At 71.1% G+C, this 57,333-nt stretch carries 52 protein-coding genes, 2 tRNA genes and 1 pseudogene (1 of these 55 only partly in view); 44 read left to right on the forward strand and 11 right to left on the reverse strand.

Features of this window, described 5'->3' with window-relative positions:
* Both ACIGXO_RS20485 and ACIGXO_RS20490 read right to left on the reverse strand, forming a co-directional pair.
* Positions 1–310, reverse strand: a pseudogene (locus ACIGXO_RS20485) (D-alanyl-D-alanine carboxypeptidase); the annotation flags it as partial.
* A gap of 142 nt (positions 311–452) precedes the next feature.
* Positions 453–866, reverse strand: a complete 414-nt coding sequence (locus ACIGXO_RS20490) for an SsgA family sporulation/cell division regulator (RefSeq protein WP_003959770.1) — start codon at positions 864–866, stop codon at positions 453–455.
* Between the two features lie 186 nt (positions 867–1,052).
* Between ACIGXO_RS20490 and ACIGXO_RS20495 the strand changes: the two genes are divergently transcribed.
* The 4 genes from ACIGXO_RS20495 to ACIGXO_RS20510 all read left to right on the forward strand — a co-directional run bounded on the left by ACIGXO_RS20495 (position 1,053) and on the right by ACIGXO_RS20510 (position 2,331).
* Complete coding sequence (locus tag ACIGXO_RS20495; RefSeq protein ID WP_399788537.1) at positions 1,053–1,496, forward strand: TIGR02611 family protein; 444 nt, start codon at positions 1,053–1,055, stop codon at positions 1,494–1,496.
* 87 nt (positions 1,497–1,583) lie between these two features.
* Positions 1,584–1,655 (forward strand) — tRNA-Val (locus tag ACIGXO_RS20500).
* Positions 1,656–1,728: 73 nt separating this feature from the next.
* Positions 1,729–2,199: an SRPBCC family protein gene (locus ACIGXO_RS20505; protein WP_399788540.1), complete on the forward strand. Its 471-nt coding sequence runs from the start codon at positions 1,729–1,731 to the stop codon at positions 2,197–2,199.
* 60 nt (positions 2,200–2,259) lie between these two features.
* Positions 2,260–2,331, forward strand: a tRNA-Val gene (locus tag ACIGXO_RS20510).
* Positions 2,332–2,411: 80 nt separating this feature from the next.
* Here the strand turns inward: ACIGXO_RS20510 and ACIGXO_RS20515 are convergent.
* The gene (locus tag ACIGXO_RS20515) at positions 2,412–3,137 is read right to left on the reverse strand and encodes a 3'-5' exonuclease (RefSeq protein WP_399788542.1); all 726 of its coding nucleotides are present in this window, start codon (positions 3,135–3,137) and stop codon (positions 2,412–2,414) included.
* A gap of 236 nt (positions 3,138–3,373) precedes the next feature.
* Between ACIGXO_RS20515 and ACIGXO_RS20520 the strand changes: the two genes are divergently transcribed.
* Entirely contained in the window at positions 3,374–3,940 is a 567-nt protein-coding gene (locus tag ACIGXO_RS20520; RefSeq protein ID WP_031062783.1) for a DUF4365 domain-containing protein, read from the forward strand.
* Complete coding sequence (locus tag ACIGXO_RS20525) at positions 3,940–5,115, forward strand: hypothetical protein (RefSeq protein ID WP_399788546.1); 1,176 nt, start codon at positions 3,940–3,942, stop codon at positions 5,113–5,115. The genes ACIGXO_RS20520 and ACIGXO_RS20525 overlap by 1 nt, the downstream gene beginning before the upstream one ends.
* A 26-nt stretch (positions 5,116–5,141) precedes the next feature.
* On the opposite strand, the gene ACIGXO_RS20530 is transcribed toward ACIGXO_RS20525, so the two are convergent.
* A complete protein-coding gene (locus ACIGXO_RS20530) occupies positions 5,142–5,696 on the reverse strand; it encodes a DinB family protein (protein ID WP_399788549.1) in 555 nt (184 codons plus the stop codon).
* 155 nt (positions 5,697–5,851) lie between these two features.
* Between ACIGXO_RS20530 and thrS the strand changes: the two genes are divergently transcribed.
* Together thrS and ACIGXO_RS20540 are read left to right on the forward strand one after the other, a co-directional pair.
* Positions 5,852–7,831, forward strand: coding sequence for a threonine--tRNA ligase (thrS, locus tag ACIGXO_RS20535; protein ID WP_399788552.1), 1,980 nt, complete (start codon positions 5,852–5,854; stop codon positions 7,829–7,831).
* A gap of 71 nt (positions 7,832–7,902) precedes the next feature.
* Positions 7,903–8,463, forward strand: a complete 561-nt coding sequence (locus ACIGXO_RS20540; protein WP_399788554.1) for an HIT family protein — start codon at positions 7,903–7,905, stop codon at positions 8,461–8,463.
* A 71-nt stretch (positions 8,464–8,534) separates the two neighbouring features.
* Here ACIGXO_RS20540 and ACIGXO_RS20545 read toward each other — a convergent pair whose 3' ends face one another.
* A complete protein-coding gene (locus ACIGXO_RS20545) occupies positions 8,535–10,196 on the reverse strand; it encodes a hypothetical protein (RefSeq protein ID WP_399788557.1) in 1,662 nt (553 codons plus the stop codon).
* A gap of 204 nt (positions 10,197–10,400) precedes the next feature.
* Positions 10,401–12,608 (reverse strand): elongation factor G-like protein EF-G2, encoded by a 2,208-nt coding sequence (locus ACIGXO_RS20550; protein ID WP_399788560.1) that lies wholly within the window; start codon positions 12,606–12,608, stop codon positions 10,401–10,403.
* Positions 12,609–12,972: 364 nt separating this feature from the next.
* On the opposite strand from ACIGXO_RS20550, the gene pgsA reads away from it, so the two are divergent.
* The 15 genes from pgsA to ACIGXO_RS20625 all read left to right on the forward strand — a co-directional run bounded on the left by pgsA (position 12,973) and on the right by ACIGXO_RS20625 (position 28,666).
* The gene (gene pgsA, locus ACIGXO_RS20555) at positions 12,973–13,623 is read left to right on the forward strand and encodes a phosphatidylinositol phosphate synthase (protein WP_399788563.1); all 651 of its coding nucleotides are present in this window, start codon (positions 12,973–12,975) and stop codon (positions 13,621–13,623) included.
* Positions 13,620–14,585 carry a phosphatidylinositol mannoside acyltransferase gene (locus ACIGXO_RS20560; protein ID WP_399788566.1) on the forward strand — a complete coding sequence of 322 codons (966 nt, stop codon included), beginning with the start codon at positions 13,620–13,622 and terminating at the stop codon, positions 14,583–14,585. Before pgsA ends, ACIGXO_RS20560 begins: the two co-directional genes overlap by 4 nt.
* The gene (locus tag ACIGXO_RS20565; protein ID WP_399788569.1) at positions 14,582–15,754 is read left to right on the forward strand and encodes a glycosyltransferase family 4 protein; all 1,173 of its coding nucleotides are present in this window, start codon (positions 14,582–14,584) and stop codon (positions 15,752–15,754) included. The genes ACIGXO_RS20560 and ACIGXO_RS20565 overlap by 4 nt, the downstream gene beginning before the upstream one ends.
* Before the next feature lie 140 nt (positions 15,755–15,894).
* Positions 15,895–16,437, forward strand: coding sequence for a hypothetical protein (locus tag ACIGXO_RS20570; protein WP_399788571.1), 543 nt, complete (start codon positions 15,895–15,897; stop codon positions 16,435–16,437).
* Positions 16,438–16,599: 162 nt separating this feature from the next.
* Complete coding sequence (gene pdxS / locus ACIGXO_RS20575) at positions 16,600–17,511, forward strand: pyridoxal 5'-phosphate synthase lyase subunit PdxS (RefSeq protein ID WP_030251686.1); 912 nt, start codon at positions 16,600–16,602, stop codon at positions 17,509–17,511.
* A 15-nt stretch (positions 17,512–17,526) separates the two neighbouring features.
* Positions 17,527–18,123, forward strand: a complete 597-nt coding sequence (pdxT, locus tag ACIGXO_RS20580) for a pyridoxal 5'-phosphate synthase glutaminase subunit PdxT (protein WP_399788574.1) — start codon at positions 17,527–17,529, stop codon at positions 18,121–18,123.
* A gap of 64 nt (positions 18,124–18,187) precedes the next feature.
* Complete coding sequence (locus ACIGXO_RS20585; protein ID WP_399788576.1) at positions 18,188–18,940, forward strand: YebC/PmpR family DNA-binding transcriptional regulator; 753 nt, start codon at positions 18,188–18,190, stop codon at positions 18,938–18,940.
* A 228-nt stretch (positions 18,941–19,168) separates the two neighbouring features.
* Positions 19,169–19,798 carry a crossover junction endodeoxyribonuclease RuvC gene (ruvC, locus tag ACIGXO_RS20590; RefSeq protein WP_399788579.1) on the forward strand — a complete coding sequence of 210 codons (630 nt, stop codon included), beginning with the start codon at positions 19,169–19,171 and terminating at the stop codon, positions 19,796–19,798.
* Entirely contained in the window at positions 19,795–20,415 is a 621-nt protein-coding gene (gene ruvA, locus ACIGXO_RS20595) for a Holliday junction branch migration protein RuvA (protein WP_223737283.1), read from the forward strand. Before ruvC ends, ruvA begins: the two co-directional genes overlap by 4 nt.
* A gap of 67 nt (positions 20,416–20,482) precedes the next feature.
* Positions 20,483–21,580 (forward strand): Holliday junction branch migration DNA helicase RuvB, encoded by a 1,098-nt coding sequence (ruvB, locus tag ACIGXO_RS20600; RefSeq protein ID WP_399788583.1) that lies wholly within the window; start codon positions 20,483–20,485, stop codon positions 21,578–21,580.
* Positions 21,581–21,742: 162 nt separating this feature from the next.
* Positions 21,743–22,303, forward strand: a complete 561-nt coding sequence (gene yajC / locus ACIGXO_RS20605; protein ID WP_399788586.1) for a preprotein translocase subunit YajC — start codon at positions 21,743–21,745, stop codon at positions 22,301–22,303.
* A gap of 148 nt (positions 22,304–22,451) precedes the next feature.
* Positions 22,452–24,200, forward strand: coding sequence for a protein translocase subunit SecD (gene secD, locus ACIGXO_RS20610; protein WP_399788589.1), 1,749 nt, complete (start codon positions 22,452–22,454; stop codon positions 24,198–24,200).
* Between the two features lies 1 nt (position 24,201).
* A complete protein-coding gene (gene secF, locus ACIGXO_RS20615; protein ID WP_399788592.1) occupies positions 24,202–25,335 on the forward strand; it encodes a protein translocase subunit SecF in 1,134 nt (377 codons plus the stop codon).
* Positions 25,332–25,880 carry an adenine phosphoribosyltransferase gene (locus tag ACIGXO_RS20620; protein WP_399788595.1) on the forward strand — a complete coding sequence of 183 codons (549 nt, stop codon included), beginning with the start codon at positions 25,332–25,334 and terminating at the stop codon, positions 25,878–25,880. The genes secF and ACIGXO_RS20620 overlap by 4 nt, the downstream gene beginning before the upstream one ends.
* A gap of 257 nt (positions 25,881–26,137) precedes the next feature.
* Complete coding sequence (locus ACIGXO_RS20625) at positions 26,138–28,666, forward strand: RelA/SpoT family protein (RefSeq protein WP_399788598.1); 2,529 nt, start codon at positions 26,138–26,140, stop codon at positions 28,664–28,666.
* 84 nt (positions 28,667–28,750) lie between these two features.
* Here the strand turns inward: ACIGXO_RS20625 and ACIGXO_RS20630 are convergent, their stop codons facing one another.
* Together ACIGXO_RS20630 and ACIGXO_RS20635 are read right to left on the reverse strand one after the other, a co-directional pair.
* Entirely contained in the window at positions 28,751–29,980 is a 1,230-nt protein-coding gene (locus tag ACIGXO_RS20630; protein ID WP_399788601.1) for a DUF349 domain-containing protein, read from the reverse strand.
* A gap of 380 nt (positions 29,981–30,360) precedes the next feature.
* Positions 30,361–31,194: a peptidylprolyl isomerase gene (locus tag ACIGXO_RS20635; protein ID WP_399788603.1), complete on the reverse strand. Its 834-nt coding sequence runs from the start codon at positions 31,192–31,194 to the stop codon at positions 30,361–30,363.
* A gap of 183 nt (positions 31,195–31,377) precedes the next feature.
* Here ACIGXO_RS20635 and ACIGXO_RS20640 point away from each other — a divergent pair, with 183 nt between their 5' ends.
* The 5 genes from ACIGXO_RS20640 (at position 31,378) to ACIGXO_RS20660 (ending at position 37,974) form a co-directional block, all read left to right on the forward strand.
* The gene (locus tag ACIGXO_RS20640; RefSeq protein WP_399788605.1) at positions 31,378–32,094 is read left to right on the forward strand and encodes an MBL fold metallo-hydrolase; all 717 of its coding nucleotides are present in this window, start codon (positions 31,378–31,380) and stop codon (positions 32,092–32,094) included.
* 11 nt (positions 32,095–32,105) lie between these two features.
* Positions 32,106–33,371: a histidine--tRNA ligase gene (gene hisS / locus ACIGXO_RS20645; RefSeq protein WP_399788608.1), complete on the forward strand. Its 1,266-nt coding sequence runs from the start codon at positions 32,106–32,108 to the stop codon at positions 33,369–33,371.
* Positions 33,372–33,552: 181 nt separating this feature from the next.
* The gene (locus ACIGXO_RS20650; protein ID WP_399788611.1) at positions 33,553–34,200 is read left to right on the forward strand and encodes a vitamin K epoxide reductase family protein; all 648 of its coding nucleotides are present in this window, start codon (positions 33,553–33,555) and stop codon (positions 34,198–34,200) included.
* Positions 34,201–34,270: 70 nt separating this feature from the next.
* Positions 34,271–35,638 (forward strand): replication-associated recombination protein A, encoded by a 1,368-nt coding sequence (locus tag ACIGXO_RS20655; RefSeq protein WP_399788614.1) that lies wholly within the window; start codon positions 34,271–34,273, stop codon positions 35,636–35,638.
* 113 nt (positions 35,639–35,751) lie between these two features.
* Entirely contained in the window at positions 35,752–37,974 is a 2,223-nt protein-coding gene (locus ACIGXO_RS20660) for an NADP-dependent isocitrate dehydrogenase (protein ID WP_399788617.1), read from the forward strand.
* Positions 37,975–38,053: 79 nt separating this feature from the next.
* On the opposite strand, the gene ACIGXO_RS20665 is transcribed toward ACIGXO_RS20660, so the two are convergent.
* On the reverse strand, positions 38,054–38,806 hold the full coding sequence (locus tag ACIGXO_RS20665) for a DUF2470 domain-containing protein (protein ID WP_399788619.1): 753 nt from the start codon (positions 38,804–38,806) through the stop codon (positions 38,054–38,056).
* A 188-nt stretch (positions 38,807–38,994) separates the two neighbouring features.
* On the opposite strand from ACIGXO_RS20665, the gene rpsD reads away from it, so the two are divergent.
* On the forward strand, positions 38,995–39,606 hold the full coding sequence (gene rpsD, locus ACIGXO_RS20670) for a 30S ribosomal protein S4 (RefSeq protein ID WP_399788622.1): 612 nt from the start codon (positions 38,995–38,997) through the stop codon (positions 39,604–39,606).
* A gap of 54 nt (positions 39,607–39,660) precedes the next feature.
* Here rpsD and ACIGXO_RS20675 read toward each other — a convergent pair whose 3' ends face one another.
* Complete coding sequence (locus ACIGXO_RS20675) at positions 39,661–41,844, reverse strand: ATP-binding protein (protein ID WP_399788626.1); 2,184 nt, start codon at positions 41,842–41,844, stop codon at positions 39,661–39,663.
* Positions 41,845–42,053: 209 nt separating this feature from the next.
* Here ACIGXO_RS20675 and ACIGXO_RS20680 point away from each other — a divergent pair, with 209 nt between their 5' ends.
* From ACIGXO_RS20680 to nusB, 13 genes are all read left to right on the forward strand, one after another.
* The gene (locus ACIGXO_RS20680) at positions 42,054–42,488 is read left to right on the forward strand and encodes a DUF948 domain-containing protein (protein ID WP_399788629.1); all 435 of its coding nucleotides are present in this window, start codon (positions 42,054–42,056) and stop codon (positions 42,486–42,488) included.
* Between the two features lie 7 nt (positions 42,489–42,495).
* Entirely contained in the window at positions 42,496–42,834 is a 339-nt protein-coding gene (locus tag ACIGXO_RS20685) for a DUF6167 family protein (RefSeq protein ID WP_399788631.1), read from the forward strand.
* Positions 42,834–45,503 (forward strand): alanine--tRNA ligase, encoded by a 2,670-nt coding sequence (alaS, locus tag ACIGXO_RS20690; RefSeq protein WP_399788634.1) that lies wholly within the window; start codon positions 42,834–42,836, stop codon positions 45,501–45,503. The genes ACIGXO_RS20685 and alaS overlap by 1 nt, the downstream gene beginning before the upstream one ends.
* 3 nt (positions 45,504–45,506) lie before the next feature.
* Positions 45,507–45,971: a Holliday junction resolvase RuvX gene (gene ruvX / locus ACIGXO_RS20695; RefSeq protein ID WP_399788637.1), complete on the forward strand. Its 465-nt coding sequence runs from the start codon at positions 45,507–45,509 to the stop codon at positions 45,969–45,971.
* Between the two features lie 126 nt (positions 45,972–46,097).
* Positions 46,098–47,714 carry an endolytic transglycosylase MltG gene (gene mltG, locus ACIGXO_RS20700; protein ID WP_399788640.1) on the forward strand — a complete coding sequence of 539 codons (1,617 nt, stop codon included), beginning with the start codon at positions 46,098–46,100 and terminating at the stop codon, positions 47,712–47,714.
* Between the two features lie 22 nt (positions 47,715–47,736).
* On the forward strand, positions 47,737–48,570 hold the full coding sequence (locus ACIGXO_RS20705; RefSeq protein ID WP_399788643.1) for a shikimate dehydrogenase: 834 nt from the start codon (positions 47,737–47,739) through the stop codon (positions 48,568–48,570).
* A gap of 110 nt (positions 48,571–48,680) precedes the next feature.
* Positions 48,681–49,865 carry a chorismate synthase gene (gene aroC, locus ACIGXO_RS20710; RefSeq protein ID WP_399788645.1) on the forward strand — a complete coding sequence of 395 codons (1,185 nt, stop codon included), beginning with the start codon at positions 48,681–48,683 and terminating at the stop codon, positions 49,863–49,865.
* Between the two features lie 44 nt (positions 49,866–49,909).
* Positions 49,910–50,392: a shikimate kinase gene (locus ACIGXO_RS20715; RefSeq protein ID WP_399789660.1), complete on the forward strand. Its 483-nt coding sequence runs from the start codon at positions 49,910–49,912 to the stop codon at positions 50,390–50,392.
* The gene (gene aroB, locus ACIGXO_RS20720) at positions 50,389–51,480 is read left to right on the forward strand and encodes a 3-dehydroquinate synthase (protein WP_399788648.1); all 1,092 of its coding nucleotides are present in this window, start codon (positions 50,389–50,391) and stop codon (positions 51,478–51,480) included. The genes ACIGXO_RS20715 and aroB overlap by 4 nt, the downstream gene beginning before the upstream one ends.
* Positions 51,481–51,590: 110 nt before the next feature.
* Positions 51,591–52,484, forward strand: coding sequence for an AAA family ATPase (locus ACIGXO_RS20725; RefSeq protein ID WP_399788651.1), 894 nt, complete (start codon positions 51,591–51,593; stop codon positions 52,482–52,484).
* A 122-nt stretch (positions 52,485–52,606) separates the two neighbouring features.
* A complete protein-coding gene (locus tag ACIGXO_RS20730) occupies positions 52,607–53,734 on the forward strand; it encodes an aminopeptidase P family protein (RefSeq protein ID WP_399788654.1) in 1,128 nt (375 codons plus the stop codon).
* Positions 53,735–53,802: 68 nt separating this feature from the next.
* Positions 53,803–54,369 carry an elongation factor P gene (gene efp, locus ACIGXO_RS20735; RefSeq protein WP_399788656.1) on the forward strand — a complete coding sequence of 189 codons (567 nt, stop codon included), beginning with the start codon at positions 53,803–53,805 and terminating at the stop codon, positions 54,367–54,369.
* Positions 54,370–54,371: 2 nt separating this feature from the next.
* Positions 54,372–54,800, forward strand: a complete 429-nt coding sequence (nusB, locus tag ACIGXO_RS20740) for a transcription antitermination factor NusB (protein WP_399788659.1) — start codon at positions 54,372–54,374, stop codon at positions 54,798–54,800.
* A 370-nt stretch (positions 54,801–55,170) separates the two neighbouring features.
* Here nusB and bldD read toward each other — a convergent pair whose 3' ends face one another.
* Complete coding sequence (gene bldD / locus ACIGXO_RS20745) at positions 55,171–55,671, reverse strand: transcriptional regulator BldD (protein ID WP_030251597.1); 501 nt, start codon at positions 55,669–55,671, stop codon at positions 55,171–55,173.
* A 221-nt stretch (positions 55,672–55,892) separates the two neighbouring features.
* On the opposite strand from bldD, the gene pyrR reads away from it, so the two are divergent.
* On the forward strand, positions 55,893–56,468 hold the full coding sequence (gene pyrR, locus ACIGXO_RS20750; protein WP_399788663.1) for a bifunctional pyr operon transcriptional regulator/uracil phosphoribosyltransferase PyrR: 576 nt from the start codon (positions 55,893–55,895) through the stop codon (positions 56,466–56,468).
* Positions 56,469–56,562: 94 nt separating this feature from the next.
* Positions 56,563–57,333 carry the 5' portion of an aspartate carbamoyltransferase catalytic subunit gene (locus ACIGXO_RS20755; RefSeq protein WP_399788666.1) on the forward strand. Its footprint extends 216 nt past the window's final position, so 771 of the gene's 987 nt are visible here — the first part of the coding sequence; the start codon lies at positions 56,563–56,565; its stop codon lies beyond the right edge, outside the window.

Below are 57,333 nucleotides of genomic sequence, written 5' to 3' on the forward strand. Positions count from 1 at the left end.
CGAACTTGTCGGCGAGGGCGTACGCGGCGTCGCAGCCGGACGGCAGCATCAGGCCGTACAGCAGCTGGCGGACGGTGACCTTGTCGCCCACGATCAGGTGGGCCTGGGAGGCGTTCTTCGACACCACGTAGTCGCTGTACGCCTTCTGGATGGTGACCTTGGCGTCCAGGTTGAGGTTCGGCTGCGACAGCACGACCTTCGCGGTCATGATCTTCGTCGTGGAGCCGGTGGAGCGGCGCGTGTCGGCGTACTTGGTGTACAGCGACGCGCCGTTGGCGTCGTTCATGACGTAGCCGCCCTTGGCGGCGATGGACGGCGTCGTGACGGCCTGCGCGGGCGCCGCGGCGACGGCGCCGGTGGTTGCCGTATGAACTTGTCCGTCCTGCGCCGTCTCCCCGAGTCGGACGGCGCGAGTGGTGGGCGGTTGACGCGGTACGCGGCCGCGGGTCTCCTCAGCTCTCCGCGAGGATGTGGGAGAGCTCCGTGTCGAGATCGAAGTGTCGGTGCTCGGTGCCGGGCGGGACCGCGGCATCCGTGCGCTTGAGGAAGGATTCCAGGGCCCGCGCCGGGGCCTCGAGCAGAGCCTCGCCTTCCGGGGAGCTCAGGGCGATGCAGACGACTCCCTGACCGTGACTCCGGGACGGCCAGACGCGGACGTCGCCGGTGCCGGTGGGCCGATGGAGGCCCTCGGCGAGGAGATCGCGGGCGAAAACCCACTCGACGGTCTCCTCGGCTCCGGTGTGGAAGGTGGCGTGCACGGCATAAGGATCGGCCGTGTCATACCGCAGGCCCGCAGGTACAGGCAGTGAGGACTCGCTCGACACAACGAGGCGCAGGTGCAGCTCGCAGCTGACCGTGGTGTTCATACGCCAGGGCCTTTCGCTCAGTGTGCGCTCGGGGGTTCGCACGTCGGCGAAATCGACATGCCACCTACGGTGGCGTTGTAAACCCCTCTGACTGTTTTGGGTGGCTTCGAGTACCTCTTACGGCGGAGTCCGGGATCCTCCCGAGCGTTCATGCGGGCCTGTGGAGCGTCGGGTAGGTTTGCCGGTATGAATGCGGAGAGTGACGAGCGTCGGGGCGCCGCGGGAGGCGCGTCGACACGGGGCGCGACGGCGGTCCCGCAGAAGCTGGGGTCCAAGGCGCCGCATTTCGTGAAGCGCTCCCGGACCCTGCACATGAGCTGGCAGGTCGGGATCTTCGTCGTCGGCCTCGCGGTGGTCGTCGGCGGCATCATCATGCTGCCGCTGCCCGGGCCCGGCTGGCTGGTGATCTTCGCCGGCATGGCGATCTGGGCGACCGAGTTCGTCTGGGCGCAGCTCGTGCTCCGCTGGACCAAGCGCAAGGTCACCGAGGCCGCCCAGAAGGCCCTGGACCCCAAGGTCCGGCGGCGCAACATCATCCTCACGTCGATCGGCGTCGTGATCATCGCCGTGGCGCTCGCGGTGTACGTGTGGAAGTTCGGCTTCGAGATGCCCTGGAACATCACCGAGTGACAGCGGCCCGGCCGCACCGTGGTCAGGAGCCCCGCTGACATGCGGTAATGTTGGCCGTGCGCCAGGCCCCCGAGGCACCGGCGCCCCGGGCGATTAGCTCAGTGGGAGAGCGCTTCGTTCACACCGAAGAGGTCACTGGTTCGAACCCAGTATCGCCCACCCGGTCCAAGGGCCCGGAGGTTTCTTCAGCCTCCGGGCCCTTCGGCATTCCCCGGCGCGGCACACTGGACCCATGCCCTTCCGGCCGCTCCGCCCCCACCACTACCGCTTCCGCAGCGTCTGGCTGCTGGACGCTGCGCCCGGCGTCGTCTACGCCGTCCTCGAACGGACCGAGTCCTACCCCCGCTGGTGGCCGCAGGTCGCCGAGGTGCACCGGACCGACGAGCACTCCGGCGCCGCCCGCATCCGCTCCGTACTGCCCTACAGCCTCCGCGTCACCGCCCGGGAGACCCGCCGCGACCCGCGCGCCGGCGTCCTGGAGACGGCGCTGCACGGCGACATCGACGGCTGGGCGCGCTGGACGGTACGCCCGCACGGCACCGGCACCCGCGCGCTGTACGAGCAGGAGGTCGAGGTGCGCCGGCGCTTCATGCGGCTGCTGGCCTACCCGGGGCGGCCGTTCTTCCGCCTCAACCACGCGCTGATGATGCGGGCCGGGCGGCGCGGACTGGCCGCCTGGCTGGACGGTCACCAAGGAATTTGAACGAGGGGCCCCGCGACCTGTATTGTTCAGGTCGTTCGCGAGGGACACCTCAAGAACCCCGGGCGATTAGCTCAGTGGGAGAGCGCTTCGTTCACACCGAAGAGGTCACTGGTTCGAACCCAGTATCGCCCACCCGGAGAGAAGGCCGGACCGTCACAACGGTCCGGCCTTTTGCGTACGTTCGTACGTTCATGCTGCTCTTCCGCGGACGATCACGCCGCCGCCGGCAGATCCGGCCGCAGCGGCCAGTGCGGGTCCACCGCCTCCTCCGTGCCGTTGCGCGCGAACCATGCCTGGAGGCCCCGCGCTTGGGCGGCGTGCCACACCGCCTGCAGCGCGTGCAGCTCCGCCACGCTCAGCCCTTCGAGCCGCGTCGCGAACGCCTGCCCCAGCGCCCGTACGACCTGCAGTGACGCCGTCGCGTCCGCCGCCGCCTCATGCGCCCCCGACAGCTCGACGCCGTAGTGCTCGCACAGGTCCGACAGCGTCCGGCGGCCCTTGCGGTACCGGTCCAGATGCTTGTCCAGCACCCGCGGATCCAGCACGCACAACGACTGCGCACCGAGATACGCCGCCAGCGACGACGCGCGGTGCCGCCGCAACTCGCGGTCCAGCAGCGTCAGATCGAACGGTGCGTTCATCACCACCAGCGGCCGCCCCGCCATCGCCTGCTCCGCCAGGGCCCGCGCTATCTCCTCCATCACCGGCGCGGGCCAGCGGCCGTTCATCGCCAGATGCCCGGCCGTCAGGCCGTGCACGGCCGTCGCCGCCTCCGGGATGTCCACACCCGGATTGACCAGCCAGCGCGTGACCCGCGGAGTCGAGCGGGGCGTCTCCTGGACGACCAGAGCGGCGGAGACGATGCGGTCCTGCTCCACATCGATCCCCGTCGTCTCGGTGTCGAAGGCAGCAAGCGGCCCGTCGAACCAGCTCGGCATTGTCCCAACTCCTCGTGCTCCTGCGGCGGGTGGCCTGCCCCGGGCCGCCCGAGCTGGTGATACCCGGCCTCCACGGTTGTCGAACCGCCATTGTTTGCTGACCACTTGACACGGAGACAACACAGAGGGGACCGCAGCCCCACGCGCGGTCCGCCGGACCGCCGTGCGGCCCGGACCCCGTCACACCCCCACGCACCCGACCGGCACCACCGCAACGCCCGGAAGGCACTGGAGCGATGACGCTCGCACAGCCCGAGCCGGGTGGGTACCTGCCCGAGCGACCGGTACCGCTGCGCGGCCAGCTCGCCACCACCGCCTCCATGGAGACGCTCCAGGTGGGCTATCTCCACGCCGTGGCCGCGGCGGCCGGCTGCTCGCTCGCGCAGCCCTTCCCGGACAACGGCATCGACTGGCACGTCAGCCACGGCTCGTCCGGCCACACCATCGACGACGAAGTGACCATCAAGGTGCAGCTCAAGTGCACCTACCAGGTCCAGCCCCGGCCGCCGGGGCCCAGCTTCGGCTTCACGCTGGACAACGACCACCTCGTGAAGCTCGCCCGTACCCCCGTCGCGGTGCACAAGATCCTGGTCGTGATGCTCGTGCCGCGCACCCCCGAGGACTGGCTGCGCGCGAGCCACGACCGGCTCGAACTGCGGCACTGCTGTTACTGGATCAACCTGGCCGGCCAGCAGGCCACCGGCAGGCGCAAGACCACTGTGCGGATTCCGACCACGCGGATCTTCGACGACCGTGCGCTCGCCGAGATCATGACGCGGGTCGGGGCGGGAGGGAGACCCTGATGTACCGGCCGACCGACGAGCAACCGCTCCCTGTTCCCGACCCCGCCCGGGTCGATCCGGCCGTCCTCACCGCCCTGCTGGGCCGGCACGGCTGGCACCGCCGCGGCGGCACCCAGGGCCAGTACGGCCGCTGGACTCCGCCCGGCGGCACCGCGGGCACCAGCGTCCTCGTGCCCGAGTCCGCGCGCTTCCCCGACAGCACCGACCTGCTCGCCGAGGCCCTGACCGCGCTCGCGCGCAGCGCCGCGCCCTCGGCCCGCGAGGTGCTGGTCGGCCTCGCGCTGCCCAGTGACGAGGTGCGCTGGGAGCGCGACGTCCCCGACGAGGGCTCCGGCGCGACGCTGTGGACCGCGCAGGAACGGCTGCGCGCCGCCGCCCGCTCCCTGCTGGTGGCCGGGGCGCTCGGCACGTATGCGCGGGCCGGCTATCACGGCGCGCGGCACCGGCGGCAGGCCGAGGCGCTGCTGGACCAGGTGCTGGTCGGCCCGGCGCCCGCGGGCCGCAGCCTCGCCGCGTACGTTCCGGTCAGTGCGGGGCGCGGCATGGTCGCCGGCCTCCAGCGGGCGCTGCACGCCGCCCGCGACGCCACGGACTACCAGCGCGCCACCGGCCGCATGGAGGCGTACGAGGCCGCCGTCGAGCTGGGCGTCTGCCACGAGCTGGCCGAGGCGCTGATCTCCCTGGTGCGCGGCGCCGAAGGGGTGCGCATCGTGATCGAGTGGTCACCGGCCGAGGGTGCGCCGCCGGGCTGCCCGGCCCGCCCGGAGCCCGTCGAGTTCACCCCCGGCGACCTGCCCGCGCTGCGGCAGGCCGCTCAGCGGTACGTACGGGACGAGCCCTCGCTCGCCGTGCGGGTGACCGGCACGGTCGTCCGGATGCGCCGCGAGCGGCCCGACGGCGCGGGCGCGGTACGGCTGCGGGTGCTGGCCGGCGCGGACGTGGCGCAGGTCAGGGTCGCCCTCGGCGAGGAGGACTACCGGATCGCGGGCCACGCCCACCTGCTGGGACTGCCGGTACGGATCACCGGGCGGCTGGAGAGCCGCGGCGGTTTCCGGCGGATCACGGGCGCGAGCGGCGTCACGCCCGTACAGGTCGACGAGGCGGAGCGGGACCGGCTGCTGAAGTCGCTCCAGGAGAACCTGGACCACTTCGAGGAGGCGTGCGGGGGCGAGTGAGCCGTGCCGTCATCCGATGGCGGGCGTCAGCGGTGCGGGTACAGATCACGCAGCAGCGCGATCTCCGCACCGTGGTGGATGACCTCCCGGTTGATGTGCAGCACCAGCGTCGCCATCGGGTACTCGCCGTACGGTCCCTCGGCGGGACCGCAGGGCCGCGCCAGGTCCTCCTCGCTCAGCCCCCGCACGCCCGCCTGCCACGCCGCGTACGCCGCGTCGAGCTGCGCCAGCGCCTCCTGGGCCGTGCCCGCGTAGGCGAAGGACTCGTAGTCCATCTTGGGCCCGCCGAAATGGTTCGCGACGCGCATCCCGAACACGCCGACGATGATGTGGGCCAGCCGCCAGGCGATGGTCGTCACCGGCGGCGGCACCGGCTCGGGGAACGCGAAGTCGACCGTGAAGTCGCCGGAGCCCGCCGCGATGGGCGCACTGCTCGTCCCGCGGGGGCGCACGTTCCAGGCGCCCGGCGCGGGCTCCCAGAAGTACTCCTCGTCGCTCAGCCCGGACAGCCGGTCCCGCAGCTGATGACGCCAGTGAAAGTCGAGCTGCTCGGACAGCTGGTCGTTCCAGTCGATGGTCATGACGCGACAGTACGGGCGCGGAGCCCGCAACGCCCGGAAATGCCCGTGCCGGGAGTCCGGCAAACAACCGTTTCGCGAGGCGGGCCGGTGGCTCGGTACGATTCACCGTGCGCAGCGATCGCTGCCGCCCAGCAGACATGAGTCAGGAGAGTCCGGTGTCAGACGTCCGTGTGACCATCCAACGCGATTCCGAGCGGGAAGAACGCGTGGTGACCACGGGCACTACGGCCGCCGACCTCTTCCAGGGCGAGCGCAGCATCGTCGCGGCGCGGGTGGCCGGAGAGCTCAAGGACCTCGCGTACGAGGTCGCCGACGGCGAGACCGTCGAGCCCGTGGAGATCACCTCCGAGGACGGCCTGAACATCCTGCGGCACTCCACCGCGCACGTGATGGCCCAGGCCGTGCAGGAGCTGTTCCCGGAGGCCAAGCTCGGCATCGGCCCGCCCATCAAGGACGGCTTCTACTACGACTTCGACGTCGAGACCCCGTTCACCCCCGAGGACCTCAAGCGCATCGAGAAGAAGATGCAGGAGATCCAGAAGCGGGGCCAGCGCTTCTCGCGCCGGGTCACCACCGACGAGGACGCCCGCGAGGAGCTGGCCGCCGAGCCGTACAAGCTCGAGCTGATCGGCCTCAAGGGCAACGCGGGCGAGGCCGCCGAGGGCGCGGACGCGGAGGTCGGCGCGGGCGAGCTGACCATCTACGACAACCTCGACGCCAAGACCGGCGACCTGTGCTGGAAGGACCTCTGCCGGGGCCCGCACCTGCCCACCACCCGGAACATCCCGGCGTTCAAGCTGATGCGCTCCGCCGCCGCGTACTGGCGCGGCAGCGAGAAGAACAAGCAGCTGCAGCGGATCTACGGCACCGCCTGGCCGACCAAGGACGAGCTCAAGGCGTACCTGGAGTTCCTCGCCGAGGCCGAGAAGCGGGACCACCGCAAGCTGGGCAGCGAGCTGGACCTGTTCTCCATCCCGGAGCAGATCGGCTCCGGCCTCGCGGTCTTCCACCCCAAGGGCGGCATCATCCGCCGGGTCATGGAGGACTACTCGCGGCGGCGCCACGAGGAAGAGGGCTACGAGTTCGTCTACACCCCGCACGCCACCAAGGGGAAGCTCTTCGAGACGTCGGGGCACCTGGACTGGTACGCCGACGGCATGTACCCGCCCATGCAGCTCGACGAGGGCATTGACTACTACCTCAAGCCCATGAACTGCCCCATGCACAACCTGATCTTCGACGCGCGGGGGCGTTCGTACCGCGAACTGCCGCTGCGTCTCTTCGAGTTCGGGACGGTGTACCGGTACGAGAAGTCCGGCGTGGTGCACGGCCTGACCCGCGCCCGCGGCTTCACCCAGGACGACGCGCACATCTACTGCACCCGCGAGCAGATGGCGGACGAGCTCGACACGACGCTCACCTTCGTCCTGAACCTGCTCCGCGACTACGGCCTGAACGACTTCTACCTGGAGCTGTCCACCAAGGACCCGGAGAAGTTCGTCGGCAGCGACGACGCGTGGGAGGAGGCCACCGAGACGCTGCGCAAGGTGGCCGAGAAGCAGGGCCTCGAACTGGTCGCCGACCCGGGCGGCGCGGCCTTCTACGGTCCGAAGATCTCCGTCCAGGCCAAGGATGCGATCGGCCGGACCTGGCAGATGTCGACCATCCAGCTCGACTTCAACCTGCCGGAGCGCTTCGACCTGGAGTACACCTCGGCGGACGGCTCCAAGCAGCGCCCGGTCATGATCCACCGCGCGCTGTTCGGTTCGATCGAGCGGTTCTTCGCGGTGCTCCTGGAGCACTACGCCGGTGCCTTCCCGGTCTGGCTGGCGCCCGTCCAGGCGACCGGCATCCCGATCGGCGACGCGCACGTGCCGTACCTCGAGGAGTTCGCGGCCGAGGCCAAGAAGAAGGGCCTGCGCATCGAGGTCGACTCGTCCTCGGACCGGATGCAGAAGAAGATCCGCAACGCCCAGAAGTCCAAGGTGCCCTACATGGTCATCGCGGGTGACGAGGACATGGAGCAGGGCGCGGTCTCCTTCCGGTACCGGGACGGCTCCCAGGAGAACGGCATCCCGAAGGACGAGGCGATCGCCAAGATCCTCAAGGCGGTCGAGGAGCGCGCCCAGGTCTGATCCGGACCACGGGGCGAGAATTCGAGGGGCGGTCCACAGGGCCGCCCCTCACCGCGTCCGTACCAGGGAATATGCTGCGTTTCATGACGACTGAGCCGGAGCAGCAGATCGGAGTCGGGACACAGGACGCCTTCCAGCGCCTGTGGACGCCGCACCGGATGGCCTACATCCAGGGTGAGAACAAGCCCACGGGCCCGGGAGCCGACGACGGCTGTCCGTTCTGCACGATCCCGTCGAAGTCCGACGAGGACGGCCTGGTCGTCGCCCGCGGCGAGCACGTGTACGCGGTGCTCAACCTTTACCCGTACAACGGTGGGCACCTCATGGTGGTGCCCTACCGGCACGTCGCCGACTACACCGAGCTGGACGACGCCGAGACGGCGGAGCTGGCGAAGCTCACGAAGCAGGCGATGGCGGCGCTGCGCGCGGCGTCGGGCGCGCACGGCTTCAACATCGGGATGAACCAGGGCGGGGTCGCCGGCGCCGGTATCGCCGCCCACCTGCACCAGCACGTCGTCCCGCGCTGGGGCGGCGACACCAACTTCATGCCCGTGACGGCGCACACCAAGGTGCTGCCGCAGCTGCTGGCCGATACCCGCGCGATGCTGGCGGACGCCTGGCCGGCGGTGTAACGGCCGATATCGCGCCCGGGGCCCGTACGGAATTCCGTACGGGCCCCAGGCGTACTTACCGTGCGCGGCGGTTACGCGTCGTAGACGTCGGCCTTCTTCGGAGCCACGTCCTGGACCGCGCCGCTGAGGGCCAGCGAGCGGTTGTCGAAGCGCTCGGTGTCCACGCCGTTCTCCTTCAGGACGCTCATCGCGGCGGAGTGCACCACGCGCAGTACGGGCGTGGCGGCGCGCAGCGCGTCATCCGCCATGAAGCGGTGCCGCCAGGGCTTGTCGGCCCAGGCGTGGCGCAGCCCGAAGGGCTCGGGCAGGACGAGCTTGCCGCCGAGGAAGTCCAGTACCGGCGGGAACCAGGTCAGGGGGGCGCGCGCGGCGAGGCGGACGACCTCGTCGGCGTCGATGAGCGGGAGCTGCCGCTCCTTGGTCTCCCAGAACTTCACGACCTTCGCCTCGGTCACCGTCTTGGCCTTGGGCTTGGTGGTGAACAGGCCGTGGACCGGGCCGAGGGCGTGTCCCGTGACCTCGATGCGCAGCGTCTCGTGCAGCACGGTCACGGTGATCATCAGGGTGAGGACGAGCTGGCCGTCCCAGAGGACGAACTGGACGCCGAGGTAGTGGCGGTTGCCGCTGCCGAACTGCTGCTCGTTGCAGATCCGCTCTATCTCGTGCGGGCGGATCTGGAAGGCGTCGGTGTCGGTGCCCTCGGGGCGGGCGACCTCGCCGGCGTTCTCGCCGACGGGGGAGACGATCCAGTGCTTCACGGAGGGGGCCTGGCCGAAGCCGCCGGTGTGCAGCGGGCTGCGCTCCAGGAGCTTGAGCCGGTCATGGATGACGCGGATGACGTCCCAGCTGCGGAAGGGGTGGATCTCGCCGTCCGGGTCCGCGGGGCGCAGCTCCTCGGCGAGCTGCCAGCTGCCCCAGCGGGTGCCCATGCCGAGTATGCCCTTGGGGCCGGCGTAGAAGACGACGTTGCTGGCCTGCTCGGCGGTGAGCTTGGCGAGGTTCTGGCGGAGGCGCTCGGCTGCGGTCTCGTTCGGGTCCTGGGGCACGGCCTCGGGGATGCGCGCGCCGACGCCGCCGCCTTCGAGGAGGCCCTTCCACGCGTCGCGCATGTCGTTGGCGGCGCGCTCGCAGATCCGCTTGGCCCACCACCAGCCTATGACCGGGGCGATCAGCATCAGGCGGAGGTAGACCGTCCAGAAGCTGTCGAACGGGAGCTTGATCAGGAAGATCAGGGCGATGCCGCAGAGGGCCACGAGCAGCACCGTGCCCAGCGCGCTCTTGCCCTTGCTGGTGGCCTTGTCCAGGATCCGCTTGAGCTGGAAGCCGCCGAACCAGAGGAGCACGCCGGGCAGGAAGAGCACCCCGAAGACGACCATGAGGACCGTCAGTTTCGCGTCGCGTTCCTTGCGGATGCGGTTGGCGGCGAGGCAGTGCTCGACGACGGTCTGCGGCTCTATGCCGAAGGACTGGATGAGCGGCTTGCGGCCGCCGCCGAGCATCCGGACCTGGACGGCGCGCGCGAACGCCTCGCCGAGGTTGGGCTCGAACAGGGAGAGCCGGGGCTTCTTGATCTCCGACTTGGCGGTGTCGGAGTCGGCGTCGGAGATCGTGGAGAGCGGGGTGTCCCGGTACGCGGCGGAGGCCAGCGCCTGGGTAGCGGCCGTCTGCCCCGCCCCGCCGGTGAGCGGGACCTGCGCTCCCGGGCTGAAGTCGAAGCCGTCAATCGTTGTCACCAAGGCCCCCTCGCCGCCGTCTGCCCCTGCCGTTGGCGTGCCCCGCAGAACGCCTCTGAGCGACCTTCCCACCGGCCGCCCCCGGCACACCTCTGAGCTGCGTCCTCAGCGTACAGCCGACGTGCAGCCGGCGTACCGTCCAAGGGAGTTGAGCTCCTTGTCCCGGGCGGTACGCCGGCTGCTCCGCGGTCGTCAGCAGGCGGACTAGCCGCCGTTCTCCGGCTTTTCGCGCTCTGCGCGGATCTTGGTGGCGAGCTGCGGCGGCATCGGCTCGTGCCGTGCGTACGTGCGGTGGAAACGGCCGGTGCCGTGCGAAAGTGACCGGAGATCGACGGCGTAGCGGCCGATTTCGATCTCCGGGACCTCGGCGCGCACCAACGTCCGGCCCGCGCCGGACTGTTCGGTGCCCACGACCCGGCCGCGCCGCCCGGACAGGTCGCTCATCACCGGGCCCACGTAGTCGTCGGGCACCAGGACGGTGACCTCGGCGACCGGCTCCAGCAGGTGGATGGCGGCGTCGGCGGCGGCCTCGCGCAGGGCGAGGGCGCCCGCGGTCTGGAACGCGGCGTCGGAGGAGTCGACGGAGTGCGCCTTGCCGTCCAGCAGCGTCACGCGGATGTCGACGAGGGGGTACCCGGCCGCGACCCCGCGCGCCGCCTGGGCCCGTACGCCCTTCTCCACGGACGGGATGAACTGCCGGGGCACGGCCCCGCCGACGACCTTGTCGACGAATTCGATGCCGCTGCCGCCCGGGAGCGGCTCGACCTCGATCTCGCAGATCGCGTACTGCCCGTGGCCGCCCGACTGCTTGACGTGCCGGCCGCGCCCGGCGGCCTTCGCGCCGAACGTCTCGCGCAGCGAGACCTTGTGCGGTACGGCGTCGACCTGGACTCCGTACCGGGCGCGCAGCCGCTCCAGCGCCACGTCCATGTGCGCCTCGCCCAGGCACCACAGGACGACCTGGTGGGTGTCGGGGTTCTGCTCCAGGCGCATCGTGGGGTCCTCGGCGACGAGCCGCGCGAGGCCCTGGGAGAGCTTGTCCTCGTCGGCCTTGCTGTGTGCCTGGATGGCGACCGGCAGCAGCGGGTCGGGCATGTCCCAGGGCGCCATCAGCAGCGGCGCGTCCTTCGCGGAGAGGGTGTCGCCGGTCTCGGCGCGGGAGAGCTTCGCGACGCAGGCCAGGTCGCCGGCGACGACCTTGGTGACCGTGCGCTGCTGCTTGCCGAAGGGGGCGGACAGGGCGCCGATGCGCTCGTCGACGTCGTGGTCCTCGTGGCCGCGGTCGGCCAGCCCGTGCCCGGAGACGTGCACCGTCTCGTCGGGGCGCAGGGTGCCGGAGAAGACCCGTACGAGCGAGAGCCGTCCGACGTAGGGGTCGGAGGAGGTCTTGACGACCTCGGCGGCCAGCGGCCCGGCGGGGTCGCAGGTGAGGGCGGGGTGCGGCTTGCCGTCGGGGGTGGTGACGGGCGGGACCTCGCGCTCGGTGGGCGCGGGGAAGCCGCCGGTGATCAGTTCCAGCAGTTCGATGGTGCCCAGGCCCTCCTTGCTGCCGTCGGCGGCGGGCGCCGCGGCCAGTACGGGGTGGAAGCTGCCGCGTGCGACGGCGGTCTCCAGGTCGCCGATGAGTGTCTTGATGTCGATGTCCTCGCCGCCGAGGTAGCGGTCCATCAGGGACTCGTCCTCGCTCTCGGCGATGATCCCCTCGATGAGGCGGTTGCGGGCCTCCTCGATGAGGGGCAGCTCGCCGGATTCGGGATCGCGCTCCTTCCTGGTGCCTCCGGAGTAGTCGTACACCCGCTGGGAGAGCAGCCCGATCAGGCCGTGCACGGGCCGGTGGCCGTCGGCGCCGGCCTCGCCGTACAGCGGGAGGTACAGCGGCAGCACGGCGTCGGGGTCCTCGCCGCCGAAGGACGTGCGGCAGGTCTCGGTCATGCCGTCGAAGTCGGCGCGGGCCGCTTCGAGGTGCGTGACCACTATGGCGCGGGGCATTCCGACAGCCGCGCACTCGTCCCAGACCATTCGGGTGGCGCCGTCCACGCCGTCCGCCGCCGAGACAACGAAAAGGGCCGCGTCCGCTGCCCGCAGACCGGCCCTCAGCTCCCCGACGAAATCGGCGTATCCGGGAGTGTCCAAAAGATTGATTTTGATTCCGTCCCATTCGACCGGGACCAGGGAGAGCTGTACGGAGCGTTGCTGCCGGTGCTCGATCTCGTCGTAGTCGGACAGGCAGCCGCCGTCCTCGACCCGGCCCGCCCTGTTGACCGCGCCCGATGCGAGCGCGAGGGCTTCGACCAGGGTGGTCTTCCCCGATCCGCTGTGGCCGACCAGCACCACATTCCGTACGGAGGAGGGGTGGTCGACCGTCGCTGCCCTGCCGGCGGCTCCTGGATGTGTGCTCGTCTTGTCGCCCATGTGCTTCGCCTCCAGGTCGACACTCTGCGGTGTTCCGAGCTTTCCACCGAGGTCATGGTGCGTCCATACATCGCACAAGGGACGATAGGGGATCTTGGGGGTGCTCGGGGATCATGCGGGACAAGCCCGAACGGGTGCACAGGGCACCCGTGTGCGGCCGCCAACTGCCCCTTTCCGCCGTGGTCGTGGCCCCGCACGCGCCCCCGGCCGAGTGCTCCGGGCGGGTGGCGAGGGAGGCTCCGGCGCGTCCCGGGGGCGATCGTGAGCCGTGGTGCGTTCGCAAAGCGCCGAGGACGGCTGGCTACGATGGGCCAGCCGGTGGCCGTACTGACCGCGCGGCCCGCACACAACCTCCGGGAAGGCCATGCTGAACAAGTACGCGCGTGCGTTCTTCACGCGTGTTCTCACGCCGTTCGCCGCCCTGCTCATCCGCCTCGGCATCAGCCCCGACGTGGTCACCGTCCTCGGTACCGCCGGCGTGGTCGCCGGCGCGCTGGTCTTCTACCCGCTGGGCGAGTTCTTCTGGGGCACCGTCGTCATCACCCTGTTCGTCTTCTCGGACCTGGTCGACGGCAACATGGCACGGCAACTGGGCCGCTCCAGCCGCTGGGGCGCCTTCCTGGACTCCACGCTCGACCGCGTCGCCGACGCCGCGATCTTCGGCGGCCTCGCCCTCTGGTACGCGGGCCGCGGCGACGACCTGCTGCTCACCGCGGTGACGATCTTCTGCCTCGCCTCCGGCCAGGTCGTCTCGTACACCAAGGCGCGCGGCGAGAGCATCGGCCTCCCGGTCAACGTCAACGGCCTGATCGAGCGCGCCGAACGCCTGGTGATCTCGCTGGTGGCCTGCGGCTTCTCGGGACTGCACAAGTTCGGCGTGCCCTGGATCCAGAACCTGCTGCCGATCGCCCTGTGGATCGTGGCCGTCGGCAGCGCGGTCACCCTGGGCCAGCGGGTGGTCACCGTACGCCGGGAGTCCGCCGAGGCGGACGCCGTGGGGGGAGAGAGCGCGTGAAACTCGACATCGGCAAGCTGCCCGGCCTCGACCGGCTGCTGGACACGGGGAAACTGTCCGACGCGCTGTACGGCCTGGGCTGGGCCACGGTCAAGAAGCTGCCCGAGCCGGTCGCCGTACAGCTGGGCGAGCGCATCGCCGACGCCGTCTGGAAGCGGCGCGGCAACGGCGTACGGCGCCTGGAGGCCAACCTCGCGCGGGTCGTCCCCGACGCCTCCCCGCAGGCCCTCTCCCGGCTCTCCCGGGCCGGCATGCGCTCCTACATGCGGTACTGGATGGAATCCTTCCGCCTGCCGGCCTGGAGCCGCGAGCGGATCGCGCAGGGCATGGACGTCACCGACGTCCACCACCTCACCGACGCGCTGGACAGCGACCGCGGCGTCATCCTCGCCCTGCCCCACATGGGCAACTACGACCTCGCGGGCGCCTGGGTCACCACCAAGCTCGGCGTCCCCTTCACCACCGTCGCCCAGCGCCTGAAGCCCGAGACCCTCTACGACCGGTTCGTCGCCTACCGCGAGGGCCTGGGCATGGAAGTACTGCCGCACAACGGCGGCGCGGCCTTCGGCATACTCGCCCGGCGGCTGCGCGCCGGCGGCCTGGTCTGCCTGGTCGCCGACCGCGACCTGTCCCGCTCCGGCATGGAGGTGAAGTTCTTCGGCGAGGCCGCCAAGATGCCCGCCGGACCGGCCATGCTCGCGCTCCAGACCGGCGCGGTGCTGCTGCCCGTGACCTTGTGGTACGACGGTACGCCCGTCATGCGGGGCCGTGTGCACCCCGGGATCGAGGTACCCGAGACCGGTACGCGCACCGACAAGGCCGCCGCGATGACCCAGGCCATGGCCGACGCCTTCGCCTCGGGCATCGCCGAGCACCCGGAGGACTGGCACATGCTGCAGCGACTGTGGCTCGCCGACCTGGAGCCGCGCGGTGCGGACGCCCGAGAGACGGAGACGCCTTGAGGATCGGCATCGTCTGCCCCTACTCGTGGGACGTCCCCGGCGGGGTCCAGTTCCACATCCGCGACCTCGCCGAGCATCTGATCCGGCTCGGCCACGAGGTCTCCGTACTCGCCCCGGCGGACGACGAGACACCTCTTCCGCCGTATGTCGTCTCCGCCGGACGTGCCGTACCCGTCCCGTACAACGGTTCGGTTGCGCGGCTCAACTTCGGCTTCCTCTCCGCCGCGCGGGTACGCCGCTGGCTGCACGACGGTGCGTTCGAGGTCATCCACATCCACGAACCGGCCTCCCCGTCCCTCGGCCTGCTGGCCTGCTGGGCGGCGCAGGGCCCCATCGTGGCGACCTTCCACACCTCCAACCCGCGCTCCCGCGCCATGATCGCCGCGTACCCGATCCTCCAGCCCGCGCTGGAGAAGATCAGCGCGCGCATCGCGGTCAGCGAGTACGCCCGCCGCACGCTGGTGGAACACCTCGGCGGTGACGCGGTCGTCATCCCCAACGGCGTCGACGTGGACTTCTTCGCCCGCGCCGAGCCGAAGAAGGAGTGGCAGGGCCGGACCATCGGCTTCATAGGCCGCATCGACGAGCCCCGCAAGGGCCTCCCCGTCCTGATGAAGGCGCTGCCCGCGATCCTCGCCGAGGTCCCCGACGCACGGTTGCTGGTCGCCGGGCGCGGCGACGAGAAGGAGGCCGTCGCGGACCTCCCCGAGGAGCTCCGCTCCCGCGTCGAATTCCTCGGCATGGTCACCGACGAGGACAAGGCCCGCCTGCTCCGCAGCGTCGACCTGTACGTCGCGCCCAACACCGGCGGCGAGTCCTTCGGCATCATCCTCGTCGAGGCGATGTCCGCGTCGGCGCCGGTCCTCGCCAGCGACCTCGACGCGTTCGCCCAGGTCCTGGACCAGGGCGAGGCGGGCGAACTCTTCACCAACGAGAACGCGGACGCGCTCGCCGCGTCTGCCATTCGGCTGCTCCGCGACCCGGCGCGGCTGGCGGAACTCCGCGAGCGCGGAGCCCGCCATGTACGCCGCTTCGACTGGTCGACGGTGGGCGCGGACATCCTCGCGGTGTACGAAACGGTGGCCGACGGCGCGGCTTCGGTGGACACGGACGAGAGGGTGAGCTTGCGGACGCGGTGGGGGCTGAAGACAAGCCCGTCCGGCGATTGAGGACGAGCCCGCAGGACGCTCAGGGACGCGGGGAACTGCGCGACCGGCCACGACGGCGCGTCACCGGGCAACCGACCCCGCCGGGCACGGCGCCCCCGTCGGCCCGGGCCGAGCGCCGCGGACGGGTAACGTGACGCCCCGTGACCACCTTCATCTGGATCCTCGCGGCGATCATCCTCATCGGGGTGTACCTGAGCTGGACCGCGGGCCGTCTCGACCGGCTGCACGCGCGCATCGACGCGGCCCGGGCCGCCCTGGACGCACAGCTCCTGCGCCGCGCCTCCGTAGCGCAGGAGCTCGGTACGTCCGGCGTCCTCGACCCGGCCGCCTCGATCGTCCTCTACCAGGCCGCGCACGCGGCTCGGCAGGCCGAGGAGGACCAGCGGGAGGTCGCCGAGAGCGCGCTCAGCCAGGCGCTGCGCGCGGTCTTCGACGAGGCCGAGCAGACCGACGCCGTACGGGAGGCCCCCGGCGGCGAGCAGACGCTCGCGGAGCTGACCGCGGCGGTGCGGCGCGTCCCCATGGCCCGCCGCTTCCACAACGACGCCGTCCGCGCGGCCCGCGCCGTCCGCAGGCACCGCGTCGTACGCTGGTTCCGGCTCGCGGGCCACGCCCCGTTCCCGATGGCCTTCGAGATGGACGACGAGGCCCCGGCGGCGCTCGGGGAACGCACGGCGGCCTGAGCACCGTACGAGTACCGGATCCGTACGGGTACCGAGGCGAAGCGGCAGCCGGCAGGGGCCACCCCAAGAGCCACCGCCCTGCAATTGGCCCTTTTCACCTCCCGTACACAAACGGTTCTCTAGGTGCAGCAGCACAACCACCCGCACTTAGTGAGGTCAATCGTGTCCACCACGCCCACCACGCCCCAGTCCCCGGAGACCGGAACCGCCCGCGTCAAGCGCGGCATGGCCGAGCAGCTCAAGGGCGGCGTGATCATGGACGTCGTCACGCCGGAGGAGGCGAAGATCGCCGAGGACGCCGGCGCCGTGGCGGTCATGGCCCTGGAGCGCGTCCCCGCGGACATCCGCAAGGACGGCGGCGTGGCACGGATGTCCGACCCGGACATGATCGACGGCATCATCAACGCCGTCTCGATCCCCGTCATGGCCAAGTCCCGCATCGGCCACTTCGTCGAGGCTCAGGTCCTGCAGTCCCTCGGCGTCGACTACATCGACGAGTCCGAGGTCCTCACCCCCGCCGACGAGGTCAACCACTCCGACAAGTGGGCCTTCACCACCCCCTTCGTCTGCGGCGCCACCAACCTCGGTGAGGCCCTGCGCCGCATCGCCGAGGGCGCGGCCATGATCCGCTCCAAGGGCGAGGCCGGCACCGGCAACGTCGTCGAGGCCGTCCGCCACCTCCGCCAGATCAAGGGTGAGATCGCCAAGCTGCGCGGCTGCGACAACAACGAGCTGTTCGCCGCCGCCAAGGAGCTGCGCGCCCCCTACGAGCTGGTCAAGGAGGTCGCGGAGCTGGGCAAGCTGCCGGTCGTCCTCTTCTCCGCCGGTGGCGTCGCCACCCCCGCCGACGCCGCGCTGATGCGCCAGCTCGGCGCCGAGGGCGTCTTCGTCGGCTCCGGCATCTTCAAGTCCGGCGACCCGGCCAAGCGCGCCGCCGCCATCGTGAAGGCCACCACCTTCTACGACGACCCGAAGGTCATCGCCGACGCCTCCCGCGACCTGGGCGAGGCCATGGTCGGCATCAACTGCGACACGCTCCCCGAGGCGGAGCGGTACGCCAACCGCGGCTGGTAAGGCAAAGGCACCTACATGAGCAACAGCACCCCCACCATCGGCGTGCTGGCGCTGCAGGGCGACGTTCGCGAGCACCTCACGGCGCTCGCGACCGCCGACGCCCTGGCGCGCCCGGTACGCCGCGCCGAGGAACTGGACGAGATCGACGGCCTGGTCATCCCCGGCGGCGAGTCCACGACCATGTCCAAGCTGGCGGGCGTCTTCGGCATGCTGGAGCCGCTGCGCGCGTTCATCCGGGCGGGCAAGCCGGTGTACGGCACCTGCGCCGGCATGATCATGGTCGCGGAGAAGATCCTGGACGGCCGGGAGGACCAGGAGACGTTCGGCGGCGTCGACATGATCGTGCGCCGTAACGCCTTCGGGCGGCAGAACGAGTCCTTCGAGGCGGCGGTCGACGTCGCCGGCATCGACGGCGGACCGGTCGAGGGCGTCTTCATCCGCGCGCCCTGGGTCGAGTCGGTCGGCGCCGAGGTCGAGGTACTGGCCGAGCACGGCGGTCACACGGTGGCCGTCCGGCAGGGTAACGTCCTCGCCACGTCCTTCCACCCGGAACTCACCGGCGACCACCGCGTCCACGCGTTCTTCGTGGACATGGTGCGTCACGCGGTGTGAGGGGACCCCGGTAAGATCTAGGGCGTTCGTTTTCAGAAATGGGTTACGCGAAGGAGACAGGCGGATGTCCGGCCACTCTAAATGGGCTACGACGAAGCACAAGAAGGCCGTGATCGATGCCAAGCGCGGCAAGCTCTTCGCGAAGCTGATCAAGAACATCGAGGTCGCGGCGCGCATGGGCGGCGTCGACCTCGAGGGCAACCCGACGCTGTACGACGCCGTGCAGAAGGCGAAGAAGCAGTCGGTCCCGAACAAGAACATCGACTCCGCGATCAAGCGCGGCGGCGGTCTTGAGGCGGGCGGCGCGGACTACGAGACGATCATGTACGAGGGTTACGGCCCGAACGGTGTCGCGGTGCTCATCGAGTGCCTCACCGACAACCGCAACCGTGCCGCCTCGGACGTGCGTGTCGCCATGACCCGCAACGGCGGCTCGATGGCCGACCCGGGCTCGGTGTCGTACCTGTTCAACCGCAAGGGCGTCGTCATCGTCCCCAAGGGCGAGCTGACCGAGGACGACGTGCTGGCCGCGGTCCTGGACGCGGGCGCCGAGGAGGTCAACGACCTCGGTGAGTCCTTCGAGGTGCTCAGCGAGGCCACCGACGTGGTCGCGGTCCGCACCGCGCTCCAGGAGGCCGGCATCGACTACGACTCGGCCGACACCAACTTCGTCCCGACCATGCAGGTCGAGCTGGACGAAGAGGGCGCGAAGAAGATCTTCAAGCTGATCGACGCGCTGGAGGACAGCGACGACGTCCAGAACGTCTTCGCGAACTTCGACGTGTCGGACGAGGTCATGGCGAAGGTCGACGCCTGAGCCACCTCGTCGCGGCTCTTTGCGGCTGTTGACGGGCCGGCAGGGATCATCCCTGTCGGCCCGTCTCGCGTTCGTGTGTCGCCGGTACGTGTCGCCGGTACCACCCGTTGTCAGTGCCACCCGATACTGTGCTGAGCAGGGGATCTCCGGCCCCCGTGGTGGGGGTGGGGGGCCGAAACGGTACGGCGCCGGGTGGTGACAGCGCGGCATGAGGGGAGGGGGACACCCGTGAAGGTGCTCGGCGTTGACCCGGGGTTGACGCGCTGCGGCGTCGGCGTGGTCGAAGGGGTGGCCGGCCGGCCGCTCAAGATGGCGGGCGTCGGCGTGGTGCGCACCCCCGCCGACGCCGACATCGCGGACCGCCTCGTCCTCATCGAGCAGGGCATCGAGCACTGGCTCGACACACACCGGCCCGAGTACGTCGCCGTGGAGCGCGTGTTCAGCCAGCACAACGTCCGTACGGTCATGGGTACGGCCCAGGCCAGCGCGGTCGCCATGCTGTGCGCGGCCCGTCGCGGGCTGCCCGTCGCGCTGCACACGCCGAGCGAGGTGAAGGCCGCCGTCACCGGTTCGGGGCGCGCCGACAAGGCGCAGGTCGGGGCCATGGTGACGCGGCTGCTGCGGCTGGACGCGCCGCCCAAGCCCGCCGACGCCGCGGACGCGCTCGCGCTCGCCATCTGTCACATCTGGCGCGCGCCCGCCGTGAACCGCCTCCAGCAGGCCCACGCCGCCAATCGCCTCCAGCAGGCCCACGCCCAGGCCGCCCGGCGCACCCCGACCGCCGCGCGCCCCGCCGGCACGCCCCGCACCCCCGCTCCCGTACGTACAAACCAGCGCACTCCGAAGGGCACGTCATGATCGCCTTCGTCTCCGGCCCGGTCGCGGCCCTGGCTCCCGATGCCGCCGTCGTGGAGGTGGGCGGCATCGGCATGGCCGTCCAGTGCACCCCCAACACGCTGTCCGGGCTGCGCATCGGCGAGCAGACGAAGCTCGCCACCTCCCTCGTCGTACGGGAGGACAGCCTCACGCTGTACGGCTTCGCGGACGACGACGAGCGGCAGACGTTCGAGCTGCTGCAGACGGCGAGCGGGGTCGGGCCGCGGCTCGCGCAGGCGATGCTCGCGGTGCACAGCCCGGACGCGCTGCGGCGCGCGGTCGCCACGGGCGACGAGAAGGCGCTGACCGCCGTGCCCGGCATCGGCAAGAAGGGCGCGCAGAAGCTGCTGCTGGAGCTGAAGGACCGGCTCGGCGAGCCGGTCGGCAGCGCCGGGCCCGCGGTCGGCAGCCCGGTCACGGCCGCCTGGCGCGACCAGCTGCACGCCGCGCTGATCGGCCTCGGGTACGCCACCCGGGAGGCCGACGAGGCGGTGGGCGCGGTCGCCCCGCAGGCCGAGGCGGCCGTGGCCGACGGCGGCACGCCGCAGGTCTCGCAGCTCCTGAAGGCGGCGCTGCAGTCCCTGAACCGGGCCCGCTGACCCGGCGCCCGCGCGGGTACCCCTACGATCCGGCACTCCACCCACCGACGACGCGAGGCAGTACGCAGTGAACTGGGACGACAGCACCGACACCGCGGACGGACAGGACCCCGGCCTGCCGCCGGGCGCCGACCGGCTGGTGGGCGCGGACGCCGACGGCGAGGACACGGCCGTCGAGGCCGCGCTGCGTCCGAAGGACCTGGAGGAGTTCGTCGGCCAGGAGCGGGTGCGCGAGCAGCTGGACCTCGTGCTGCGGGCCGCGCGGGCGCGCGGCGCGACCGCCGACCACGTGCTGCTCTCCGGCGCGCCGGGGCTCGGCAAGACCACCCTCTCGATGATCATCGCGGCGGAGATGGGCGCCCCGATCCGGATCACCTCCGGCCCGGCGATCCAGCACGCCGGCGATCTCGCCGCGATCCTCTCCTCGCTCCAGGAGGGTGAGGTGCTTTTCCTGGACGAGATTCACCGGATGTCGCGGCCCGCCGAGGAAATGCTCTATATGGCGATGGAGGATTTCCGGGTCGACGTGATTGTGGGAAAGGGACCGGGCGCCACCGCCATTCCGCTCGAACTTCCGCCCTTCACACTGGTCGGCGCGACGACGCGGGCCGGACTGTTGCCGCCGCCGCTGCGCGACCGGTTCGGATTCACCGGGCACATGGAGTTCTACGCCCCGCATGAGCTGGAGCGGGTAATCCACCGCTCGGCGGGACTGCTCGATGTCGACATAGAGACCGAGGGTGCCGCCGAGATCGCCGGACGGTCGCGCGGTACGCCCCGTATCGCCAACCGTCTGCTGCGCCGCGTACGGGACTACGCCCAGGTCAAGGCGGACGGCCTGATCACGCGCGAGATCGCGGCGCAGGCGCTGGACGTGTACGAGGTCGACCAGCGGGGCCTGGACCGGCTGGACCGCGCGGTGCTCACGGCGCTGCTCAAGCTGTTCAGCGGCGGCCCGGTGGGCCTGTCGACCCTGGCAGTGGCCGTGGGGGAGGAGCGTGAGACGGTCGAGGAGGTCGCCGAGCCGTTCCTCGTCCGTGAGGGGCTGCTCGCGCGTACGCCCCGTGGCCGCGTCGCCACGCCCGCCGCATGGGCGCATCTGGGGCTGGTGCCACCGCAGCAGATTGCGGGCGGAAACGGACAGCAGGGGCTGTTCGGGACGTGACGGCGCGGGGACTCGCCGGGTCAGGAACCGCGGTGCCATCCTGGGCGTTGTTCCACTGGTGCGGACTCGCTTAGACTCCGCCGATGCCGTCCGTACGGTCCGGCATCCAACCCCCGTATACCAGGCCGCGGCTCCGCGGTCGTGCGAAGGAAATTCCGTCCCGTGAATATCGTGACTCTCCTCCCGTTCATCGTGCTCATCGGGGCCATGTTCCTGATGACCCGCTCTGCCAAGAAGAAGCAGCAGGCGGCCGCCCAGATGCGGAACGAAATGCAGCCCGGCACCGGCGTCCGCACGATCGGAGGCATGTACGCCACCGTCAAGGAGATCCACGACGACGCGGTCCTCCTCGAGGTGGCGCCGGGCGTGCACGCGCTCTACGCGAAGAACGCGATCGGCGCCGTGCTGCCCGACGACGAGTACAACCGCATCATCGACGGTGCCGAGCAGGGCTCCGTCGTCCCGGACGACCTGTCCTCCCTGACCGGCGCCTCGGCCGTCAACGACGGCGACGACGAGTCCACCGGTAAGGGTGACGCTGTCGAGAAGATCGACCTGGGCAAGGAAGCCCCCGCGGAGAAGTCCGCGGAGAAGGCGGACGAGCCCGAGGCCGAGGAGCCGAAGGACGCCAAGAAGGACGGCGACGCCCCGGCCGCGGACGCCGGTGCCGAGGCCGCCGAGGCGAAGGACGCCAAGAAGGACGGCGACGCCGACGCGAAGTAGGCGCGCACTTTCACGGAACCGCGGTGCACCGGGAGCGGTGCCCGCGGTTCCGGGACCGTCTAGGCTCCGGCGGGGGCACGTCCCCACAAGACTTCGTGGCCGTCCGGCACTGACCTGACTCGGGCGGTCGGACAGGGAGAACGAGAAGGTGGCAACACCGAACAAGGGCCGAAGGTCGCCGGCGGCCCAGGGCAGGCCGGGGCGCGCCCTGGTCCTGATCCTGGTCGTCATCGCGGCGCTGGTCGGGGGGATGTTCTACTCCGGCACCAAGGCGCCGCGACTGGGCATCGACCTCGCGGGCGGTACGAGCTTCACGCTGGCGGCACAGAACCAGCCGGGCAAGCCCAACGCGATCAACGAGACCAACATGAAGACCGCCGCGGGCATCATCGAGCGGCGTGTCAACGGTCTCGGCGTCTCCGAGGCCGAGGTCCAGACCCAGGGCACCAACCACATCATCGTGAACATCCCCAAGGGGACGGACGCGAAGCAGGCCCGCCAGCAGGTCGGTACCACCGCCCAGCTCGGTTTCCGTACGGTGCTGACCGCGGCGGCCGGCGCGAAGACCCCCACGCCGGGCGCCTCCAAGAGCCCGAAGGCCGGCAGCGGCGAGAAGGAGAGGCAGGGCGGCGCCAGTGCGTCGGCCACGCCCTCCGGCAGCACCGGCCCGCAGGGCCGCGCCGTCGGCGACGCGCTCAAGAAGGACGACGCTCCGTCGCCCTCCGGCAAGGCCACCGGTTCCCCCAGCGCGCCCCCGGTCCAGCAGCCGCCCGCGGGTGCCGACATCCCCGCCGCGCTGCAGAAGAAGCTCGCGGCGCTGGACTGCTCCACCAAGGAGAGCCGTTCCGCCGCTGCCGAGCAGGCCGCCCGCGCCAAGCCCAGCGACTCGATCGTGGCCTGCGAGGACGACGGCAAGACGAAGTACGTGCTCGGCCCGGTCAAGGTCGAGGGCACGGACGTGGACGACGCCAAGGCCAGCTTCGACCAGCAGGGCGGCCAGGGCTGGCTCGTCCAGATGAACTTCACCTCCGCCGGCGGCAAGAAGTTCGCCGACGTGACCGGTGACATCGCCACCAAGACCCCGCCGCAGAACCAGTTCGCGATCACCCTGGACGGCGAGGTCGTCTCGGCCCCGCAGGTGAGCAGCGCGATCGCGGGCGGCAACGCCCAGATCACCGGCGGCTTCACCCAGCAGACCGCCGAGGACCTGGCGAACATGCTGTCCTACGGTGCGCTGCCGCTCTCCTTCAAGATCGCGGACGAGACCACCGTCACCGCGGCCCTCGGCGGCGAGCAGCTGAACGCGGGCCTGATCGCCGGTGCCATCGGCCTCGCGCTGGTCGTGATCTACCTGGTCGCCTACTACCGCGGTCTGTCGCTGGTCGCGCTCGCCAGCCTCGTGGTCTCGGCGGTCCTGACGTACACGATCATGACGTTGCTCGGCCCGGCCATAGGGTTCGCGCTGAACCTCCCGGCCGTCTGCGGTGCGATCGTCGCGATCGGTATTACGGCCGACTCGTTCATCGTGTACTTCGAACGGATCCGGGACGAGATCCGCGAGGGCCGTACGCTGCGGCCCTCCGTCGAGCGGGCCTGGCCGCGCGCCCGGCGCACGATCCTGGTCTCCGACTTCGTGTCGTTCCTGGCCGCCGCCGTGCTCTTCATCGTCACCGTCGGCAAGGTCCAGGGCTTTGCGTTCACGCTCGGCCTCACGACCCTGCTGGACGTCGTGGTGGTCTTCTTCTTCACCAAGCCGCTGATGACGCTGCTGGCCAAGCGGAAGTTCTTCCACTCGGGCCACCCCTGGTCGGGTCTGGATCCCACGCGTCTCGGCGCGAAGCCGCCGCTGCGCCGCGGCCGGCGCACCTCCGCCCCCATCGAGACGAAGGAGGCGTGAGATGTCCAAGCTCGGCAACATCGGCGCCCGGCTGTACCGCGGCGAGGTCGGCTACGACTTCATCGGCAAGCGCAAGATCTGGTACGCCGTCTCCATCCTGATCACCATCACGGCGATCGTGGGCCTCGGGGTACGCGGCCTGAACATGGGCATCGAGTTCTCCGGCGGCGCGGTCTTCACCACCCCGAAGACCTCCGTCTCCGCGGCCCAGGCCCAGCACGACGCCGAGGCCGCTTCCGGCGGCCACCAGGCCACGGTCCAGCAGCTCGGCAACGGCGGTCTGCGGATCCAGATCAGCGAGCTGGACACCAAGGAGTCCGTGCCGGTCCAGGAGAAGCTGGCCAAGGACCTGAACGTCCCGGTCGAGGACGTCAACACCCAGCTGGTCGGCCCCAGCTGGGGCGAGGAGATCGCGAACAAGGCGTGGCTGGGCCTGGGGATCTTCATGGTCCTCGTGGTGCTCTACCTCGCCATCGCCTTCGAGTGGCGGATGGCGCTGGCGGCCCTGATCGCGCTGATCCACGACCTCACGATCACGGTCGGCGTGTACGCGCTGGTCGGCTTCGAGGTCACGCCCGGCACGGTCATCGGCCTGCTGACCATCCTCGGTTACTCGCTGTACGACACGGTCGTGGTCTTCGACAGCCTCAAGGAGGCGTCCCGGGGCATCACGAAGCAGTCCCGGTACACCTACGGAGAGATCGCCAACCGGTCGATCAACTCCACCCTGGTGCGGTCGATCAACACCACGGTCGTGGCGCTGCTCCCGGTGGCGGGCCTGCTCTTCGTGGGCGGCGGCTTCCTGGGCGCGGGCATGCTGAACGACATCTCGCTGGCCCTGTTCGTGGGCCTCGCGGCCGGTGCGTACAGCTCGATCTTCATCGCCACCCCGCTGGTCGCCGACTTCAAGGAGCGCGAGCCGCAGATGAAGGCGTTGGCCCGGCGGGTCCGTGCCAAGCGTTCCGCGGCCGCCGCCAAGGGCGACTCGGCCGAGGCGACGGCCGGGGGCGCGGAGTCCGGCGAGGAGCCGCAGGACGGCGCCCCGGCGGCGGCCGGCAGCTCGGCGTCCGGTCCGCGCAGCCAGCCCGCGTCGCGTACCCGCGGCCGCGGCCGTCCGTCGGGCAAGCGCCGATGAGCGCCCCCGCGGAGCTGCGTGAGCTCCTGCTCAGCAAGATCGCGGACGTGCCGGACTACCCGCAGGCGGGGGTCGTCTTCAAGGACATCACCCCGCTGCTGGCCGACCCGCACGCCTTTGGGCAGCTGACCGACGCGCTGGCGGGGGTCTGTGCGGAGTTCGGTGCGACGAAGATCGTGGCGCTGGAGGCCCGCGGGTTCATCCTCGCGGCCCCGGTCGCGGTCAAGGCGGGCGTCGGCTTCGTGCCCGTACGGAAGGCGGGCAAGCTCCCCGGGGCGACGCTCGGCCAGTCGTACGCGCTCGAATACGGCCATGCCACGATCGAGATCCACGCCGACGCGCTGGCCCCGGGGGACCGGGTGCTGGTGATCGACGACGTACTGGCCACGGGCGGTACGGCCGACGCCTCGCTGACCCTGATCCGCCGCTCCGGCGCCGAGGTCGCGGGCGTGGCGGTCCTGCTGGAGCTGGGCTTCCTCGACGGCCGGGAGAAGCTGGCGGCGGGGCTCGACGGGGCGCCGCTGGAGGCGCTGATCACGGTCTGAGGCAGCGGCGGACGGGCGCCGGACACGGTGTGTGCGGCCCCGTCCATCGCTCGAAAGCCAAGCAAAGTGCAGGTAAAAGGGCATCCGGCATAAATGCGGATGCCCTTTTGCTGTGACCACAGGAGTACCAGCCCGCGGACGAGCCGGGGCCGCCGGCATGGATACCATGGCAGCCCGGCCACTTCGTGGACCGGTGGTCCGGCACCGCACTTTTCCGCCCGTTCACCGGCGGGAAAGGTCCCAGCGAGGAGTTGCTCTTGCCAGACGAGGCCCAGCCGCTCTCCCCCCGCACGCCGGGGGGCAGCCCCGCCGCGCGCCCGGACGACCGTCCCGCGGGCGGCGCTGCGGACGCGCCGAAGAACGGCGGGAAGGAAGCGCCCGCGGGGCCCGTCCCGGCGGTTTCCGGGCCTGCCGCGACGGCGCCCAAGCCCACCCCGCCGTCGGCGCCCAAGCCGCTGCCGCCCGGCCACACCGGCCAGCCCGGCGGCCGCTCCGGCTCCTCCAACCGCGTCCGCGCCCGCCTGGCCCGCCTCGGCGTGCAGCGCCAGAGCCCGTACAACCCGGTCCTGGAGCCGCTGCTGCGGATCGTGCGCAGCAACGACCCCAAGATCGAGACGGCCACGCTGCGCCAGGTGGAGCGGGCCTACCAGGTCGCCGAGCGCTGGCACCGCGGCCAGAAGCGCAAGAGCGGCGACCCGTACATCACGCACCCGCTCGCGGTGACCACGATCCTCGCCGAGCTGGGCATGGACCCGGCGACGCTGATGGCGGGGCTGCTGCACGACACCGTCGAGGACACCGAGTACGGCCTGGACACGCTGCGCCGGGACTTCGGCGACCAGGTCGCGCTGCTGGTCGACGGCGTCACCAAGCTGGACAAGGTCAAGTTCGGCGAGGCCGCGCAGGCCGAGACCGTGCGCAAGATGGTCGTGGCGATGGCCAAGGACCCCCGGGTCCTGGTGATCAAGCTCGCCGACCGGCTGCACAACATGCGCACGATGCGCTACCTCAAGCGGGAGAAGCAGGAGAAGAAGGCCCGCGAGACGCTGGAGATCTACGCCCCGCTGGCGCACCGGCTGGGCATGAACACCATCAAGTGGGAGCTGGAGGACCTCGCCTTCGCGATCCTCTACCCCAAGATGTACGACGAGATCGTCCGGCTGGTCGCCGAGCGGGCGCCCAAGCGCGACGAATACCTCGCCATAGTCACCGACGAGGTCCAGGCCGACCTGCGCTCGGCGCGCATCAAGGCCACCGTCACGGGACGGCCCAAGCACTACTACAGCGTCTACCAGAAGATGATCGTCCGCGGCCGCGACTTCGCGGAGATCTACGACCTGGTGGGTATCCGCGTCCTCGTCGACACGGTGCGTGACTGTTACGCGGCGCTGGGCACGGTGCACGCGCGGTGGAATCCGGTCCCCGGCCGGTTCAAGGACTACATCGCGATGCCCAAGTTCAACATGTACCAGTCGCTGCACACGACGGTCATCGGGCCCAACGGCAAGCCGGTCGAGCTGCAGATCCGCACCTTCGACATGCACCGCCGCGCCGAGTACGGCATCGCCGCGCACTGGAAGTACAAGCAGGAGGCCGTGGCCGGCGCCTCCAAGATCCGCACCGACGTGCCCAAGGGCAAGGCCGGCAAGGACGACGCGGTCAACGACATGGCGTGGCTGCGGCAGCTGCTGGACTGGCAGAAGGAGACGGAGGACCCGGGCGAGTTCCTGGAGTCGCTCCGCTTCGACCTCTCGCGCAACGAGGTCTTCGTCTTCACGCCCAAGGGCGATGTCATAGCGCTGCCGGCCGGTGCGACACCCGTGGACTTCGCGTACGCGGTGCACACCGAGGTCGGCCACCGCACGATAGGCGCGCGCGTCAACGGCCGCCTCGTCCCGCTGGAATCGACGCTGGACAACGGCGACCTGGTGGAGGTCTTCACCTCCAAGGCGCCGGGCGCCGGGCCGTCCCGGGACTGGCTGGGCTTCGTCAAGTCCCCGCGGGCCCGCAACAAGATCCGCGCGTGGTTCTCCAAGGAGCGCCGCGACGAGGCGATCGAGCAGGGCAAGGACGCCATCGCGCGGGCCATGCGCAAGCAGAACCTGCCGATCCAGCGCATCCTGACCGGCGACTCGCTGGTCACCCTCGCGCACGAGATGCGGTATCCGGACATCTCCTCGCTGTACGCGGCGATCGGCGAGGGCCATGTCACCGCGCAGTCCGTCGTACAGAAGCTGGTGCAGGCGCTCGGCGGCCAGGACGAGGCCACCGAGGACATCGCCGAGTCCACGCCGATCCGCCGCTCCAAGCGGCGCTCCAGCGCGGACCCGGGCGTGGTCGTCAAGGGCGTCGAGGACGTCTGGGTCAAGCTGGCCCGCTGCTGTACGCCGGTGCCGGGCGACCCGATCATCGGCTTCGTGACCCGCGGTTCCGGCGTATCGGTTCACCGCGCGGACTGCGTGAACGTCGACTCGCTGTCCAAGCAGCCGGAGCGGATCCTCGAAGTCGAGTGGGCGCCCACCCAGTCCTCGGTCTTCCTGGTCGCCATCCAGGTCGAGGCGCTGGACCGCTCGCGGCTGCTCTCCGACGTCACACGGGTCCTGTCCGACCAGCACGTCAACATCCTGTCCGCGGCCGTGCAGACCTCCCGCGACCGGGTGGCCACCTCCCGCTTCACCTTCGAGATGGGCGACCCCAAGCACCTGGGGCACGTCCTGAAGGCGGTACGGGGCGTGGAGGGCGTCTACGACGTGTACCGCGTCACGTCGGCCCGGCGGCCCAACTAGCTCCGTACGCAGACGAGTCGCACGCACGAGGAGGGCCCCGGTACCGACGTACCGGGGCCCTCCTCGTGCGCTCTGTGGCTCGCGTCAGCCGCCGAACTCCTGGAGCCCCTTCTGGGCCTGGTCCAGCAGGGCCTGGCGGCCCTCCAGCTCGCGGGCGAGCTTGTCGGCCTTGGCGTCGTTGCCGGCCGCCCGGGCCGTGTCGATCTGCTTCTGGAGCTTGTCGACGGCGTCCTGGAGCTGGCCGGTCAGCCCCGCGGCACGCGCCCGCGCCTCGGGGTTGGTCCGCCGCCACTCGGCTTCCTCGGCCTCCTGGATGGCGCGCTCGACGGCGTGCATCCGGCCCTCGATCTTCGGGCGGGCGTCCCGCGGCACATGGCCGATGGCCTCCCACCGCTCATTGATCGAACGGAACGCGGCCCGCGCGGCCTTGAGGTCCGAGACCGGGAGCAGCTTCTCGGCCTCGACGACCAGCTCCTCCTTCTTGGTGAGGTTCTCCCGCTGCTCGGCGTCCCGCTCCGCGAAGACCTCGCTGCGCGCCTGGAAGAAGACGTCCTGGGCGCCGCGGAAGCGGTTCCACAGGTCGTCCTCGTGCTCGCGCTGGGCGCGGCCCGCGGCCTTCCACTCCTGCATCAGCTCGCGGTACCGGGCCGCCGTCGGGCCCCAGTCCGTCGAGCCCGAGAGCGCCTCCGCGTCCGCGACCAGCTTCTCCTTGATCTGCCTGGCCTGCTCGCGCTGCGCGTCCAGCGACGCGAAGTGCGCCTTGCGCCGCTTGGAGAACGCGGAGCGGGCGTGCGAGAAGCGGTGCCACAGCTCGTCGTCGGACTTGCGGTCCAGCCGCGGCAGCCCCTTCCACGTGTCGACCAGGGCACGCAGCCGCTCGCCGGCCGCCCGCCACTGCTCGCTCGCCGCCAGCTCCTCGGCCTCGGCGACCAGCTTCTCCTTGGCCGTCCTGGCCTCGTCGGCCTGGCGCGCCTTGGCCGCCTTGCGCTCCTCGCGGCGGGCCTCGACCGTCTGGACGAGCGCGTCCAGCCGCTTCCGCAGGGCGTCGAGGTCGCCCACCGCGTGGTGCTCGTCGACCTGCTGGCGCAGGTGGTCGATGGCGGTCATGGCGTCCTTGGCCGACAGGTCGGTCGTCCTGACCCGCCGCTCGAGGAGGCCGATCTCGACGACCAGGCCCTCATACTTGCGCTCGAAGTAGGCGAGGGCCTCGTCGGGCGATCCCGCCTGCCACGATCCGACGACCTTCTCCCCGTCGGCGGTACGCACGTACACGGTCCCCGTCTCGTCGACGCGGCCCCATGGGTCGCTGCTCACAGCGCCTCCTCCACATGATGCCGGCGGGACACCGGGGTCCCGGGCATCGTCCACAGTTTCTGTCCGGCGGGACCGCGCCCCGGCCGGTCCGACGGACTGTTCTTGCGGGTGAGGGTGGCAGCCGTCGGAGCAGGCACCCTACCCAACGCCAATCTAGGCGACCGGCGGCCCGGCTGTCCGCATCCCGCACGACCGAAATTCCGTGGTCCCGGCGCGGACGGCCGGGATACATCAGAGCCTGTGTCATGACCCTGGTCGGTCAGCGAACGGCGTCTGGTGCGTGCTATCGCAAGGCGCCGGAGCGTCCTCGTAGCGGAGCTACTAGGGCGTTTCGGCAACGCAGCGAGAGTGCGTGCCAGGCGGCGGGCGCCCGGCCGGGGTCATGACACAGGCTCTGAGGACTTGGTGACGCGGGCGCGGTCGATGACGACGGTGGCGTTGGGCGCGGTGTTCCGGGTCTGCGGGTCGGGCGTGGACCCGGCCTTGGCGATCTTCTTCAGTACGTCCATGCCCTGCGTGATCGTCCCGAACGGGGTGTAGTTGGGCGGCAGCTCGCTGTCCTGGAAGACCAGGAAGAACTGGCTGCCGCCGGTGTCCCGGGTCTTCTCGCTCTGTCCGTCGTAGCGGTTGGCCATCGCGACCGTGCCCGCCGGGTAGACGCCGCCCTTGAGCCGCGGGTCCTTGAGGTTCTCGTCCGGAATCGTGTAGCCCGGGGTGCCCTGGCCGGTACCGGTCGGGTCGCCGCACTGCAGGACGTGGAGGCCGTCGTCGACCAGGCGATGGCACTTGCTGTGGTCGAAATAGCCCTGCCCGGCCAGGAAATTGAACGAGTTGACCGTGTGCGGGGCCTTCTTCGCGTCCAGCTTCATGGCGATGTCACCGCAGGTGGTGGCGAGCTTCGCGGTGTACGAAGCGGACGTGTCCACCGTCAGCTTCGGCTCCTTCTCCCACTGCTTCCTCGACGGCTCGCCCTTGGCGGGCGTACCGCACGGGTCCTTGGGCCGCTGCTGTTCCGCCGCCGTGTTCTTGCTGTCGTCGCCGACCAGCCCCGCCGTCGCGTACACGGCCCCGCCCGCGGCGAGCGCGACCGCGAGCACCGACGCGATGATCACGTTCCGGCGCTTGGCCTTCCGCTGCGCGGCCGTCCGCCGCTGGAGCTGACGCTCGTACTTCTGGCGCGCGAGCTGCTTGCGCCGCTGTTCCCCCTTGACCACCAGGCCGTCTCCTTGGTCCGCATGATCTGCCGTGGCCCGTACCGTATACGGGTTCGCTCCGGCGGGAGTCCCGCCGGTAGGCTCTGAACAGCAGAGATCTTGCAGCATGTTTCTGTGAGATCCGCCAGGGCCGCAGCCAGGGCCTGCCAGGATCTGTCCGCCGGACGATTGATGAGGACGAACGTGCTGATTGCCGGGTTCCCCGCCGGGGCCTGGGGCACCAATTGCTACTTGGTCGCCCCCGCCGCGGGTGAGGAGTGCGTGATCATCGACCCCGGCCACCAGGCCGCCGACGGTGTCGCGGAAGCGGTGAAGAAGCATCGCCTCAAGCCCGTCGCCGTCGTCCTCACCCACGGCCACATCGACCACGTCGCGTCGGTGGTGCCGGTCTGCGGCGCGCACGACGTCCCCGCCTGGATCCACCCCGAGGACCGCTACATGATGAGCGACCCGGAGAAGGCGCTGGGCCGGTCGATCGGGCAGCAGCTGATGGGCGAGCTGACGGTGGGAGAGCCGGATGACGTCAAGGAGCTGGCGGACGGCGGGACGCTCGCGCTTGCCGGGATGGAGTTCGCCGTCTCGCACGCGCCGGGCCATACCAAGGGGTCGGTGACCTTCAGGATGCCCGAGCAGGCCGACATTCCGCCGGTCTTCTTCTCGGGCGACCTGCTCTTCGCCGGCTCCATCGGACGCACCGACCTGCCCGGCGGCGACCACGCCGAGATCCTCCGGTCGCTGGAGCGCGTATGCCTCCCGCTGGACGACTCGACCGTGGTGCTGTCCGGCCACGGCCCCCAGACCACCATCGGCCAGGAGCGTGCCACCAACCCCTTCCTTCGGGAGGTGGCCGCCGGCCTCGGAACGGGCCCCCAGAGCCCGGCTCCGCGACGAGGAATGTGACGAAAGCTTCCGTGAGCACCTTCAAGGCCCCCAAGGGCACCTACGACCTGATCCCGCCGCAGTCCGCGACCTACCTCGCGGTCCGTGACGCGATCTCCGGACCCCTCAAGCGCTCCGGCTACGGCTACATCGAGACGCCCGGCTTCGAGAACGTCGAGCTGTTCGCGCGCGGCGTCGGCGAGTCCACCGACATCGTCACCAAGGAGATGTACGCCTTCGAGACCAAGGGCGGCGACCGGCTCGCGCTGCGCCCCGAGGGCACCGCCTCCGTGCTGCGCGCCGCGCTGGAGGCCAACCTCCACAAGGCCGGCAACCTCCCGGTCAAGCTCTGGTACTCCGGCTCGTACTACCGCTACGAGCGCCCGCAGAAGGGCCGCTACCGGCACTTCTCGCAGGTCGGCGCGGAGGCCATCGGCGCGGAGGACCCGGCGCTGGACGCCGAGCTGATCATCCTGGCGAACGACGCGTACCGCTCGCTGGGCCTGAAGAACTTCCGCATCCTGCTCAACAGCCTCGGCGACAAGGAGTGCCGCCCCGCCTACCGGGCCGCGCTGCAGGACTTCCTGCGCGCCCTGGACCTGGACGAGGACACCCGCCGCCGGATCGAGATCAACCCGCTGCGGGTCCTCGACGACAAGCGCGCTGACGTGCAGAAGCAGCTGGTCGGCGCGCCGCTGCTGCGCGACCACCTCTGCGAGAACTGCAAGGCGTACCACGAGCAGGTGCGCGAGCTGCTGACCGCGGCGGGCGTCGCGTACGAGGACGACCCCAAGCTGGTGCGCGGGCTGGACTACTACACCCGTACCACCTTCGAGTTCGTCCACGACGGGCTGGGCTCGCAGTCCGCGGTGGGCGGCGGTGGCCGGTACGACGGCTTGTCCGAGATGATCGGCGGCCCCGCGCTGCCGTCCGTCGGCTGGGCGCTCGGGGTGGACCGCACGGTCCTGGCGCTGGAGGCCGAGGGCGTCGAGCTGGAGATCCCCGCCAGCACGGCCGTCTTTGCGGTGCCGCTGGGCGAGGAGGCCCGCCGGGTGCTCTTCGGCACGGTCACCGAGCTGCGCAGGGCCGGTCTCGCGACCGACTTCGCGTACGGCGGCAAGGGTCTGAAGAACGCCATGAAGTCCGCGAACCGCTCGGGCGCGCGGCTCGCGATCGTCGCGGGCGAGCGGGACCTGGCGGAGGGCGTCGTCCAGCTCAAGGACCTGGAGAGCGGCGAGCAGTCGCCGGTCGCGCTGGACGCGGTGGTCGCTGCCGTCCAGGAGAAGCTGGCGGGCTGACCCCTCGTTTCTCTGTGCGAAGGGCCCGGTGGTGATGTGCCGCCGGGCCCTTCGTCATGGGCGGGCAGCGCGTTCGAGTGCGCTCGCCTTTATGCGCAGCGAACGGTGAGCGGTGGGCCGGTTGCGGCACAATGTGAGGCTCCACGGCCCTACTGACCACCGGATCGACGGAAACGGCGATATGACGACGACTACGCTTGATGACGTGCCCACCGACCACGCCTCTGACGGCGTCGACGACCGCACCATCGGAGCGGGTCGCCCCTTCGCGCTGCTCCTGGTGATCACCGGCGCCCTCGGCCTCCTCGCGGCCTGGGTCATCACCCTCGACAAGTTCAAGCTGCTCGAGGACCCGAACTTCAAGCCGGCCTGCAGCATCAACCCGATCATCTCCTGCGGCAACATCATGAAGAGCGCGCAGGCCGAGGTCTTCGGTTTCCCGAACCCGATGGCCGGGCTCGTCGGCTTCGGCGTCGTCGTCGCCATCGGCATGGCCGTCCTCGCCGGCGCCCGCTTCAAGGCGTGGTACTGGATCGGCCTGAACATCGGCACGCTGCTCGGCACGGTCTTCTGCATGTGGCTGATGAGCCAGTCCCTGTACGTCATCAACTCGCTGTGCCTGTGGTGCACGCTCACCTGGCTCGTGACGATCCTGATGTTCTGGTACACCACCGTGCACAACATCAAGCACCGGATCATCCCGCTGCCCGCCGGCCTGCGGAACGCCGTCCTGGAGTTCCACTGGGTCGTGCCGGTGCTCTGGTACGGCCTGATCGGGCTGCTGATCCTCACGAAGTGGTGGACGCAGTACTGGAGCACGCTGCTCTGAGACGTCGCTCCGAGGCGCCTTTGATCAGGCGCCCGGCCGCGTTGTCAGTGCGGTGAATTAAGGTCGAAGCGTGGAGCCCGACCTGTTCACCGCCGCTGCCGAAGACCGCCAGGAGAAGGACCCCGCGGGGTCCCCGCTCGCCGTACGGATGCGTCCGCGCACCCTGGACGAGGTGGTGGGCCAGCAGCATCTGCTCAAGCCCGGATCGCCGCTGCGGCGGCTGGTGGGCGAGGGGGAGGGCGGCCCGGCCGGCCCTTCGTCGGTGTTCCTGTGGGGCCCGCCGGGCATCGGCAAGACCACCCTCGCGTACGTCGTCAGCCAGGCGACCAACAAGCGCTTCGTGGAGCTCTCCGCGATCACCGCGGGGGTGAAGGAGGTGCGGTCCGTCATCGACGGCGCCCGCCGCGCCTCCGGCGGGTACGGGAAAGAGACCGTCCTCTTCCTGGACGAGATCCACCGCTTCAGCAAGGCCCAGCAGGACTCCCTGCTCCCGGCGGTGGAGAACCGCTGGGTGACCCTCATCGCGGCGACCACGGAGAACCCGTACTTCTCCGTGATCTCCCCGCTGCTCTCCCGCTCGCTGCTGCTGACGCTGGAGCCGCTCACCGACGACGATCTGCGCGGGCTGCTGAGGCGCGCGCTGACCGACGCGCGCGGGCTGGCGGGCGCGGTGACGCTGCCCGAGGACACCGAGGCCCATCTGCTGCGCATCGCGGGCGGCGACGCGCGCCGGGCGCTGACGGCCCTGGAGGCCGGTGCCGGGTCCGCGATCTCCAAGGGCGAGAAGGAGATCACCCTCCAGACCCTGGAGGAGTCGGTGAACCGGGCGGCGGTGAAGTACGACCGGGCCGGTGACCAGCACTACGACGTGGCCAGCGCGCTGATCAAGTCCATCCGCGGCTCGGACGTGGACGCCGCGCTGCACTATCTGGCGCGGATGATCGAGGCGGGCGAGGACCCGCGGTTCATCGCCCGGCGGCTGATGATCTCCGCGAGCGAGGACATCGGGCTGGCCGACCCGACCGCGCTGCAGACCGCGGTGGCCGCCGCGCAGGCCGTCGCCATGATCGGCTTTCCGGAGGCGCGGATCACGCTCAGCCAGGCGACGATCGCGCTGGCCCTCGCGCCCAAGTCGAACGCGGCGTACATGGCGATCGACGCGGCGCTCGCCGACGTCCGCGCGGGCCTGGCGGGCCCCGTCCCGCCGCATCTGCGCGACTCGCACTACAAGGGCGCGGAGAAACTCGGCCACGGCAAGGGCTACCAGTACCCGCACGACCTCCCCGGCGGCATCGCGGCGCAGCAGTACGCGCCGGACGAGGTGCACGGCAAGCGGTACTACACCCCGACACGGTACGGCTCCGAGGCGCGGTACTACGACGTGGTGGAGCGGGTGCGCGGCAGGCTGGCGGGGGAGGCGGGGCCGTCGGGGGAGTGAGGCCGCTGCGGAAGCGGGCGTTCCGGCACCGCACGGCAGGGCCCTGTCGAACGGGGGCCGCTCACGAGATATCTTGATGTCGAGCAATGTTGCAGACGTGGAGCGGAGCACCGGTGACTGACTCGACCATCATCTATACGCACACCGACGAGGCCCCGGCCCTGGCGACGTATTCGTTCCTGCCGGTGATCGAGGCATACGCCTCGACGGCCGGTGTCGCCGTGGAGAGCCGTGACATCTCGCTGGCGGGCCGGATCATCGCCAGCTTCCCCGAGCGTCTTCGGGAGGACCAGCGCATCGACGACGCGCTCGCCGAGCTCGGTGAACTGGCGAAGACGCCCGAGGCGAACATCATCAAGCTGCCGAACATCTCGGCCTCGATCCCGCAGCTCAAGGCCGCGATCGCCGAGCTCCAGGAGCAGGGCTACGCCCTCCCGGACTACCCGGACGACCCGAAGACCGACGAGGAGCGCGACATCCGCGCCCGGTACGACAAGGTCAAGGGCAGCGCCGTCAACCCGGTCCTGCGCGAGGGCAACTCCGACCGCCGCGCCCCCGCGTCGGTCAAGAACTACGCCAAGGCCAACCCGCACCGCATGGGTGCCTGGTCCGCGGACTCCAAGACCAACGTCGCGCACATGAGCGGCGACGACTTCCGCTCGACCGAGAAGTCGGTCGTCATCGCCGAGGACGGCGCGCTGCGCATCGAGCTGGTCGGTGACGACGGCTCCACCACCGTGCTGCGCGAGTCGGTGCCGGTGCTGGCGGGCGAGGTCGTGGACGCCGCCGTCATGCGCGTCGGCGCGCTGCGCGAGTTCCTCAAGGAGCAGGTCGCCCGCGCCAAGGCCGAGGGCGTGCTGTTCTCCGTGCACCTCAAGGCCACGATGATGAAGGTCTCCGACCCGATCATCTTCGGTCACGTCGTGCGCGCCTTCTTCCCGAAGACCTTCGCGAAGTACGCCGATGTGCTCGCCGGCGCCGGCCTGACCCCGAACGACGGTCTGGGCGGCATCTGGAAGGGCCTGGAGTCGCTGCCCCAGGGCGAGGAGATCAAGGCGTCCTTCGACGCCGAGCTCGCCGAGGGCCCGGACCTGGCGATGGTCGACTCGCACCGCGGCATCACCAACCTGCACGTCCCGAGCGACGTCATCGTCGACGCCTCCATGCCGGCCATGATCCGCACCTCGGGCCACATGTGGAACAAGGACGACCAGGAGCAGGACACCCTCGCGGTCATCCCGGACAGCAGCTACGCCGGCATCTACCAGGCCGTCATCGACGACTGCAAGGCGAACGGCGCGTACGACCCGTCGACCATGGGTTCCGTGCCGAACGTCGGCCTGATGGCGCAGAAGGCCGAGGAGTACGGCAGCCACGACAAGACCTTCGAGGTGCCCACCACCGGCACCGTGCGGGTCGTCGACGGCAACGGCACCGCGCTGCTGGAGCAGGAGGTCAGCGCCGGCGACATCTTCCGCGCCTGCCAGACCAAGGACGTCCCGATCCGCGACTGGGTCAAGCTGGCCGTCACCCGCGCCCGCGCGACCGGCGACCCGGCCGTGTTCTGGCTGGACGAGAGCCGCGCCCACGACGCGAACCTCATCGCCAAGGTCAAGCAGTACCTCCCGGAGCACGACACGGAGGGCCTGCAGATCGAGATCATGTCCCCGTTCGAGGCGACCAAGTTCTCCGTGGAGCGCATCCGCCGCGGCGAGAACACGATCTCGGTGACCGGCAACGTGCTGCGTGACTACCTCACCGACCTGTTCCCGATCCTGGAGCTCGGCACGAGCGCCAAGATGCTCTCGGTGGTGCCGCTCATCAACGGCGGCGGTCTCTTCGAGACCGGTGCCGGCGGCTCCGCGCCCAAGCACGTCCAGCAGCTGGTCAAGGAGAACTACCTGCGCTGGGACAGCCTGGGTGAGTTCCTCGCGCTCGCGGTGAGCTTCGAGCACCTCGCGCAGAAGACGGGCAACGCGCGCGCCCAGGTGCTCGCCGACACCCTCGACCGCGCGACCGGCACCTTCCTCGCGGAGAACAAGTCGCCCAGCCGCAAGCTCGGCGGCATCGACAACCGCGGCAGCCACTTCTACCTGGCGCTGTACTGGGCCCAGGAGCTGGCCAAGCAGACCGAGGACGCCAAGCTGGCCGAGGCGTTCGCGGAGCTGGCCAAGACGCTGGCCGAGCAGGAGCAGACGATCGTCGACGAGCTGATCGCCGTCCAGGGCAAGCCGGTCGACATCGGCGGCTACTACCAGCCCGACCCGGCCAAGGCCGCGGCCGTCATGCGGCCGTCCGCCACGCTGAACAAGGCGCTCGCCTCGCTCAGCGCCTGACGCCGCCCACGGGCCGCTGCCCGTACGCGTACCGCCCCGGCCGGTCCTGCGACCAGCCGGGGCGGTCCCGTATTTGCCCTCACGCCGCCGCGTCGAAGAGGTGGTGCATCGCCCGCCGCAGCTCCATCAGGTCGCGCACGGGTGTGGGGAAGTCGAAGCGGGCGTCGAAGACCTGGTGGCCGGGGTCGGCGAAGCGGACCCGCAGCCCGAAGCGGTCCAGCGCCACCGGTGCGACCGTGCCGCGCGCCGCACAGACCCGCTCGGCCCGGTCGCCGAGCAGCCCGCACAGGTCGCGCACCTGCTCGCCGTGCGAGGAGTGCAGATGCTGCAGCAGCTCGGCCTCGTGGCCCGCCACGGGGTCCGGCGCGGCCTGTGCGAACTCGTCCGGCTCGACGGACTCCGCGCCCCACAGGTCGTCCACGGTGGCCTCGCCGACCTCCAGGCGCAGCATCATCCAGGCGCCCCGCCCGACGGTGCCGGGCAGCGGGTCGGGGCGCAGCGCCTCGCCGATGCCCAGCAGTTCGCCGACGGGGTGCCGCTCGGCGAGCAGCCGGGCGGCGTGCGCCCGGTCCTCGCCGCGTACGGGGGTGAGCCAGCCGGCGACCCAGGCGCGGCCGCGGATGCGGTGCGGCACCGAGACGGGGGCGACGTCCGTGAGTTCCATCACGGCGGTGACGTCGTCGTCCTGGGCGTGTGCGGCGGCCCGGGCGGCCGCGGAATCGCCAGGAACCAGGAGCAGCACGTCTCCTGAGGCGTCGACCGTTCTGCAGGCGGGCGCGGCGAAGCCGGCTTCGTCGAGATCGTGGACTCCGGGAATGGTCAGAGACGCCATAGCATGGGAATCCACGAGGGTTCGCACACGCTCGGCGGCGGTCGGCTGCTGGGCGTCTTCCGTGGGACGCGGCTGACCCGCCTCGGTGCTCTGGCCAGCACTGGGCAGGGGGTTCCCAGGTCGATACATGCGGTCTCCTCGCGCTGCTAAGGTAAGCCTCACCTAACTTACATGGAGGTCCGTTCCACGTGAACCAGTCGCGTCCCAAGGTCAAGAAGTCCCGCGCGCTCGGCATCGCGCTGACTCCGAAGGCCGTCAAGTACTTCGAGGCCCGTCCGTACCCGCCCGGCGAGCACGGCCGCGGCCGCAAGCAGAACAGTGACTACAAGGTCCGGCTGCTGGAGAAGCAGCGGCTGCGCGCCCAGTACGACATCAGCGAGCGCCAGATGGCGCGGGCCTACGACCGTGCCCGCAAGGTCGACATGAAGACCGGCGAGGCGCTGATCATCGAGCTGGAGCGCCGTCTGGACGCGCTCGTCCTGCGCTCCGGCCTGGCCCGTACGATCTACCAGGCCCGCCAGATGGTCGTGCACGGCCACATCTCGGTGAACGACCGCAAGGTCGACAAGCCGTCCTTCCGCGTCCGCCCCGGCGACGTGGTGATGGTCCGCGAGCGCAGCCGCGAGAAGCACCCCTTCCAGGTCGCGCGCGAGGGTGGCTACGCCCCCGACGGCGAGACCCCGCGCTACCTGGAGGTCAACCTCCAGGCGCTGGCGTTCCGCCTGGACCGGGACCCCAACCGCAAGGAGATCCCGGTCATCTGCGACGAGCAGCTGGTCGTCGAGTACTACGCGCGCTGAGCGAGCAGCCCGGCAGCGCACGGCCCGCGCGCCGCTCCCATGGCGCGCGCTGCCTCAGCCCGCCGTCTCCCCGCCGTTCGCGGCAGGGGACACGGCGGGCTCGCCGGTTTCCGGGGGCCGGCCGCCCGCCCCGCCGCGCGGCCGGGGGAGGCCGCCCAGGATGCGCGCGAGCGCCGCGTCCAGGTCCAGCGCCCGGCCCCGCCGCACGCCCGCCTCGTACTCCGCGTCGCCCAGCACCCCGCGGGCCCGCCGCTCGCACAGCTCGTGCGGCTGGTTGAAGTACCGGGAACCGAACAGCGGCGGTCCCACCGACGGCCAGATCCGCGCCGCGGCCCCCTGCAGCACCGCCGCCTCCGCCGCGTCCCCCTCGTCCAGCGTGACCAGCGCCAGCAGCTCCACCGCCAGCACCGCGCCCAGCAGGTCGTGGAAGGCGTGGTCGATCACCAGGCACTCGGTCAGCAGCCGGCGCGCGCCCGCCAGGTCCCCGCGCGTCCGGGCCGCGTACGCCAGGACGTACAGCGCGTACGCCTGAGCCCACCGCTCGCCGTGATCCGCGCACACCTCCCGGACCTCGGCGCACAGCTCCTCGGCCGCCTCCAGGTCACCGCCGAAGGCCACCGTCATGGCCAGCTCGACCTGTGCCATCAGCACGTTGCTGTTCAGCTCGCCGATCTCGCGGTAGGCCGCCAGCGCCGCCCGCAGCAGCGTTCCGGCGCGCGGCATGTCGTCACCGGTCAGCGCCAGGCAGCCGAGGCGGTGCTGCGCATAGGCGGCGGCCCGCGCGTTCCCCGCGCGCTCCGCCTCCGCACGGCACTGCTCCAGCGCGAGCAGCGCACCGGCCGGGTCTCCCTGGAGCACCGCGACATAACCGGTCACCCACAGCGCCTTCAGCCGCGCGTCCTCATGGTCGCTCGGCAGCTGCAAGGACCGCTCCAGCCAGTGCCGCCCCTCCGACAGCCGGCCGCAGCCGACCCAGAAGAACCACAGCGTCCCGGCCAGGAACTGCCCCAAGTACGCCTCCTCCGGCACCTCCAGGCTGTGCTCCAGCGCCAGTCGCACATTGGGCAGCTCCACGTCGAGGCGGGCTGCCACCTCGCCCTGCCGGGGACCGAACCAGTCCAGCTCGCACCAGGTGGCCAGGCCCACGTACCAGTCGCGGTGCCGGCGCCGCAGCCGCTCGGTGTCCTCCAGCGCCGCCAGCCAGTCGGCGCCGTAGGCCCGTACGGTGTCCAGCATCCGGTAGCGCACCCCGACCGGGGTCTCCTCGCGGACCACCACCGACTGCGCGACCAGCTCGGTCAGCACGTCCAGCAGCTCGTCGGCGGGCAGATCGGGCCCCGAGCAGACGTATTCGGCCGCCTCCAGGTCGAACTGCGCGGCGAACACCGAGAGCCGCGCCCACAGCAGCCGCTCCTGCGGCGTGCACAGCTCGTGGCTCCAGCCGATGGCCGTACGCAGCGTCTGATGGCGCGGCAGGGCGTCCCGGTCGGTGCCGGTCAGCAGCCGGAAGCGGTCGTCGAGGCGGCGCAGCACCTGCTCGACGGAGAGGGCGCGCAGCCGTCCCGCGGCCAGCTCCAGCGCGAGCGGAATGCCGTCGAGGCGGTGGCACAGCTCGGCGACCGCCGCGCCGTTGGTCTCGTCGACGGTGAAGCCCGGCACCACGCAGGCCGCCCGGTCGGCGAACAGCTCGACCGCGTCCGGGTCCGGGAGCGGCGGCAGCGGGTGGTTCCGCTCCCCGGGCAGGCCCAGCGGACGCCGCCCCGCGGCCAGTACGCGCACGCCGGGCGCCCGCCGCAGCAGCTGCGCGATCAGCGGCGCGCACTCGGCCACCAGGTGCTCGTAGCCGTCCAGAATGAGCAGCAGTTCGCTGTCGGCGAGGTCGGCGCAGAGCGTCTCGCGGGCCGGGCGGCCGCTGTGGTCGGCCAGCGCCAGCGACTCGGCGACGGCGTGGTCGAGCAGGTGCGGCTCCCGCACGGTGGACAGCTCGATCAGCCACACCCCGTCGCGGAAGCGTTCCGCCAGGTCCCGGCCGGCCTGCGTCGCGAGCCGGGTCTTGCCCACGCCGCCCATGCCGGTGAGCGTGACCAGCCGCGCGGCCGCCACCATTCCGGTCAGCGCGGCCAGTTCGTCCGCGCGCCCGACGAAGCGGTTCAGCTCCGCGGGCAGATTGCCCGGGGCGGACGAGCGGCCGCAGCGGTCTCGGAAAGCAGCGGGGTCCGGTCCCCGGGAGCGTCGCATGGCACACGGAGCGTACTCGGAGGTGTGCGGACCGTACAATCTCGCCGCTCTGTCCCGGGTACGCGCTCCGGCGTACCGGCGCCGCCCCGGAAAGCGGCCGTGGCACACGGGAGCACGGTGCGGAGCGGGAGCCCCGGCGCGATAGGGTCGAAGTCTGCCGATCGAGCAGGACGAGACAAGCAGAGAACCAGTCGGAAAGTGGTGTGCGCGTGTCCGGTGGAGAGGTGGCCGGGATCCTCGTGGCCGTCTTCTGGGCGATCCTCGTGTCGTTCCTCGCCCTCGTGCTGGTGAGGCTCGCGCAGACGCTCAAGGCGACCACCAAGATGGTCTCCGAGGTGTCCGAGAAGGCCGTGCCGCTGCTCGCCGACGCCTCCGACACCGTCCGCTCCGCGCACACCCAGCTCGCCCGCGTCGACGCGATCACCTCCGACGTCCAGGAGGTCACGGCCAACGCGTCCGCGCTCTCCTCGACCGTCTCCTCCGCCTTCGGCGGCCCGCTGGTCAAGGTCGCGGCGTTCGGCTACGGCGTCCGCCGCGCGCTCGGCAAGAAGGGCGCGCCCGAGCCCGAGCACACCGTCGTCGTCGGCCGCACCCTGCCCGCCGCCCGCCGGAGCGGGCGCCGCACCCGTCGCTCCAAGGACTGATCACGCGATGTTCCGCCGCGCATTCTGGTTCACCACCGGCGCAGCCGCCGGGGTGTGGGCCACCAACAAGGTCCACCGCAAACTGCGCAAGCTCCAGCCCGACAGTCTCGCGGCCCAGGCAGCGGACAAGGCGGTGGAGACCGGACAGCGGCTGCGTCAATTTGCATTGGACGTACGCGACGGAATGGCGGACCGTGAAGAGCAGTTGCACGAAGCGCTCGGTCTGACGGAGACCGGAGCGGCGCGCGAGCTGCCGCCCGCCCGCCGGACCGCCGCGCTCGAACCGCACCACCCCACAACACGCATCACCCGGACAACCGGACCGAACCGAAACGAGGACCACTGATGGAGTCGGCTGAAATCCGCCGCCGCTGGCTGAGCTTCTTCGAGGAGCGCGGGCACACCGTCGTGCCTTCGGCGTCGCTCATCGCGGACGACCCGACGCTGCTGCTGGTCCCCGCGGGCATGGTCCCCTTCAAGCCGTACTTCCTCGGCGAGGTCAAGCCGCCGGCCCCGCGCGCCACCAGCGTCCAGAAGTGCGTGCGCACGCCGGACATCGAAGAGGTCGGCAAGACCACCCGGCACGGCACGTTCTTCCAGATGTGCGGCAACTTCTCCTTCGGCGACTACTTCAAGGAAGGCGCCATCAAGTACGCCTGGGAGCTGCTGACCAGCTCCCAGGAGGACGGCGGCTACGGCCTGGAGCCGGAGAAGCTCTGGATCACGGTCTACCTGGACGACGACGAGGCCGAGCGCATCTGGCACGAGGTCGTCGGCGTGCCCAAGGAGCGCATCCAGCGCCTGGGCAAGAAGGAGAACTACTGGTCCATGGGCGTGCCGGGCCCGTGCGGCCCGTGCTCCGAGATCAACTACGACCGCGGCCCCGAGTTCGGGATCGAGGGCGGCCCGGCCGTCAACGACGAGCGGTACGTGGAGATCTGGAACCTGGTCTTCATGCAGTACGAGCGCGGCGAGGGCACCTCGAAGGAGGACTTCGAGATCCTCGGCGAGCTGCCCAGCAAGAACATCGACACCGGCCTCGGTCTCGAGCGCCTCGCCATGATCCTGCAGGGCGTACAGAACATGTACGAGACCGACACCCTGCGCGTGGTCATCGACAAGGCCACCGACCTGACCGGTGTTGCCTACGGTGCCGGCCACGACACCGACGTCTCGCTGCGCGTCGTCGCCGACCACATCCGTACCTCCGTCATGCTCATCGGCGACGGCGTGACGCCCGGCAACGAGGGCCGCGGTTACGTGCTGCGCCGCATCATGCGCCGCGCCATCCGCAACATGCGTCTGCTGGGCGCCACCGACCCGGTCGTCGCCGACCTGGTCGACGTGGTCATCAAGACGATGGGCCAGCAGTACCCGGAGCTCCTCCAGGACCGCAAGCGCATCGAGACCGTCGCCCTCGCCGAGGAGGCCGCCTTCCTCAAGACGCTGAAGGCCGGCACGAACATCCTCGACACCGCCGTGACCGAGACCAAGGCCGCCGGCGGCAAGGTCCTCGCCGGCGACAAGGCGTTCCTGCTCCACGACACCTGGGGCTTCCCGATCGACCTCACCCTCGAAATGGCCGCCGAGCAGGGCCTGTCGGTGGACGAGGACGGGTTCCGCCGCCTGATGAAGGAGCAGCGGGAGCGCGCCAAGGCCGACGCCCAGGCCAAGAAGCACGGCCACGCCGACCTGTCCGCCTACCGCGAGGTCGCCGACGCCTCCGGCTCGACGGTCTTCACCGGCTACACCAACACCGAGGGCGAGTCCTCGGTGGTCGGCCTGCTGGTCGACGGCGTCTCGGCCCCGGCCGCCCACGAGGGCGACGAGGTCGAGGTCGTCCTGGACCGTACGCCGTTCTACGCCGAGGGCGGCGGCCAGCTCGCCGACACCGGCCGCATCAAGACCGACACCGGCGCCGTGATCGAGGTCCGCGACGTCCAGCAGCCGGTCCCGGGCGTCACCGTCCACAAGGGCTCGGTCCAGGTCGGCGAGATCACCGTGGGCTCGCCCGCGTTCGCCACCATCGACGTCACGCGCCGCCGGGCCATCGCCCGCGCCCACAGCGCCACGCACCTCACGCACCAGGCGCTGCGCGACGCCCTGGGCCCGACGGCCGCCCAGGCCGGTTCGGAGAACTCCCCGGGCCGCTTCCGGTTCGACTTCGGCTCGCCGACCGCCGTGCCCGGCACGGTCCTCACGGACGTCGAGCAGAAGATCAACGAGGTCCTCTCGCGCGAACTGGACGTCACCGCCGAGGTGATGAGCATGGACGACGCCAAGAAGCAGGGCGCCATCGCCGAGTTCGGCGAGAAGTACGGCGACCGCGTGCGCGTGGTGACCATCGGCGACTTCTCCAAGGAGCTGTGCGGCGGTACGCACGTCCACAACACCGCCCAGCTGGGCCTGGTGAAGCTGCTCGGCGAGTCCTCCATCGGCTCCGGCGTGCGCCGTGTGGAGGCCCTCGTGGGCGTCGACGCGTACAACTTCCTCGCCCGCGAGCACACGGTCGTCTCGCAGCTGACCGAGCTGGTCAAGGGCCGGCCCGAGGAGCTGCCCGAGAAGATCTCCGGCGTGCTGGCCAAGCTCAAGGACGCCGAGAAGCAGATCGAGCAGTTCCGCGCGGAGAAGGTCCTGCAGGCCGCCGCCGGGCTCGCCGAGGGCGCCAAGAACGTGGGCGGCATCGCGCTGGCCTCCGGCCAGGTGCCCGACGGCACCTCCGCCGACGACCTGCGCAAGCTCGTCCTGGACGTGCGCGGCCGCATCCCGTCCGACCGCCCGGCCGTGGTCGCCCTGTTCACGGTCACCAACGGCCGCCCGCTGACCGTCATCGCCACCAACGAGGCCGCCCGTGAGCGCGGCATCAAGGCCGGCGACCTGGTCCGTACGGCCGCCAAGACGCTCGGCGGCGGTGGCGGCGGCAAGCCGGACGTCGCCCAGGGCGGCGGCCAGAACGGCGCGGCCGTGCCCGAGGCCATCGAGGCCGTCGAGCGGCTCGTGGCGCAGGCGGGCTGACCGTTGCGACGAGGCAGGCGGATCGCCGTCGACGTCGGGGACGCCCGGATCGGGGTCGCCTCGTGCGACCCCGACGGGGTCCTCGCGACACCGGTGGAGACCGTGCCGGGACGGGACGTCCCGGCCGCCCACCGGCGCCTGGCGGCGATCATCGAGGAGTACGAACCGCTGGAGGTCGTCGTCGGCCTGCCCCGCTCCCTGAACGGGGGAGAGGGGCCGGCCGCGGCCAAGGTGCGGGCCTTCGCGCAGCAGATGGCGGCGAACATCGCGCCCGTGCCGGTACGGCTGGTGGATGAGCGGATGTCGACCGTCACCGCAGCTCAGGGCATGCGCGCCGCCGGCGTGAAGGCCAAGAAGGGACGTTCCGCCATCGATCAGGCGGCGGCCGTCGTCATCCTGCAGAGCGCGCTGGAGACCGAACGTACCTCCGGTCAGGCGCCCGGAGAGAGCGTCGAGGCGGGCGGCTGATCGCGGTACGGTAACGTTCCGCGCGACCGGCCGCGTTCGAACAGTGGCGCGTGCAAGAAGAGGCGGTCAGTACGTCAGCAGCGCTGCCGGCCACGGAGCGCACCGCCTCGCGGCTCTAGGGGATCGATGACTGAGTACGGCCGGGGCTACGGCTCCGAATCCTGGCATCACGAGGACCCTCTCTACGGGGAGTCCTACGGTGACCAGGGTGCCTACGGCGGCCAGGCTTCCTACGGGAACCAGGACCCCTACGCGGGGCAGCAGCCCGGCTGGGGCGCCCCCGGGCCGGAGCAGCAGCACCACTACGAGTACGACGCGTACGGCCAGGCCGTGCAGCCCGGCGGCGTGCCGTACGACCCGTACGGTCAGCAGCCCGACCCCTACGGCGGCGCGGCGCCGGACTACTACGGCACGCACGACGGCTACCCGCCCCAGCATCAAGGCCGGCAGCTGAGACACGACCAGACCGCGCCGATGCCCGTCGTGCCCCCGGAGCCGCAGCCGGGCGACTGGCAGGGCGCCGGGCACGACGAGCCCTGGCACGACGAACCGCCCCGGCACGAGCCGGAGCCCGAGCACGCGTTCTTCTCCGGCGGCGACCCGGAGGACCACGACGCCGAGGACGACGGTCGCGCGCCGCGCGGCAACCGCCGGTCGGATCGCGAGCGCCGCGGCAAGGAGCAGCGGCCGAAGCCCAAGCGGCGCGGCCGCGCGCTCGCCACGGTCGTCGTCCTCGCGGTGCTCGCCGGCGGCGGCTACCTCGCCTACGACCGGTTCGGTCCCGCGCCGGACTACGAGGGCGCGGGCACCGGCAGCGTGCAGGTGGAGATCCCGGACGGCTCGCCGGTGCTGCAGATGGGGCTGCTCCTCAAGGAGGAGGGCGTCGTCAAGAGCGCCGACGCGTTCACCGAAGCGGTCACCGCGAACGCCAAGGCCGAGGCGGGGCTCCAGCCGGGCGTCTACACGCTGCGCAAGCAGATGTCGGCGGCCTCGGCCGTGGCGCTGATGCTCAGCCCGCAGAGCCGCAACAACCTGACGATCCCGGAGGGCTCGCGCGCCGTCGCGGTCTACGAGCGCATCGACAAGAAGCTCGAACTGAAGACCGGTACGACCAAGAAGGTCGCCGCGAGTCAGGCGAAGAATCTCGGCCTGCCGTCCTGGGCGGACAACGATCCCGACATAAAGGACCCGCTGGAAGGCTTCCTGTACCCCTCGACGTACGAGGTGAACAAGAAGATGAAACCGGCGGATGTGCTCAAACAGATGGTCGACCGGGCAAAGCAGAACTACGCCCGTTACGACCTGGCGGGACAGGCGAGGAAACTCGGTCTGGATTCGCCGCTGGACCTCGTCACGGTCGCCAGCCTCACCCAGGCCGAGGGCACCTCCCACGACGATTTCCGCAAGATGGCCGAGGTCGTCTACAACCGCCTGGACCCGGGCAATTCGCAGACCTACGGCAAGCTCGAATTCGACTCGACGTACAACTACATCAAGAACCAGAGCGAACTCGACATTCCGATCAGCGCCATCAAGAACTACGACAACCCCTACAACACGTACTTCTACAAGGGGCTGCCGCCGGGGCCGATCGGAAACCCGGGCGAGGACGCGCTGGAGGCGTCGATCCACCCGACCGAGGACGGCTGGTACTACTTCGTCGCCATCAACGGAAAGACGTCGTTCGCCAAGACCTACGCCGAGCACGAAAAGCTCGTCCAGGAATTCAACAAGACCCGCTAGAGAACGGCTGAGGGCAGCACCCGTGTCAGGAACCCACCACAAGGCGGCGGTCCTCGGATCGCCCATCGCCCACTCGCTCTCGCCGGTGCTGCACCGCGCCGCGTACGACGAACTGGGCCTGGCCGGCCGGGAGTACGGCCGCTTCGAGATCGACGAGGCGGCCCTGCCCGGCTTCCTGGCGGGGCTGGACGATGCCGAGTGGGCGGGCCTCTCGCTCACCATGCCGCTCAAGCGCGCGGTCATCCCGCTGCTCGACGAGATCAGCGAGACCGCCGCCGCCGTCGAGGCGGTCAACACCGTGCTCTTCACCGAGGACGGCCGCCGCACCGGCGACAACACCGACATCCCCGGCATCCAGGAGGCGCTGCGCGAGCGCGGCGTGACGAGCGTCGAAAGCGCCGCCATCCTCGGGGCGGGCGCCACCGCCTCCTCCGCCCTCGCCGCGCTCGCCCGCGTCTGCACCGGCGAGGTGACCGTGTACGTCCGCAGCCAGACGCGCGCCGACGAGATGCGCGGCTGGGGCGAGCGGCTGGGCGTCACCGTGCGCACCGCGCTCTGGGACGCCGCAGCGAGCGCCTTCGCCGAGCCCCTGGTGATCGCCACCACCCCGGCCGGGACCACGGACGCGCTGGCCGGCGCGGTGCCCGAGCGCCCCGGCACCCTCTTCGACGTGCTGTACGAGCCGTGGCCCACCGCGCTCGCCGCCGCCTGGTCCGCGCGCGGCGGTGCCGTCGTCGGCGGCCTGGACCTCCTGGTCCACCAGGCCGTCCTCCAGGTCGAGCGGATGACCGGCTGTGAGCGGGCCCCGCTGGCCGCGATGCGCAAGGCGGGCGAGGCGGCGCTGGCGGCCCGCTGAGCCTCCCCGGCGTTCCCCGGCCGTTCCGTCTGCTGGACTGGCCGCCGGCCGCGGCGCCGGACATGGGAGGATCAGGGGAAGAACGTACGCGCAGTACACGAGGAGCACCGTTGAGCAGGTTGCGCTGGCTGACGGCGGGGGAGTCGCACGGCCCCGCACTGGTGGCGACGCTGGAGGGCCTTCCGGCCGGCGTCCCCGTTACCACGGACATGGTGGCGGACGCCCTGGCCCGTCGCCGGCTCGGCTATGGCCGCGGTGCCCGTATGAAGTTCGAGCGCGACGAGGTGACCTTCCTCGGCGGCGTCCGGCACGGCCGCTCGCTGGGCTCGCCCGTCGCGATCATGGTGGGCAACACCGAGTGGCCCAAGTGGGAAAAGGTCATGGCGGCCGACCCGGTGGACGAGGCGGAGCTGGCCGAGCTGGCCCGTAACGCGCCGCTGACCCGCCCCCGCCCCGGCCACGCCGACCTGGCCGGCATGCAGAAGTACGGCTTCGACGAGGCCCGCCCGGTGCTGGAGCGCGCCTCGGCGCGCGAGACCGCGGCCCGCGTCGCGCTGGGCGCCGTCGCCCGCTCCTACCTCAAGGAGACGGCCGGCATCGAGATCGTCAGCCACGTCGTCGAGCTGGCCGCCGCCAAGGCCCCGTACGGCGTGTACCCCAAGCCCTCCGACGTGGAGAAGCTGGACGCCGACCCGGTGCGCTGCCTGGACGAGGAAGCCTCGAAGGCGATGGTCGCGGAGATCGACCAGGCCCACAAGGACGGCGACACCCTCGGCGGCGTCGTCGAGGTGCTGGCGTACGGCGTGCCGGTCGGTCTCGGCAGCCACGTCCACTGGGACCGGCGCCTGGACGCCCGGCTGGCCGGTGCCCTGATGGGCATCCAGGCGATCAAGGGCGTCGAGGTCGGCGACGGCTTCGACCTGGCCCGCGTGCCCGGCTCGAAGGCGCACGACGAGATCCTCGCGACCGACGAGGGGATCAAGCGCGCCTCCGGCCGTGCCGGCGGCACGGAGGGCGGCCTGACCACTGGCGAGCTGCTGCGCGTCCGCGCCGCCATGAAGCCGATCGCGACCGTCCCGCGCGCCCTGGCCACCGTGGACGTGTCCACCGGCGAGGTCGCGCAGGCCCACCACCAGCGCTCCGACGTCTGCGCCGTGCCGGCCGCCGGCATTGTGGCCGAGGCCATGGTCGCGCTGGTCCTCGCGGACGCCGTCGCGGAGAAGTTCGGCGGCGACAGCGTGCCCGAGACCCGCCGGAACGTGCAGTCCTTCCTCGAGAACCTGGCGATCCGGTGAGCGAGCCGGTGACCACCGGTCCGGCCGTCGTCCTCGTCGGCCCCATGGGCGTGGGCAAGACCACGACCGGAATGGCGCTCGCCGAGCGGCTGGGCACCACCTTCCGGGACACCGACGCGGACATCGTCGCGGGCGCGGGCAAGCCGATCTCGGAGATCTTCATCGACGAGGGCGAGCCGCACTTCCGCGAGCTGGAACGGCAGGCCGTACGCGCCGCGGTGACCGAGCACGCCGGGGTACTGGCGCTGGGCGGCGGCGCGATCCTGGACGCCTCCACCCGCGAGCTGCTGTCCGGGCTGCCCGTCGTCTTCCTGGAGATGGGCGTGGCCGAGGCGGTCAAGCGGGTCGGCCTGGACGCGCCGCGCCCGCTGCTGGCGGTCAACCCCCGGCAGCGCTGGCGCGAGCTGATGGCCGAGCGCCGCCCGCTGTACATGGAGGTGTCCCGCGCCGTGGTGTCCACGGAGGGACGTACCCCCGAGGACGTCGCCGAGGCCGTCCTCGACGCATTGGAGCTGAGGAAAGCATGACCGACGCACCCATCCGCATCCAGGTCGGCGGCTCGGCCGGCTCGGACCCGTACGAGGTCCTCATCGGCCGGCAGCTGCTCGGCGAGCTCCCGACCCTGATCGGCAAGCAGACCAAGCGCGTCGCGGTACTGCACCCCGAGGCGCTGGCCGCCACCGGTGAGGCGCTGCGCGAGGACCTCGCGGGCCAGGGCTACGAGGCCATCGCCATCCAGCTGCCGAACGCCGAGGAGGCCAAGACGGCCGAGGTCGCGGCGTACTGCTGGAAGGCGCTGGGCCAGACCGGCTTCACGCGGTCGGACGTCATCGTGGGCGTCGGCGGCGGTGCCACCACCGACCTGGCGGGCTTCGTGGCGGCCACCTGGCTGCGCGGGGTGCGCTGGATCGCCGTACCGACGACCGTACTGGGCATGGTCGACGCGGCCGTGGGCGGCAAGACGGGCATCAACACCGCCGAGGGCAAGAACCTCGTCGGCGCCTTCCACCCGCCGGCCGGTGTCCTCTGCGACCTGGCGGCGCTGGACTCCCTCCCCGTCCACGACTACGTCTCGGGCCTGGCCGAGGTCATCAAGGCGGGCTTCATCGCCGACCCGGTCATCCTGGAGCTCATCGAGGGCGACCCGGAGGGCGCGAAGCGCCCCGACGGCCCGCACACCGCCGAGCTGATCGAGCGTGCCATCCGCGTCAAGGCCGAGGTGGTCTCCGGCGACCTCAAGGAGGCCGGCCGCCGGGAGATCCTCAACTACGGGCACACCCTGGCGCACGCCATCGAGAAGAACGAGCGGTACAACTGGCGCCACGGCGCGGCCGTTTCGGTCGGCATGGTCTTCGCCGCCGAGCTCGGCCGGATCGCCGGCCGGCTGGACGACGCGACCGCCGACCGGCACCGTGCCGTCCTCGGCGCGGTCGGCCTGCCGCTGACCTACCGGGGCGACCAGTGGCCCAAGCTGCTGGAGACCATGAAGGTCGACAAGAAGTCCCGCGGCGACCTGCTGCGCTTCATCGTCCTGGACGGGCTGGCCAAGCCGACCGTGATGGAGGGCCCCGACCCGGCCATGCTCCTCGCGGCCCACGCCGAAATCGCCGCCTGACCCCGTTCCGAACAGCTTCGCCGCCCCCGGCCGTTCCCTCAACTACGGCCGGGGGCGGTACTGTTCGATACCGTTCCAGCACCTCACCCCACGAGACGGAGAGCCACCGGATGCAGCACCCAGGGGGGGTTCCGCTGCCACCGCCGCATCTGCCGGGCAGCGCCGGGACCTGGACCGACCCCCAGGCCCGTTCCATACCCTCCGGGCCGCAGCAGCGGCCCCCGGCACCGGCCGCGCCGCCTCCGCCGCACGGCGCGCCGACCGGCCCGCCGCCGCCCCCGCAGGGCGCCCCGACCGGTCCGCCGCCGCCCCCGCAGGGCGCGCCCGCGGGCTGGGCCGGCACGCAGCAGACGCCGCGACCGGAGTCCACGGGCCACATCCGGCTGCCCGACGGCAATCCCGTCGCGCTGCCGACGCCGCCGCCCGGCACGGTCCCCGACGCCGCGCACACCGCCGTCGCGGTGCTGCTCATCGGCCCCGCGGGCGCGGGCAAGACCAGCGTCGCGCGGCACTGGGCCGACCTCCGCCGGGTGCCCACGGCACACATCAGCCTGGACGACGTACGCGAATGGGTACGGGCCGGGTTCGCCGACCCGCAGCAGGGCTGGAACGACCACTCCGAGGCGCAGTACCGCCTGGCCCGCCGCACCTGCGGCTTCGCCGCGCGCAACTTCCTCGCCAACGGCATCTCCTGCATCCTCGACGACGCCGTCTTCCCCGACCGCCCGGTCGTCGGCCTCGGCGGCTGGAAGCGGCACGTGGGCCCGGGGCTGCTGCCCGTCGTACTGCTCCCCGGCCTGGAGATCGTCCTGGAGCGGAACGCGCAGCGCAGCGGCAACCGCCGGCTGACCGACGAGGAGGTCGCCCGCATCCACGGCCGGATGGCCGGCTGGTACGGCTCGGGCCTGCCGATCATCGACAACTCCAGCCACGACGTGGCGACCACGGCGCGGATGCTCGACGAGGTCGTGGCCCGCAGCCTGGCCAGCCCGCCGGCCTGGTGACGGGCTGACCGCTCCGGTGGCGGCCGCCCCGCGAGGGCGCGGCCGCCGCTTCACCGCCGCCCCGAAACCCCCGCAGACGCGCTCAAAGGGCGCGAGGTCCACCGCACCCGTACGCTCGGTACATGCCAGACATGTACGCAACCCGACGCGCCCGGTTGCGTGACCGCTACGCCGCGGTCGGCACCGGCGCGGGCGCGACCGACACCGCTGCCGCGCTCGTCTCGAGCCCGGCCAACATCCGCTATCTCACCGGCTGTGCCCCGCGCGGCGCGGCCCTGCTGCTGCACGACGGCGGTGACACGCTGCTGTGCCCCAGCGCGCCCACCGGCGATCCGTCGGAGGGCAGGCCCGCCGAGGACCTCCGGATCAGCCTGCTGCCCGCGCACACCGGCGACCCGGCCGTCGCCGCCGCCGACCTCGCCGCCAAGTCCGGCGCCCTGGCGCTCGCCGTGGAGGAGCACCACCTCACCGTGGCCCGCCACCGCGCGCTGCGCTCCGTCGCGCCGGAGCTGCGGCTGGCGGACCTGGGCTGTGCGGTGGAGGCGCAGCGGCTGGTCAAGGACCCGGACGAGATCGCCTGTCTGCGGATCGCGGCCGAGATCACCGACCAGGCCCTCGGCGAGCTGCTCGAATCGATCCTCGTGGGCCGTACCGAGCGCCATCTCGCCCTGGAGCTGGAGCGCCGGCTCGTCGACCACGGCGCGGACGGCCCGGCCTTCCCGACCTCCGTCGCCACCGGCCCGCACTCCGGCCGCCCGGGCCACCTGCCCACGGACCGGCGGGTCGAGGAGGGGGATTTTCTCACCGTGAGCCTGGGCGCCGACTACCGCGGATACCGTTGCGAGATCGGCCGTACGTTCGTCATCGGCACCACGCCCGCCGACTGGCAGATCGAGCTGTACGACCTCGTCTTCGCAGCCCAGCGGGCCGGCCGGGAGGCGCTGGCGCCCGGCGTCGAATGCCGCGAAGTGGACCGCGCGGCCCGTCAGGTGCTGGCGTCCGGAGGGCACGAAGAGGGCCTCGGACCATGGACCGGACACGGCGTCGGGCTCGAAATCGCCGAGGACCCTCAGCTGTCACCTGCGGCCATGGGTAAACTGGACGCTTGCGTGCCGGTCACCGTCGATCCTGGGGTACACCTCCCGGGCCGCGGCGGCGTCCGGATCGACGACACACTCGTCGTCCGCCCCGAGGCGGACGGCGGGCCAGAGCTACTCACGATCACGACCAAGGAGCTGCTCGCCCTCTGAGCCTTGACGGGCTCGGAGCGTGCGTCTTCCGGGTCCCCACCACCTGCAGTCCAGGAGATACCGCAACCGTGGCATCCACGAACGACCTCAAGAACGGCATGGTGCTCAAGCTCGAAGGGGGCCAGCTGTGGTCCGTTGTCGAGTTCCAGCACGTCAAGCCCGGCAAGGGCCCGGCCTTCGTCCGTACCAAGCTGAAGAACGTGCTCTCCGGCAAGGTGGTGGACAAGACCTTCAACGCCGGCGTCAAGGTCGAAACTGCCAACGTCGACAAGCGCGGGATGCAGTTCTCGTACATGGACGGCGACTACTTCGTCTTCATGGACATGGACACCTTCGACCAGCTGCACATCGACCGCAAGGTCGTCGGTGACGCCGCGAACTACCTCATCGAGGGCTTCGAGGCGGTCGTGGCGCAGCACGACGGCGAGGTGCTCTACGTCGAGCTGCCCGCCGCGGTCGAGCTGACCATCAAGGAGACCGAGCCGGGCGTCCAGGGCGACCGCTCCACCGGCGGCACCAAGCCCGCCACGCTGGAGACCGACCACGTCATCCAGGTCCCGCTCTTCATCACCACGGGTGAGAAGATCAAGGTCGACACCCGCTCCGGCGAGTACCTCGGTCGGGTGAACAGCTAACCGTGGCTGCCCGTAACAAGGCCCGTAAGCGCGCCTTCCAGATCCTCTTCGAGGCCGACCAGCGCGGCGCCGATGTGCAGACCGTGCTCGCGGACTGGATGCGGCACGCCCGGACCGACCCCCGGCAGCCCCCGGTCAACGAGTACACCCTCGAACTGGTCGAGGGGTACGCGGACCACGTCGAGCGCATCGACGAGCTGATCGCCACGTACGCGGTCGACTGGACGCTCGACCGGATGCCGGTCGTCGACCGCAACATCCTGCGGCTCGGCGCCTATGAGCTGATCTGGGTGGACGCGACTCCCGACGCGGTCGTGATAGACGAGGCCGTGCAGCTGGCCAAGGAGTTCTCCACCGACGATTCGCCGTCCTTCGTGAACGGCATGCTCGGCCGCCTGAAGGACTTGAAGCCGAGCCTGCGCCGGTCCTGACGGCCGCCCCGCCAGGTCCCGCACGCATCCACCGGGCCCGGAGACGGAAGACGGTTCTGCCGCTTCCGTCTCCGGGCCCGGTGCCGTTCTCCGGGGTTCCGGCCTCCGGCCGCCCGCGCCCGCTCCCTGCTCGTCGGCCCGCTCGGCGCCCGCTCACCGCCCGTGAGCGCGCGCCCCGAACGCGCGGGCGTGCTGCGCCCGTAGTGCTCCGCCCCGCGACGGCGTACGCCGCCTGGGGCGCCGTCTCGGGCCTCTGTGGACTGCGGGGGGTGACCGCCCGGCCCGCCGGCGCGTACGACAACGCCTCGGGGCGGGAGCCGTAGTCGCTCCCGCCCCGAGGCGTTTCGTTTCTGCTGTGGGCCCGCCGGGCTCAGAGGTCCTCGTGCTGGACCGCGCGGCGCGCGTCGGCGTCCAGGACGCCCCAGCTGATCAGCTGCTCGGTGAGGACCGAGGGGGACTGGTCGTAGATGACCGCGAGCGTGCGGAGGTCGTCCTGGCGGATCGACAGCACCTTGCCGTTGTAGTCGCCGCGCTGGCTCTGGATGGTCGCGGCATACCGCTGCAGCGGGCCGGCCTTCTCCTGCGGGACGTGGGCGAGCCGCTCGAGGTCCAGCACCAGCTTCGGCGGCGGCTCGGCGGCGCCGCCGGGGGTCGTGCCCGGAAGGAGCTCCTGCACCGGCACGCCGTAGAAGTCGGCCAGCTCGGCGAGGCGCTGCACGGTCACGGCACGGTCGCCGCGCTCGTACGAGCCCACCACCACGGCCTTCCAGCGGCCCTGGGACTTCTCCTCGACACCGTGGAGGGAGAGGCCCTGCTGGGTGCGGATGGCGCGGAGCTTGGCCCCGAGCTGTTTAGCGTATTCGCTGGACATAAAGCTCCCCAGACAACTGTGTCGATATGCGGCTCCGCCGCGGACTGGTAACTCACTGTGAGGTTACGCAGCGTAATTTGGCTTCGTCAAGCCGAATGAGGCATACCGCTGACCGCCAGGGGTGCTTACGGCCGATGGCTGGGCCCCTGGTACCGTGAATGCGGTAAATCCGACGTCCTTTAAGGTCCGTCCCGTGAGGCGGAGAAGGAGGTCCGTTTCGTATGGACGCAACACCCGCGACTCCGGCGCGCCCCGTTCTGGAAGGCCCGGACATCGCGCGCATGCTGACCCGCATCGCCCACGAGATCGTGGAGCGCGCCAAGGGCGCCGAGGACGTGGTCCTGCTCGGCATTCCCACCCGCGGCGTCTTCCTCGCCCGCCGGCTCGCCGCCAAGCTCGAAGAGATCACCGGCCGCGCGGTCCCCGTCGGCTCGCTGGACATCACGATGTACCGCGACGACCTGCGCCTGGGTCCCGCCCGCACGCTCGCGCGCACCGACATCCCCGGTGACGGCATCGAAGGCCGGGTGGTCCTCCTCGTCGACGACGTGCTCTTCTCCGGCCGCACGATCCGCGCCGCGCTGGACGCGCTGAACGACATCGGCCGGCCGCGCGCCGTACAGCTCGCGGTCCTCGTCGACCGGGGCCACCGCGAACTGCCGATCCGCGCCGACTACGTCGGCAAGAACCTCCCCACCTCGCTGCGGGAGACGGTCAAGGTCCAGCTCGCCGAGGAGGACGGCCGGGACGCCGTGCTGCTCGGCGTCAAGCAGACCGCCCCGGCCGGCGAGCGCTAGCGCATCCCGATACGGACCCGGTGTGCCCGGGTGCGTACCCATGCCTGCTCGACGGACATTCCCGTACACCTGCCTCACTCACGGAGATACCCGGATGAAGCGCCACCTCATCTCGGCCGCCGATCTCTCGCGCGATGACGCCGTCCTGATCCTCGACACCGCCGAGGAGATGGCCCGGGTCGCCGACCGGCCGATCAAGAAGCTCCCCACCCTGCGGGGGCGCACCGTCGTCAACCTCTTCTTCGAGGACTCCACCCGCACCCGCATCTCCTTCGAGGCCGCGGCCAAGCGCCTCTCCGCGGACGTCATCAACTTCTCCGCCAAGGGCTCGTCCGTCTCCAAGGGCGAGTCGCTGAAGGACACCGCGCTGACCCTGGAGGCGATGGGCGCCGACGCCGTCGTCATACGGCACCACGACTCCGGCGCGCCGCACCGCCTGGCCACCTCCGGCTGGATCGGCGGCTCGGTCATCAACGCCGGTGACGGCACCCACGAGCACCCCACCCAGGCCCTGCTGGACGCCTTCACGATGCGCCGCCGGCTGGCCGGCGGCGAGGGCGACCTGAACGGCCGCCGCATCACGATCGTCGGCGACATCCTGCACAGCCGCGTCGCCCGCTCCAACGTCCACCTGCTGACGACGCTGGGCGCCGAGGTCACGCTCGTCGCGCCGCCCACGCTCGTCCCGGTCGGCGTCGAGACCTGGCCCTGCGAGGTCTCGTACGACCTGGACGCGGTGGTCGCCAAGTCCGACGCGGTGATGATGCTCCGCGTCCAGCGGGAGCGGATGAACGCCGCGTTCTTCCCGACCGAGCGGGAGTACGCCCGCCGGTACGGCCTGGACGGCGAGCGCATGGCCCGGATG

This window comes from Streptomyces sp. NPDC053542, assembly GCF_044544685.1.
Classification (GTDB): domain Bacteria; phylum Actinomycetota; class Actinomycetes; order Streptomycetales; family Streptomycetaceae; genus Streptomyces.

Excerpts from the sequence above, each read along its gene's own strand:
- bldD (WP_030251597.1), bottom strand. The coding sequence starts at position 55,671 with ATGTCCAGCGAATACGCTAAACAGCTCGGGGCCAAGCTCCGCGCCATC.
- ACIGXO_RS20540 (WP_399788554.1), top strand. The coding sequence starts at position 7,903 with ATGCTGCGTTTCATGACGACTGAGCCGGAGCAGCAGATCGGAGTCGGG.
- ACIGXO_RS20525 (WP_399788546.1), top strand. The coding sequence starts at position 3,940 with ATGTACCGGCCGACCGACGAGCAACCGCTCCCTGTTCCCGACCCCGCC.
- ACIGXO_RS20495 (WP_399788537.1), top strand. The coding sequence starts at position 1,053 with ATGAATGCGGAGAGTGACGAGCGTCGGGGCGCCGCGGGAGGCGCGTCG.
- ACIGXO_RS20515 (WP_399788542.1), bottom strand. The coding sequence starts at position 3,137 with ATGCCGAGCTGGTTCGACGGGCCGCTTGCTGCCTTCGACACCGAGACG.
- ACIGXO_RS20585 (WP_399788576.1), top strand. The coding sequence starts at position 18,188 with ATGTCCGGCCACTCTAAATGGGCTACGACGAAGCACAAGAAGGCCGTG.
- pdxT (WP_399788574.1), top strand. The coding sequence starts at position 17,527 with ATGAGCAACAGCACCCCCACCATCGGCGTGCTGGCGCTGCAGGGCGAC.
- ACIGXO_RS20505 (WP_399788540.1), top strand. The coding sequence starts at position 1,729 with ATGCCCTTCCGGCCGCTCCGCCCCCACCACTACCGCTTCCGCAGCGTC.
- ACIGXO_RS20530 (WP_399788549.1), bottom strand. The coding sequence starts at position 5,696 with ATGACCATCGACTGGAACGACCAGCTGTCCGAGCAGCTCGACTTTCAC.
- ACIGXO_RS20620 (WP_399788595.1), top strand. The coding sequence starts at position 25,332 with ATGAGCGCCCCCGCGGAGCTGCGTGAGCTCCTGCTCAGCAAGATCGCG.
- ACIGXO_RS20665 (WP_399788619.1), bottom strand. The coding sequence starts at position 38,806 with ATGGCGTCTCTGACCATTCCCGGAGTCCACGATCTCGACGAAGCCGGC.
- ACIGXO_RS20550 (WP_399788560.1), bottom strand. The coding sequence starts at position 12,608 with ATGGGCGACAAGACGAGCACACATCCAGGAGCCGCCGGCAGGGCAGCG.
- ACIGXO_RS20650 (WP_399788611.1), top strand. The coding sequence starts at position 33,553 with ATGACGACGACTACGCTTGATGACGTGCCCACCGACCACGCCTCTGAC.
- alaS (WP_399788634.1), top strand. The coding sequence starts at position 42,834 with ATGGAGTCGGCTGAAATCCGCCGCCGCTGGCTGAGCTTCTTCGAGGAG.
- ACIGXO_RS20685 (WP_399788631.1), top strand. The coding sequence starts at position 42,496 with ATGTTCCGCCGCGCATTCTGGTTCACCACCGGCGCAGCCGCCGGGGTG.
- ACIGXO_RS20725 (WP_399788651.1), top strand. The coding sequence starts at position 51,591 with ATGCAGCACCCAGGGGGGGTTCCGCTGCCACCGCCGCATCTGCCGGGC.
- pyrR (WP_399788663.1), top strand. The coding sequence starts at position 55,893 with ATGGACGCAACACCCGCGACTCCGGCGCGCCCCGTTCTGGAAGGCCCG.
- mltG (WP_399788640.1), top strand. The coding sequence starts at position 46,098 with ATGACTGAGTACGGCCGGGGCTACGGCTCCGAATCCTGGCATCACGAG.
- ACIGXO_RS20675 (WP_399788626.1), bottom strand. The coding sequence starts at position 41,844 with ATGCGACGCTCCCGGGGACCGGACCCCGCTGCTTTCCGAGACCGCTGC.
- pgsA (WP_399788563.1), top strand. The coding sequence starts at position 12,973 with ATGCTGAACAAGTACGCGCGTGCGTTCTTCACGCGTGTTCTCACGCCG.
- ACIGXO_RS20730 (WP_399788654.1), top strand. The coding sequence starts at position 52,607 with ATGCCAGACATGTACGCAACCCGACGCGCCCGGTTGCGTGACCGCTAC.
- aroB (WP_399788648.1), top strand. The coding sequence starts at position 50,389 with ATGACCGACGCACCCATCCGCATCCAGGTCGGCGGCTCGGCCGGCTCG.
- secF (WP_399788592.1), top strand. The coding sequence starts at position 24,202 with ATGTCCAAGCTCGGCAACATCGGCGCCCGGCTGTACCGCGGCGAGGTC.
- ruvA (WP_223737283.1), top strand. The coding sequence starts at position 19,795 with ATGATCGCCTTCGTCTCCGGCCCGGTCGCGGCCCTGGCTCCCGATGCC.
- ACIGXO_RS20520 (WP_031062783.1), top strand. The coding sequence starts at position 3,374 with ATGACGCTCGCACAGCCCGAGCCGGGTGGGTACCTGCCCGAGCGACCG.
- ACIGXO_RS20490 (WP_003959770.1), bottom strand. The coding sequence starts at position 866 with ATGAACACCACGGTCAGCTGCGAGCTGCACCTGCGCCTCGTTGTGTCG.
- ACIGXO_RS20715 (WP_399789660.1), top strand. The coding sequence starts at position 49,910 with ATGGGCGTGGGCAAGACCACGACCGGAATGGCGCTCGCCGAGCGGCTG.